Annotated in this window: 52 protein-coding genes (1 of these 52 cut by a window edge); 39 read left to right on the top strand and 13 right to left on the bottom strand. The window is 59.0% G+C overall.

Annotated features, from left to right (window positions below):
• Positions 1-90: 90 nt before the first annotated feature.
• A complete protein-coding gene (locus ACP0KA_RS16685) occupies positions 91-711 on the bottom strand; it encodes a response regulator (protein WP_424629849.1) in 621 nt (206 codons plus the stop codon).
• Positions 712-859: 148 nt separating this feature from the next.
• Between ACP0KA_RS16685 and ACP0KA_RS16690 the strand changes: the two genes are divergently transcribed.
• The 3 genes from ACP0KA_RS16690 to pqqA all read left to right on the top strand — a co-directional run bounded on the left by ACP0KA_RS16690 (position 860) and on the right by pqqA (position 4,919).
• On the top strand, positions 860-2,206 hold the full coding sequence (locus ACP0KA_RS16690) for an ATP-binding protein (protein WP_424629850.1): 1,347 nt from the start codon (positions 860-862) through the stop codon (positions 2,204-2,206).
• A gap of 146 nt (positions 2,207-2,352) precedes the next feature.
• Positions 2,353-4,695: a TonB-dependent receptor gene (locus ACP0KA_RS16695; protein WP_424629851.1), complete on the top strand. Its 2,343-nt coding sequence runs from the start codon at positions 2,353-2,355 to the stop codon at positions 4,693-4,695.
• A gap of 143 nt (positions 4,696-4,838) precedes the next feature.
• Positions 4,839-4,919 carry a pyrroloquinoline quinone precursor peptide PqqA gene (pqqA, locus tag ACP0KA_RS16700; RefSeq protein WP_424631636.1) on the top strand — a complete coding sequence of 27 codons (81 nt, stop codon included), beginning with the start codon at positions 4,839-4,841 and terminating at the stop codon, positions 4,917-4,919.
• A gap of 88 nt (positions 4,920-5,007) precedes the next feature.
• Here pqqA and ACP0KA_RS16705 read toward each other — a convergent pair whose 3' ends face one another.
• The 3 genes from ACP0KA_RS16705 to ACP0KA_RS16715 all read right to left on the bottom strand — a co-directional run bounded on the left by ACP0KA_RS16705 (position 5,008) and on the right by ACP0KA_RS16715 (position 7,801).
• On the bottom strand, positions 5,008-5,643 hold the full coding sequence (locus tag ACP0KA_RS16705; RefSeq protein ID WP_424629852.1) for a hypothetical protein: 636 nt from the start codon (positions 5,641-5,643) through the stop codon (positions 5,008-5,010).
• A 28-nt stretch (positions 5,644-5,671) separates the two neighbouring features.
• Positions 5,672-7,066, bottom strand: coding sequence for a selenium-binding family protein (locus ACP0KA_RS16710; protein ID WP_424629853.1), 1,395 nt, complete (start codon positions 7,064-7,066; stop codon positions 5,672-5,674).
• A 144-nt stretch (positions 7,067-7,210) separates the two neighbouring features.
• Positions 7,211-7,801, bottom strand: a complete 591-nt coding sequence (locus ACP0KA_RS16715; protein ID WP_424629854.1) for an NADPH-dependent FMN reductase — start codon at positions 7,799-7,801, stop codon at positions 7,211-7,213.
• 206 nt (positions 7,802-8,007) lie between these two features.
• Between ACP0KA_RS16715 and ACP0KA_RS16720 the strand changes: the two genes are divergently transcribed.
• The 6 genes from ACP0KA_RS16720 (at position 8,008) to ACP0KA_RS16745 (ending at position 17,186) form a co-directional block, all read left to right on the top strand.
• Complete coding sequence (locus ACP0KA_RS16720) at positions 8,008-9,348, top strand: adenylate/guanylate cyclase domain-containing protein (protein ID WP_424629855.1); 1,341 nt, start codon at positions 8,008-8,010, stop codon at positions 9,346-9,348.
• Positions 9,349-9,781: 433 nt separating this feature from the next.
• A complete protein-coding gene (locus ACP0KA_RS16725) occupies positions 9,782-10,612 on the top strand; it encodes an ABC transporter ATP-binding protein (protein ID WP_424629856.1) in 831 nt (276 codons plus the stop codon).
• Positions 10,612-11,400 carry an ABC transporter permease gene (locus ACP0KA_RS16730; protein ID WP_424629857.1) on the top strand — a complete coding sequence of 263 codons (789 nt, stop codon included), beginning with the start codon at positions 10,612-10,614 and terminating at the stop codon, positions 11,398-11,400. Before ACP0KA_RS16725 ends, ACP0KA_RS16730 begins: the two co-directional genes overlap by 1 nt.
• 91 nt (positions 11,401-11,491) lie before the next feature.
• On the top strand, positions 11,492-12,508 hold the full coding sequence (locus ACP0KA_RS16735; protein WP_424631637.1) for an ABC transporter substrate-binding protein: 1,017 nt from the start codon (positions 11,492-11,494) through the stop codon (positions 12,506-12,508).
• Positions 12,509-12,828: 320 nt separating this feature from the next.
• Positions 12,829-14,037 (top strand): efflux RND transporter periplasmic adaptor subunit, encoded by a 1,209-nt coding sequence (locus ACP0KA_RS16740; protein ID WP_424629858.1) that lies wholly within the window; start codon positions 12,829-12,831, stop codon positions 14,035-14,037.
• The gene (locus ACP0KA_RS16745; protein WP_424629859.1) at positions 14,034-17,186 is read left to right on the top strand and encodes an efflux RND transporter permease subunit; all 3,153 of its coding nucleotides are present in this window, start codon (positions 14,034-14,036) and stop codon (positions 17,184-17,186) included. Before ACP0KA_RS16740 ends, ACP0KA_RS16745 begins: the two co-directional genes overlap by 4 nt.
• A 48-nt stretch (positions 17,187-17,234) precedes the next feature.
• Here ACP0KA_RS16745 and ACP0KA_RS16750 read toward each other — a convergent pair whose 3' ends face one another.
• A complete protein-coding gene (locus ACP0KA_RS16750; protein ID WP_424629860.1) occupies positions 17,235-18,008 on the bottom strand; it encodes a FadR/GntR family transcriptional regulator in 774 nt (257 codons plus the stop codon).
• Positions 18,009-18,155: 147 nt separating this feature from the next.
• Here ACP0KA_RS16750 and ACP0KA_RS16755 point away from each other — a divergent pair, with 147 nt between their 5' ends.
• From ACP0KA_RS16755 to ACP0KA_RS16800, 10 genes are all read left to right on the top strand, one after another.
• Positions 18,156-18,656 carry a TIGR02444 family protein gene (locus tag ACP0KA_RS16755; RefSeq protein WP_424629861.1) on the top strand — a complete coding sequence of 167 codons (501 nt, stop codon included), beginning with the start codon at positions 18,156-18,158 and terminating at the stop codon, positions 18,654-18,656.
• 235 nt (positions 18,657-18,891) lie between these two features.
• Positions 18,892-20,280: a UbiD family decarboxylase gene (locus ACP0KA_RS16760; RefSeq protein ID WP_424629862.1), complete on the top strand. Its 1,389-nt coding sequence runs from the start codon at positions 18,892-18,894 to the stop codon at positions 20,278-20,280.
• Positions 20,281-20,408: 128 nt separating this feature from the next.
• A complete protein-coding gene (locus ACP0KA_RS16765) occupies positions 20,409-21,425 on the top strand; it encodes an ABC transporter substrate-binding protein (RefSeq protein ID WP_424629863.1) in 1,017 nt (338 codons plus the stop codon).
• 35 nt (positions 21,426-21,460) lie between these two features.
• Entirely contained in the window at positions 21,461-22,258 is a 798-nt protein-coding gene (locus ACP0KA_RS16770; protein ID WP_424629864.1) for an ABC transporter ATP-binding protein, read from the top strand.
• Positions 22,255-23,040 carry an ABC transporter permease gene (locus ACP0KA_RS16775; protein WP_424629865.1) on the top strand — a complete coding sequence of 262 codons (786 nt, stop codon included), beginning with the start codon at positions 22,255-22,257 and terminating at the stop codon, positions 23,038-23,040. Before ACP0KA_RS16770 ends, ACP0KA_RS16775 begins: the two co-directional genes overlap by 4 nt.
• Positions 23,041-23,066: 26 nt before the next feature.
• The gene (locus ACP0KA_RS16780) at positions 23,067-23,690 is read left to right on the top strand and encodes a UbiX family flavin prenyltransferase (protein WP_424629866.1); all 624 of its coding nucleotides are present in this window, start codon (positions 23,067-23,069) and stop codon (positions 23,688-23,690) included.
• Positions 23,691-23,766: 76 nt separating this feature from the next.
• Positions 23,767-24,459, top strand: coding sequence for a GntR family transcriptional regulator (locus ACP0KA_RS16785; RefSeq protein ID WP_424629867.1), 693 nt, complete (start codon positions 23,767-23,769; stop codon positions 24,457-24,459).
• A 169-nt stretch (positions 24,460-24,628) separates the two neighbouring features.
• A complete protein-coding gene (locus ACP0KA_RS16790; protein ID WP_424629868.1) occupies positions 24,629-25,738 on the top strand; it encodes a phosphotransferase in 1,110 nt (369 codons plus the stop codon).
• Positions 25,739-25,742: 4 nt separating this feature from the next.
• Positions 25,743-27,071, top strand: coding sequence for an aspartate aminotransferase family protein (locus ACP0KA_RS16795; RefSeq protein ID WP_424629869.1), 1,329 nt, complete (start codon positions 25,743-25,745; stop codon positions 27,069-27,071).
• A gap of 52 nt (positions 27,072-27,123) precedes the next feature.
• The gene (locus ACP0KA_RS16800) at positions 27,124-28,551 is read left to right on the top strand and encodes an amidase (RefSeq protein ID WP_424629870.1); all 1,428 of its coding nucleotides are present in this window, start codon (positions 27,124-27,126) and stop codon (positions 28,549-28,551) included.
• 52 nt (positions 28,552-28,603) lie between these two features.
• On the opposite strand, the gene ACP0KA_RS16805 is transcribed toward ACP0KA_RS16800, so the two are convergent.
• Complete coding sequence (locus ACP0KA_RS16805) at positions 28,604-29,086, bottom strand: N-acetyltransferase family protein (protein ID WP_424629871.1); 483 nt, start codon at positions 29,084-29,086, stop codon at positions 28,604-28,606.
• Between the two features lie 119 nt (positions 29,087-29,205).
• Here ACP0KA_RS16805 and ACP0KA_RS16810 point away from each other — a divergent pair, with 119 nt between their 5' ends.
• The 3 genes from ACP0KA_RS16810 (at position 29,206) to ACP0KA_RS16820 (ending at position 33,104) form a co-directional block, all read left to right on the top strand.
• Positions 29,206-30,588 (top strand): aspartate aminotransferase family protein, encoded by a 1,383-nt coding sequence (locus ACP0KA_RS16810; RefSeq protein WP_424629872.1) that lies wholly within the window; start codon positions 29,206-29,208, stop codon positions 30,586-30,588.
• 64 nt (positions 30,589-30,652) lie between these two features.
• The gene (ggt, locus tag ACP0KA_RS16815; RefSeq protein ID WP_424629873.1) at positions 30,653-32,245 is read left to right on the top strand and encodes a gamma-glutamyltransferase; all 1,593 of its coding nucleotides are present in this window, start codon (positions 30,653-30,655) and stop codon (positions 32,243-32,245) included.
• 76 nt (positions 32,246-32,321) lie between these two features.
• Positions 32,322-33,104, top strand: a complete 783-nt coding sequence (locus ACP0KA_RS16820) for a GntR family transcriptional regulator (RefSeq protein ID WP_424629874.1) — start codon at positions 32,322-32,324, stop codon at positions 33,102-33,104.
• Here ACP0KA_RS16820 and ACP0KA_RS16825 read toward each other — a convergent pair whose 3' ends face one another.
• Positions 33,105-33,566 (bottom strand): Lrp/AsnC family transcriptional regulator, encoded by a 462-nt coding sequence (locus tag ACP0KA_RS16825; RefSeq protein WP_424629875.1) that lies wholly within the window; start codon positions 33,564-33,566, stop codon positions 33,105-33,107.
• A 130-nt stretch (positions 33,567-33,696) separates the two neighbouring features.
• Here ACP0KA_RS16825 and ald point away from each other — a divergent pair, with 130 nt between their 5' ends.
• The 6 genes from ald to gabD all read left to right on the top strand — a co-directional run bounded on the left by ald (position 33,697) and on the right by gabD (position 40,200).
• Complete coding sequence (gene ald, locus ACP0KA_RS16830; protein ID WP_424629876.1) at positions 33,697-34,812, top strand: alanine dehydrogenase; 1,116 nt, start codon at positions 33,697-33,699, stop codon at positions 34,810-34,812.
• A gap of 323 nt (positions 34,813-35,135) precedes the next feature.
• Positions 35,136-35,960, top strand: coding sequence for an ABC transporter ATP-binding protein (locus ACP0KA_RS16835; RefSeq protein ID WP_424629877.1), 825 nt, complete (start codon positions 35,136-35,138; stop codon positions 35,958-35,960).
• Positions 35,960-36,811: an ABC transporter permease gene (locus ACP0KA_RS16840; RefSeq protein WP_424629878.1), complete on the top strand. Its 852-nt coding sequence runs from the start codon at positions 35,960-35,962 to the stop codon at positions 36,809-36,811. The genes ACP0KA_RS16835 and ACP0KA_RS16840 overlap by 1 nt, the downstream gene beginning before the upstream one ends.
• Before the next feature lie 35 nt (positions 36,812-36,846).
• Positions 36,847-37,893, top strand: coding sequence for an ABC transporter substrate-binding protein (locus ACP0KA_RS16845; RefSeq protein WP_424629879.1), 1,047 nt, complete (start codon positions 36,847-36,849; stop codon positions 37,891-37,893).
• Between the two features lie 187 nt (positions 37,894-38,080).
• The gene (locus ACP0KA_RS16850) at positions 38,081-38,518 is read left to right on the top strand and encodes an acyl-CoA thioesterase (protein WP_424629880.1); all 438 of its coding nucleotides are present in this window, start codon (positions 38,081-38,083) and stop codon (positions 38,516-38,518) included.
• Between the two features lie 218 nt (positions 38,519-38,736).
• Positions 38,737-40,200, top strand: a complete 1,464-nt coding sequence (gabD, locus tag ACP0KA_RS16855; protein ID WP_424629881.1) for an NADP-dependent succinate-semialdehyde dehydrogenase — start codon at positions 38,737-38,739, stop codon at positions 40,198-40,200.
• Positions 40,201-40,271: 71 nt separating this feature from the next.
• Here gabD and ACP0KA_RS16860 read toward each other — a convergent pair whose 3' ends face one another.
• Complete coding sequence (locus tag ACP0KA_RS16860; protein ID WP_424629882.1) at positions 40,272-41,402, bottom strand: M20 family metallopeptidase; 1,131 nt, start codon at positions 41,400-41,402, stop codon at positions 40,272-40,274.
• Between the two features lie 257 nt (positions 41,403-41,659).
• Between ACP0KA_RS16860 and ACP0KA_RS16865 the strand changes: the two genes are divergently transcribed.
• The 6 genes from ACP0KA_RS16865 to ACP0KA_RS16890 are packed head-to-tail and all read left to right on the top strand — an operon-like array spanning position 41,660 to position 46,827.
• A complete protein-coding gene (locus ACP0KA_RS16865; RefSeq protein ID WP_424629883.1) occupies positions 41,660-42,889 on the top strand; it encodes an ABC transporter substrate-binding protein in 1,230 nt (409 codons plus the stop codon).
• A gap of 18 nt (positions 42,890-42,907) precedes the next feature.
• On the top strand, positions 42,908-43,807 hold the full coding sequence (locus ACP0KA_RS16870) for a branched-chain amino acid ABC transporter permease (RefSeq protein WP_424629884.1): 900 nt from the start codon (positions 42,908-42,910) through the stop codon (positions 43,805-43,807).
• A complete protein-coding gene (locus tag ACP0KA_RS16875; RefSeq protein ID WP_424629885.1) occupies positions 43,807-44,784 on the top strand; it encodes a branched-chain amino acid ABC transporter permease in 978 nt (325 codons plus the stop codon). The genes ACP0KA_RS16870 and ACP0KA_RS16875 overlap by 1 nt, the downstream gene beginning before the upstream one ends.
• Positions 44,781-45,500, top strand: coding sequence for an ABC transporter ATP-binding protein (locus ACP0KA_RS16880; RefSeq protein WP_424629886.1), 720 nt, complete (start codon positions 44,781-44,783; stop codon positions 45,498-45,500). The genes ACP0KA_RS16875 and ACP0KA_RS16880 overlap by 4 nt, the downstream gene beginning before the upstream one ends.
• The gene (locus tag ACP0KA_RS16885; RefSeq protein ID WP_424629887.1) at positions 45,497-46,240 is read left to right on the top strand and encodes an ABC transporter ATP-binding protein; all 744 of its coding nucleotides are present in this window, start codon (positions 45,497-45,499) and stop codon (positions 46,238-46,240) included. Before ACP0KA_RS16880 ends, ACP0KA_RS16885 begins: the two co-directional genes overlap by 4 nt.
• Before the next feature lie 59 nt (positions 46,241-46,299).
• Positions 46,300-46,827, top strand: coding sequence for an ureidoglycolate lyase (locus ACP0KA_RS16890; RefSeq protein WP_424629888.1), 528 nt, complete (start codon positions 46,300-46,302; stop codon positions 46,825-46,827).
• Positions 46,828-46,851: 24 nt separating this feature from the next.
• On the opposite strand, the gene ACP0KA_RS16895 is transcribed toward ACP0KA_RS16890, so the two are convergent.
• Positions 46,852-47,754 (bottom strand): LysR substrate-binding domain-containing protein, encoded by a 903-nt coding sequence (locus tag ACP0KA_RS16895; protein WP_424629889.1) that lies wholly within the window; start codon positions 47,752-47,754, stop codon positions 46,852-46,854.
• A gap of 206 nt (positions 47,755-47,960) precedes the next feature.
• On the opposite strand from ACP0KA_RS16895, the gene ACP0KA_RS16900 reads away from it, so the two are divergent.
• From ACP0KA_RS16900 to ACP0KA_RS16910, 3 genes are all read left to right on the top strand, one after another.
• On the top strand, positions 47,961-49,187 hold the full coding sequence (locus tag ACP0KA_RS16900) for an HlyD family secretion protein (RefSeq protein ID WP_424629890.1): 1,227 nt from the start codon (positions 47,961-47,963) through the stop codon (positions 49,185-49,187).
• 116 nt (positions 49,188-49,303) lie between these two features.
• Positions 49,304-50,917 carry an MDR family MFS transporter gene (locus tag ACP0KA_RS16905; protein ID WP_424629891.1) on the top strand — a complete coding sequence of 538 codons (1,614 nt, stop codon included), beginning with the start codon at positions 49,304-49,306 and terminating at the stop codon, positions 50,915-50,917.
• A gap of 53 nt (positions 50,918-50,970) precedes the next feature.
• Entirely contained in the window at positions 50,971-52,089 is a 1,119-nt protein-coding gene (locus ACP0KA_RS16910; RefSeq protein ID WP_424629892.1) for an adenylate/guanylate cyclase domain-containing protein, read from the top strand.
• Here the strand turns inward: ACP0KA_RS16910 and ACP0KA_RS16915 are convergent.
• Genes ACP0KA_RS16915 through ACP0KA_RS16925 form a run of 3 tightly spaced genes read right to left on the bottom strand, consistent with a single transcriptional unit; the run spans position 52,086 to position 54,783 of the window.
• Positions 52,086-52,961: an ABC transporter permease gene (locus ACP0KA_RS16915; protein WP_424629893.1), complete on the bottom strand. Its 876-nt coding sequence runs from the start codon at positions 52,959-52,961 to the stop codon at positions 52,086-52,088. The two genes, ACP0KA_RS16910 and ACP0KA_RS16915, sit on opposite strands and share 4 nt — an antisense overlap.
• Positions 52,958-53,770, bottom strand: coding sequence for an ABC transporter ATP-binding protein (locus ACP0KA_RS16920; RefSeq protein ID WP_424629894.1), 813 nt, complete (start codon positions 53,768-53,770; stop codon positions 52,958-52,960). Before ACP0KA_RS16920 ends, ACP0KA_RS16915 begins: the two co-directional genes overlap by 4 nt.
• A 5-nt stretch (positions 53,771-53,775) precedes the next feature.
• Positions 53,776-54,783, bottom strand: coding sequence for an ABC transporter substrate-binding protein (locus ACP0KA_RS16925; protein WP_424629895.1), 1,008 nt, complete (start codon positions 54,781-54,783; stop codon positions 53,776-53,778).
• Positions 54,784-54,980: 197 nt separating this feature from the next.
• On the opposite strand from ACP0KA_RS16925, the gene ACP0KA_RS16930 reads away from it, so the two are divergent.
• Positions 54,981-56,321, top strand: coding sequence for an acyclic terpene utilization AtuA family protein (locus ACP0KA_RS16930; protein WP_424629896.1), 1,341 nt, complete (start codon positions 54,981-54,983; stop codon positions 56,319-56,321).
• On the top strand, positions 56,321-56,647 hold the full coding sequence (locus ACP0KA_RS16935; RefSeq protein WP_424629897.1) for an AtuA-related protein: 327 nt from the start codon (positions 56,321-56,323) through the stop codon (positions 56,645-56,647). The genes ACP0KA_RS16930 and ACP0KA_RS16935 overlap by 1 nt, the downstream gene beginning before the upstream one ends.
• A 9-nt stretch (positions 56,648-56,656) precedes the next feature.
• Here ACP0KA_RS16935 and ACP0KA_RS16940 read toward each other — a convergent pair whose 3' ends face one another.
• On the bottom strand, positions 56,657-56,927 hold the end of the coding sequence (locus tag ACP0KA_RS16940; protein WP_424629898.1) for a GntR family transcriptional regulator. It continues 554 nt past the right edge of the window; the window shows 271 of its 825 coding nt (coding positions 555-825); the start codon falls outside the window, past its right edge — the gene reads right to left on this strand; the stop codon is at positions 56,657-56,659.

Consider the following 56,927-nt stretch of genomic DNA (forward strand, 5'->3'; position numbering starts at 1 on the left):
CTGAATGGCGGTGTCGCTTTTTGATAGCCGTCATCTCATCGCGGTAGAAGCGATACTTCAATCTGTCGCAAATCCGACAGTGCCGGCTCGTTACGTCAGTTTGCTTTCCATCGCCAACCGGACCAGTTCAGCCGATGAGCGGACGCCGAGCTTCTGGCGCATCAGAGAGCACGTGTTTGCGATGGTCTTGTAAGAGGCGCGGATCAGCCAGGCAATTTCCGACAGGCTTTTGCCGGCGCTGAGAAGCCTGAGAATTTCGACTTCGCGAGGTGTAAGTTTTGCGAGGGGATTCTGGCTGAATTCCGGGCCGGAGAATGCGAGGCTTTTCGCCACGTCCGCCGGAAGAAACAGGCCGCCTTCGCTGACCTCTCGGATGGCCTCAACGAGATCACTAGGTTCGCCGGATTTGGAGACAAATCCTTTTGCGCCGGCATCAATCGCACGTGCGGCGAAAACCGGGTCGTCATTCATACTGAACATGATGAGGCGCGCGCTTGCGTCGCGCGCCAGAATTCGTCGCGCCACCTCGAAACCGGAAACGCCAGGAAGGTTGATGTCAATCACACAGATATCAGGGCGTTCGCTGGTAAACATACGTTCGCCAGCTTCTGCATCCATGGCCTGGAGGATGACAACGCTAGGGTCACCGGCGAACAGAGCGCGGCAGCCGGATCCAACAATCGGATGATCGTCGACAATCAAAATGCGCATGGCAAGTGCATATCCCTTTGCGCTGCAGCATGTGTGAGGTCGCTTAAGTTCGATATCTTTCCTCAGGCTCGATAGGGCCGATACTCTATACGTCAATTAAATAGTCGGTATTTTTTCCTGTCAACGTTGCCTTGCCGGGATGTGCCTTATGTGGACGAACGCCTCACTGCGCTTCCGCCTGAATCTTCTTATCGCGTTTGTTCTTATCACGGGGTTGATCATCAATATTGGGCGGGTTGCCCTCGAGGCCGGACCGCGCGTGGCCGCTGAAGACCAAAGCGTCACGCGGCTTGCAAAGGGGCTGATCGAGGCTTTCATCTCCGATCTCGGAGAAGCGTCGAATCCTGAACTCAAGCTTGAAGAGATTGCGCGAGACTTGAGACGGCTGCGACATGTCGCCATCTCGCACGTGAGCGATGGTGGCAATCGCGATTTAACCGATCTGCCCTCAGACACGCACGACGACATCAATGAACCACCGGCGTGGTTTGTCAGATTCGTTCATCCAACGCAGACGAAGGTCATCATGCCCATTAACGTTGGGGGGCGTTCGTTTGGATCGCTTATGATCAAGTCTGATCCAAGAGATGAAATTGCGGAAATCTGGCAAGGGATCGTCACCCAGCTGATCGTTGGAACTGTCGTGACAATCGCGCTGCTCCTCATCACGATGCTTGTGGTCGATCGATCGTTGGGGCCCGTGAATGAACTTGCGCAAGCCATGGGCAAGATCGGTGCCGGCGAGTACGGAATCCGCGTCAAACCGGGTGGTTCGCCGGAAATCGCCGCGATGTGCACCGAGCTGAATCACCTCGCCGCCGCATTAAAGCGAGCCGACGACGACAAGCGAAATCTGGCAGCGCGCGTTGTTTCATTGCAGGATACAGAGCGTAAAGACATTGCTGCGGAATTGCACGATGAGTTCGGGCCGCATCTTTTTGCGTTGCGTGCTCATGCGTCATCGCTGGCGAATCTTGCCCGGAACGACGAACCCGACCTCTCGGCAGTGAGGGCTGCCGGGCAGGCGATTCATCAACAAATCAACGCGTTGCAGCAATCCAACCGAAACGTTCTCGCCCGTCTGCGTCCGGTCGGCTTAGCCGAGCTTGGCCTGCGCACGGCCCTTGAGGCTTTGTTCCGGCGTTGGCGAGAGATCGAGCCACAGGTTGAGGTTGCGACAACCGTATCACCCGAGATCGGCGGTGGAGATGAGACCACGGATCTGACGATCTATAGAATTGTGCAGGAGGCGCTCACCAATGCTTTCAGGCATTCAAAGGCAACGCGGATCAACGTCGTCATAGATTCAGATCACGATCGGCGCGCCATTCAGATCCGGGTGGAGGACAACGGTGTTGGATTGAGTTCAGATGACGCCAACGGCTTTGGCTTAACCGGTATGCGGGAACGGGCGATGGCGCTTGGCGGGCGGCTGATGGTCGCATCAACAAACAAAGGTGTCAGCGTAGAGGCGACGGTCCCGCTCCCGGCATAGTTGGCGGCATGCTCGGTTAGAGTTGTTCGGGAATTTTTCCCGACCAAGCCGGGACCTTTTGAAGATGTAGCATGGACGGTCGAGCCTCTAATGTTCATCATATCCTCAAAGCTCGTGCTCTCGGGCCGAGGATAATAGGGGGACAGATGGACGCTCGGGTTGTGGGCCTATCGATTTGTTTGGCCTCTGTTTCTTGTACCGCGAACGCGCAAAGTCAGCCGGCAGGCAGCAGCACAACTGCTCTCCCAACGATTGATGTCTTCGCGCCCACACCGCTCGCGGGGGCCGGCACCAATCTTGACGTCAATAAGTTCCCTGCCGCAGTCTCGATAGTCACGCCGACTGACATCCAGCGCACGGAATCGCTCAGCGTAACTGATGCGCTGCAGCAACGGGTCCCTGGCATTATCGCCATCGATGTGGCGGGCAATCCGTTCCAGCCTGACATTCAATTTCGCGGCTTTACAGCGTCGCCGGTCGCGGGCACGCCCCAAGGTCTCGCGGTCTACCAGAACGGTATGCGCATCAACGAGGCCTTCGGCGACACGGTCAATTGGGATTTCATCCCGACGACGGCCATCAAATACATCGATGTGATCTCGAACAATCCGGCATTTGGTCTGAATGCCATCGGCGGTGCGCTGAACATCCAGATGAAAGACGGCTTCACCTATCAAGGAGCCGAGGTGAGCGTGATGGGGGGCTCGTTCGGCCGAGCCCAGGGATCGGCGCAATGGGGCGTTCAGGCGGACAAGTTCGCGATCTACGGCGCGCTTGAGGGCGCGCGCGAAGATGGCTACCGCGATTTCTCCGGATCGGTCATCCGCCGCTTCTACGGCGATGTCGGCTACAAGACCGACAGCAGCGAATTCCATGTGAATATGGGCGCAGCCCATAACTGGTTCGGTGCGGCGGCTGCCGTGCCGGTCGAATTGCTCCAGGCACGAGGGTGGGGCGCGACTTATACGACGCCACAAACCATGGAAAACCGCGTCGGTTATCTCAATTTCACCGGGAAGGCCGATGTCTCTCCGACATGGACGGTGGAAGGATCTGCCCGCGTCCGGGTGTTTGACCAGCGGACGCAGGACGGCAATCCGACCGAAGTGGAACGGTGTGGCGCGAATCTGCTGTGTTTTGGTGACAACGGCGCACCGGCCAACGGACTTAACGGAATGCAGCTCACCGATACGTTCCCGGGCAGCGCGGTCCTCGGTGAAAACGACCGGACGACGACACGTTCGACATCGACGGGTTTGACGCTGCAGGCAACCAACACGGACCAGCTCTTCGGATTCAACAACCGCTTCGTCGTCGGCGGCAGCCTCGACTACGGCGTCACGCACTTTGGCGCGAGCGCCGAGCTCGGCACTATCGGTTCGGATTACGTCGTCTCTGGTTCCGGCGTCTTCCTCGGTCGATCAGGCGATCCAATCGCGATCGGTCCGGTGTCGTTGCGTACCACGAACCTCTACACCGGCCTCTACGCCCTCGATACGCTGGACCTGACGGATCGTTTTTCCGTGACAGCCGGAGGACGTTTTAACACGGCAAACATCAAGCTGGAGGATCAGCTCGGCGGCGATCTGAACGGCAACAACAACTTTGCGCGGTTCAATCCGTTGGCGGGTGCGACTTACAAGATTAACTCCGACATCAGCATCTATGGCGGCTATTCGGAAGCCAACCGCGCGCCGACGCCACTGGAGCTCGGCTGCGCTGATCCGAACCGTCCCTGTATCATTGGCGCCTTCCTCATTGCTGATCCACCGCTCAAGCAAGTGGTGTCCCACACCGTTGAAGCCGGGTTCAAGGGCAATCATGATTTCGGCGCCGGATACGGAACGCTCAACTGGAAGCTCGGCGTGTTCCGCACCGACAACAAGGATGACATCCTCGCCATCCCTAGCCCCGACCTGCAGGGCTTTGGCTTTTTTCAGAACGTAGGCGCTACGCGGCGGGAAGGTGTTGAGGCGCAGATCAACATCAAATCCGGTCCTCTGCAGTTGTTTGCGAGCTACGCCTATGTCGATGCGCGCTTCCGCGACCCGCTGACGCTTGCCTCAAATAGTCCATCTGCGGACGATGATGGCAATATTTTCGTGATCCCTGGTAATCATATCCCGGGCATCCCGAAGCATCGGATCAAGGCCAGCATCGACTATGCCGTGACCGATGCATTTAAGCTCGGCGCCGATATGCTGTTTGTCAGCAATCAGTTTTTCATCGGCGACGATTCAAACCAGCAGCCCGAGCTTCCGGGCTACGCGACCTTCAACCTGCGTGGGACGTATCAGATCGACAAGACATTCCAGATATTCGCGCGTGTCGACAATCTCTTCGATCGCCGCTACGCGACCCTCGGAACGTTCTTCGAGAAGGATGATCTTCCCAATTTCGCGAACGGTGGAGCAGACTTCACCAGCGCCAGCACCGTCACTCCGGCTCGACCACGGGCGTTCTATGCCGGCCTGAGGGCGAAGTTTTAGCTGGAACCAAGTCGTAACTGGAACTCGGTTGCGCGGATTTGTCCGGAGGGAACCGGCAACTTTCCGCAGCGGGCTATGTTATACGGGTGGCTGTTGTCGCAGAGATTGGGCGAGATCGCACCGATCTCGTGGAGGAGCGAAAGATGACTTGGAAAACCCCTAAGATTGCTGAAGTTTCGGTCGGCATGGAAATCAACATGTACGCTTGCGCAGCGCGCAAGTAGTCGATCAGAACCCTTAGTTCGCTTTGTGACGGCTCGTTTGCGATTTATCGGCTGTGGCTAATAAATCGCAGGTGGGCCGTTGCATTTTTCAATATGCAGAAATGAGAAGGATCGCGCCGGTCACGGAGAGCGCGAGGACCCAGATCAGGTCCAAATTGATCCAGGCGCTGCGCAGAATCGCAACGCCTATCCATTCATAGACCAGAATTGCGATTGCGCCGGTCACGACAAGCATCGCGGTTGTGTGAACTCCGACGGCGGTCAGCATCGTCGCGAACGAATTTTCAGGCGTGATGTTCTTCATGGCGGAAGAGGCCAGGCACAGCGGAATCAGGACCGGCAGCAGCATGAGGCCCGCGCCATGAGCGGTTGCCATGAGGAAGGACCAGACAGTCAGCCCCGCCAGACCTGTCTTCATGCCGAAACGCACGCGGTGCCGGTGGCCGTAGATCTGGTGATAGATCGCCCATCCGATCAGCAACAAGCCTGACGCAATGAGTACGGCGCGCTCATTGATGAAGAAGCCGACGAGGACCACGGCACTGACAATGATGGCGACCGAGAGGGCATGCCCAAGTGCGATTGAGGGCAATGCCTCAAGGATGATGGTTCGATTTTTCCGGTGCAGCCCGAGCGCCACGGCAAACAGCCATCCCATTGCCGGATTAAGGCCGTGAAAGGCCCCAAGCCCGGCAATCGTCAGCCAGGCCCAGGCATTGTTCATTCAGACCGTCCGCGCATCGCGGTGACCCTTAAGGGTAACAGTAGGAATCCGAGGAGCAGTCACCACCCTCGAGGCGAACCTGATGCGGGCGATGCGACTTCGGCCATTCGACGAAGAAGTTTTTGTCGAATGCAATGCCGCCATTTGGGTTGACGTCGAGCTTCACCATCCAGCCTTCAATCCCTTCGGGATAGAACTGCTCGTCAATGACGCCATAGAGCGAGTTGGTGAAATAGACCCGTTGTCCGTCGCGGCTGATTTCGACCATTTGCGGGCCACCGTTGAGGGCGCCGTTCTTCGCTCCCGGATGGGAGGCGCGCGAGACGATGCCGCCGATCCGGACTTTACCAGTGAGTTTCGGTTTGAACGGATCGGACACATCGTATTGGTGCAGGTCACCCGTTCCCCAGCAGGCCACATATAAAAACTTGTCGTCCATGGAGAGATCGATATCCGTAACCAGCGGCGGCACTGCCTTGAATCCCTTGAGCATCGGCGGGAGCTGATCTTCGGTGGCGGGCTCGGCAGGGATCTCGATGACCTTGGTCACCGCCCATTTGTCACCGTCGCGGTGCCACACCCAGATCGATGATGACAGGTTTTCAAGACTGAGCACGCAGTTGACGAAGCCATAAGCCTTTGTCGGGTCGTGCGCCGGACGTAGCTCGAATACGAGCTGGTATTTATCACCGAAATCGATGGTCTGCTGATGCTTGCGCGTGTGCAGATCCCAGAAGTGAAGCTTGCGGCCGTATTTGGCGCCGAGCAGGGCTTCCGGAACGAGGCCGTTCTCGAACATGTCAGGTGTGCCCCATTCGCTGCTGACGAGCGTATCGTGACCGAGATGCCACCAGGCGTCGTAAGCCAGTTGCTGCGGACCTCGATCGATCTCCCATTGCCCGCGAACATCGAAAGTCTCGTGATCCATCAGGAAGATGCCGCCCGGTGCTTCACCCTTCGCATTGCCGAGTGCCGCGACATAGATTCCTTCGGGACCGCAGTGAATGGTGTGAGGACGGGTATAGCCGGCCTTTTCCGCGACTTCAGACGGCTCGACTACCTTGACGATCTGCGGTTTGGCTGGATCCGGTTTGGTGTCGATAATGTGGATGCGGGACGATCGCAGCCCCGGAACGACAAGATAGCGCCGCTCGATATGCGGATGCGGCGCGTTCGGACACAGCGATGACGAGCACGCATTCCAGCCGAAATGGTGGAGTTCGTCTCCCACATTCGGCATCGCGACTGTATTGATGATTTGAGAATAGGTCTTCGATTTGGGATCGACATCGACAACGGCGATGCCATCCGGCGTTTTTTGCTTCGGATCGAAAGCTGCAACGTAAGCGAACTTTTCCGGAGGAGCCTTCATCGCCATGCGCGGTGAAGGATAGAACGTTGGGTCGGGTTTCCACGTCGCCATGTTGAGCCCTCCAATTTATGTCCCGACTGCGTCGGACACCGATCAATGAAGTATCAAAGTGGTATTGCCTTACTCTGGAGTTGGGTTGGTATTGCGTCGTGGTTGTTGCAGAAAACTCAATACGTCGTGATGGTTCCGTGAAGCTCAGTATGGAGGCGTCTTATGGGCGCGTTGCATCTTCACGGCCTGCGTCCACCAATCAAGGTCGTCGGCGAAGCGGCCAAAAGCCCGATCAAGTTGCTGTCCCGTGTCGCCGATGGGCTTGCCGTCAGCGGCCAATGTTTGTTCGATCGGGCCGACCGTGATCGTGCTTGAGATTACAACCATGCCCATTTCCGACAAGGTGCCGTGCCAAACAAAGTTGGAGCGGGCGCCTGCAATACGGCCGGCCGAATAACTGAGAATTGCGGCTGGGCGCCAGAACCACTCCTCCAGAAAATGATCGGTCAGATTTTTCAGGCCGGGTTGCATTCCCCAGTTGTACTCGCCGGTGACAAAGACGAACGCGTCCGCCGCCTTGATTTTCGATGCAAGTGCTTCCATCGCTTGCGGCGCTGAACCGGGTGCAAATTCCTTGTACATCCGGTCGAGCATCGGCAGATCGACGGCCTTCGCGTCGATGAGCTCGACATCGTTGCCGCGCGCACGCAGAGCGTCGACACTATACTGGGCCAGGCGAATTCCCTTTCGATCGGAGCGATACGAGCCGTAGAGAACGAGAATGCGGTGGGCCATGCATGGACTCCTGGAAAGCTGATTTATCAGCTTGAATGCTTCGGCTTGGAATTAGAGCCGTTTCCTTTGTTCGCTTCCAGCCGTTTCATGCCTGGAATTTGTGACGCCGATGCGTTGCTTTGGGGATAGGTAAGTTTTAGCTTGATGTGACCAGCGGCCGCACCGAAGCGGCGAGTTATTGCCCGCCCGCCCAGAGGACAGGTGCAATGGCTGACATGCCCGCAACTCGCTACGTCAAATGTGATGATGTCTACATCGCCTATCAGGTGATAGGCGATGGGCCCTTCGATCTGATGTTTGTGCCGGGCTTCGTTTCGAACGTTGAAGCGGTGTGGCAATCCCCCGATCGAAGTGCGTACTTCAAACGGCTTGCATCGTTTTCCCGGGTCATCCTGTTCGACAAGCGCGGCACCGGAATGTCCGACCGCGGCTCGCAGATCTTTACGCTTGAGCAGCGCATGCACGATATGCAGACCGTTCTGGATACGGTCGGGTCGAAACGCGCGGCGTTGATGGGAGTGTCGGAGGGTGGCCCGATGTCGCTGCTTTATGCCGCGACCTATCCTGAGAGAACATCGGCGCTCGTCATCTATGGCTCCTACGCCAAGCGTGCCTGGTCCGCAGACTACACGTTCGGATGGAAGGACGAACGATGGCGTATTGTCCTGGAGAACATCGAGCAACACTGGGGCACGCCGCTTGGAGTCAGTGCCGCGATGTGGGCACCCAGCATTGCCAATGATCATCACGCGGCAGAGCGTCTGGCTGCGTATTTCAGGGCAGCGGCAAGTCCGGGGGCCGCGGCTGCCATCATGAAAATGAATCGTGAGATTGATGTTCGGCACATCCTGCCTGCGACGCGCGTGCCGACGCTTGTCGTCCACCGTGTGGGTGATCGCGTAATTGATCTGGAACACGCGCGCTACATGGCTGCGCATATTCCAGGTGCGAAACTTGTTGAGTTACCGGGTGAGGATCACATGCCGTGGTTTGGCGATCAGGCCGCGGTCCTTGACGAAGTCGAGCAGTTTCTGACGGGCCGACGGCATGTTTACGAACCGGACCGTGTGCTGGCGACCGTGCTGTTCGCCGATATCGTGGACTCGACCGCACAGGCGGCTGCGCTGGGCGACAGTTCGTGGCGGGAGTTGCGCAACGCATTCTACGTGAGGATTCGCCGGGTGCTGGAGCAATACCGTGGCCGCGAGATCAACACCTCGGGAGACGGGTTTTTGGCTGCGTTCGATGGTCCGGCGCGCGCGGTGCGCTGCGCCACCGCGATCCGCGATACGGTGCGTTCGCTTAATCTCGAAGTGCGTTGCGGTCTGCACACCGGGGAGTGCGAACTGGTGGGTAATGACATCGCCGGCATCGCGGTGCATACCGGTGCACGTGTTGCCGCGCTCGCGGCTCCGGGCGAAGTCCTGGTTTCGCAAACAGTTTGTGATCTCGTCGCTGGTTCAGGGCTAACCTTCGAAGAAGGTGGCACTTACAAGCTGAAGGGCGTGCCCAATGAGTGGCGCCTGTTCAGAGCGGTCGCGAATTGAGCCGCCTCATTTTCCCGATGGATCGAACCTGATCTCAGCACTGCATGGTCGCGACTTATTCGATGATTCTCGAACGGAACGCGTGGCGGGTCGATGACATCAGTGTTATCGGCGGTCCGATGGATCGAACGATACCTTGCGTAACGAGCTGAAGGGACGATGACGGCTAGCGCCGTATAGCTTGAATGATGTGCCGCCTTTCGGACGGCGGGCCGACCAAATATCTATCGTAATTTCAATGAATTACGATGGATCTGGCGTGCGTACTCGGGATCCGGCGGCGTGATGCCACACCATTATAGAGTCCCAGATTTGCCCGATCAGACGCCGGCCCTGAAAACTGGGTTTCCCTCCGGGGCATGCGCTTCCCTTGCGATTTTGATATGCACCATCGCGGGCTTCTCGAAGAAGAAGGCGAGGGAGGGGGCAGATCTTGACTGGACCAACAACGGAGCTGTCGGCTCCACACGCAGCGGTCGCGCTCACAAACGTCGATGTCACATTCCGGCTGACAGATGGCGGCAGCTATCGCGCCGTGGAAGGTGCGACTTTGAACGTCGCCGACGGCGAATTCGTGGCCATCGTTGGCCCGACCGGATGCGGCAAGTCGACACTGCTCAACATTGCTGCCGGACTCATCGCCCCTGCTGCTGGGCGTGTCGAGATTTTCGGATCTCCCATTGTGGGCCTGAATCCTCAGGCCGGCTATCTGTTTCAGGCTGATGCGCTGTTTCCCTGGAAGACCGCCATCGAGAATGTGGCCATCGGTCTCGAAACGGCGGGAATGCGTTCTTCGGAAGCGCGGTCAAAAGCGCAAAGCTGGCTGGGACGTGTCGGCCTTGGCAATTTCGCCAACCATTATCCGCACATGCTGTCAGGCGGACAGCGCAAGCGCGTCGGTCTGGCCCAGGTTTTGATCCGTGATCCCAAAATTCTTCTGATGGACGAGCCATTCGGTCCGCTCGATGCGCAAACGCGTCAGATCATGGGCAATCAGCTGCTGGACCTCTGGAGCGCGGACCGCAAGGCGGTGATTTTCGTCACGCACGATCTTGAAGAGGCGATTGCGCTCTCAGACCGTGTGGTCATCATGTCGGCAGGTCCATCGGCGCGCATTCTCGGCGATTGGAAAGTGACGCTGCCGCGTCCGCGCGACATCGCCGAAGTGCGGTTGGATGCTGCCTTTCACGACATCCACCGTGACATTTGGCGAACGCTCAAGGCCGAAGTCCTGAAAAGCTACGAACAAACGGCGGCGGTGTGATGCAGCGATTCAAACTCGGTCTCCTCCAAACTCTCGTCGCCGTCATCTGCGTCGTCGTGTGGCATCTGGCGACGACCGTCCTGATCAGCGGAAAGCCGTTATTTCCGCCGTTCTTCTTTTCCACGCCCGGCGATGTCGTCTCGCGCATCATCACGTGGTTCGCTGAGGGCACCATCTGGCGCCATCTCTGGATCACACTCTCGGAATCCATGCTGGCATTCGTCGTGGGCTCCATCGGCGGTGTGCTGGTCGGGTTTTGGTTTGCACGTCAGCCGCTGGTGGCCGCAATTTTCGATCCCTACGTGAAAATGGCGAACGCTCTGCCGCGCATCGTGCTGGCTCCGATCTTCACCCTGTGGTTCGGGCTCGGCATCTGGTCGAAAGTGGCGCTCGGTGTCACGCTGGTCTTCTTCATCGTGTTTTTCAACGTCTACCAGGGCGTCAAGGAGGTCAGCCCCACGGTGCTCGCCAATGCCCGCATGCTCGGAATGAATGAGCGGCAGCTCATGCGCCATGTCTATTGGCCGTCAGCGATGTCGTGGATGTTTTCGTCGCTGCACACATCGGTCGGGTTTGCGGTGGTGGGCGCTGTCGTGGGCGAGTATCTCGGCTCCGCTGCGGGGTTAGGCTATCTCATTCTGCAAGCGGAAGGCACCTTCGACATTGCCGGGGTCTTCGCGGGAATGTTTGTGCTGGCGGCCTTTGTCCTTGTCATCGACGCTGTCGTGACGATGGTGGAGCGTCGGCTTCTGGTCTGGCGGCCGACACAGGCTGATGGGCGAACCTGAACGCTTTCCAGAGCAAGGTTCGTCGCTTAGTGTTCAATCCAATGGTGGCCAGACAGAATGGATCACCAATCGTGTGGAGAAAACGATCATGATGGCGCTCTTTCTGCGGCGAGTGATGTCAGGCTTGGTATCTTGCCTGGCCGTCCTTGTTCTGATGTCCGGTGCTGCGTTTGCACAGGCGAAGGTGACGATCGCTGTCGGCGGCGCCGCCTGCCTTTGTTATCTGCCAACGGTGTTGGCAAAGCAGCTCGGCGAATACGACAAGGCCGGTCTCAATGTCGAGATCGTGGACTTTAAAGGCGGTTCGCAGGCCTTGACGGCTGTCCTTGGCGGAAGCGCGGATGTGGTCTCCGGCTATTTCGATCACTGTGTCAATCTCGCCGCCAAGAAGCAGAACCTTCAGGCCTTTGTGGTCTATGACCGGTATCCGGGGCTCGCGCTCGTCGTCGCACCGAAAAATAGCGGTAGCATCAAGTCGATCAAGGACCTTGCCGGAAAACGGATTGGTGTCAGCGCACCGGGATCATCCACCGACTTCTTCCTGAAGTATCTGCTGAACAAGCATGGCGTCGACCCGAACTCGATCGGTGTGATCGGCATCGGACTTGGCGCCACCGCAGTCGCTGCGATGGAGCAGGGGAGTGTCGATGCGGCCGTCATGCTCGATCCGTCGGTCACCCTGCTTCAGGGCAAGAACAAAGACCTCAAAATTCTCAGCGATACCCGCACGCAGCACGACACGCTTGAGGTGTTCGGTGGCGAATATCCTGGCGGCGCGCTCTACACGCGAGGGGACTGGATCGTCGCGCATCAAAAGGAAACGCAGGGGCTGACCAACGCGATCCTGGCGACATTGAAGTGGATCCATGCGCACACGCCAGAAGAAATCATGGCCATGATGCCTCCAGAACTCGTTGGTGCGGACAAGGCGCTCTATCTTGCGGCGCTGAAGAACACGATTCCGATGTATTCGCTGACCGGGAAAATGGACCCCAAGGGCGCCCAGGCGGTGCTCGACGTCTTCAGCCAGTCGTCGCAGGAAGTGAAGAACGCCAAGATCGACCTCACCAAGACTTATACCAACGCATTTATCGAAAAAGCCAACTAGCAGTTGGACCGGTCTCCGCAGGCGCTCACGCATGGTCGCCCGCGGACCCGGATGATTTCCATTCATCGCAAAACCGTCGCAATCGCCGCACGTAGCGTTCTGAGCAGATCCGCGGGAAACCGGGGTGCCACCATTCCGTGCTTTCGTTTCGCCAGACGCGGAAAGAAAACTATTTCCGTCCGGACAGAACCGGGGAATAATCCGTTCGAATACGAAGTTCGCTACGGGGTGCGCTGCACTATGAGGCGAACCTTGGATTCGGGACACTAGATCTGATCGCCTGCAAGATAATTGCCTTACGGTTCTTTATTCGTGCGGAGATGGTCGTGAATGGTTTGCTAAGTTCGTCCGGCGTTTCAACTCAGGCGGCAGCATCTTCACCTCGGCGCCTTCAGGTTTTTCCACTTCTTGCTTTGCTGGCGCTTGGGGCGTGCGGGGAAAAGAAGGAGCAGGCGGCAGCTCCACCCCCTCCGGTTACCGTTGCTCAACCCACAAGGCGGGTGGTGACGGATTGGGACGAATTCACCGGCCGCTTCGATGCGATCGAGCAGGTCCAGATTCGCGCGCGCGTGACGGGGTTCGTCATGACCGTGGACTTCAAGGACGGCGCCATCGTCAAGGAGGGAGACCTTCTCTACACCATCGATCCCCGCCAGTATGAAGCCACCGCCGAACAGGCGCAGGGCCAGCTCAATGACGCCAAAGCGAAGATCGATTTCGCGCAGCGCGAGCTGGAGCGTGCTGAAGCCTTGGTCAAGACCTCGGCGGTGTCCGAGTCTATTGTCGATCAGCGGCGGCAGGCCCTTCAGGTGGCGCAGGCCGCATCACTCCAAGCCGAAGGTGTATTGAAGCGCGCCCAGCTCGATCTCGAATACTGCAAGGTTCGCGCACCGATTGATGGGCGCATCAGCCGCCACCTCGTGACCATCGGAAATCTGGTGCAGGGCAGCGAAACCGGCGCGACGCTGCTGACCTCGATCGTCTCGATGGACCCGATCCATGTTTATTTCGACATGGACGAGTCGATTTATCTCAAGAACAGCCGGCTCTGGTTTGAGGGCAAACGGCCGAGTTCACGCGACACGCCAAATCCGGTGCAAGTCATGCTCGCCGGCGAGACCAAGCCTTCGCACGAAGGCCGAATGGACTTCCTCGACAACCGGCTGGACATCGGAACCGGCACGTTGCGCGGCCGCGCTTTGGTCGACAATCACGACCTGTCGATTCTGCCTGGGCAGTTTGCCCGCGTCCGCGTGCTTGGCAGCGCGCCGTATGAAGCGCTGCTGCTCCCGGATACGGCTATTGCCACCGATCAGTCACGCAAGATCGTTTTCGTGGTCAAGAGCGACGACACCGTCGACGCCAAACCGGTCACGCTTGGTCCGCTGGACGATGGGCTGCGGGTGATCAGGGAGGGACTGAAGCCTGACGACAGGGTCATTGTCGAGGGCCTGCAACGCGCGCGCATCGGCGCAAAAGTTGCGCCCCATGCACCGACAACCACCAGCACAAGCAGTGCAAAGCCATGAACCTCGGCCGCCTGTCCATCAACCAGCCGATTCTTGCGATGGTGTTGTCCATCGTCCTGCTGATCGTTGGCGCGATCGCCTATACGACATTGCCCGTTGCTGAATATCCGCCAATTGCGCCGCCGACAGTCGTCGTGACCACGCAATACCCCGGCGCATCCGCGCAAACGGTCTCGGATACCGTTGCGACACCGATTGAGCAGCAGATCAACGGTGTCGAGGACATGCTGTACCTCTACAGCCAGGCAACCTCCAACGGCCAATTGAACATCACGGTCACCTTCAAGCTCGGGACTGATCTCGACAAGGCGCAGGTCCTGGTCCAAAACCGCGTAGCTATTGCTCTGCCTCAATTGCCCGAAGAGGTACGGCGAAACGGCGTTGTGACGGAGAAGAACAGTCCCGACCTGCTGATGGTCGTCTTCATGCTGTCGCCGGATGATACCTATGATCAGCTTTACATCAGCAATTATGCCCTGCGGCAGGTGCGCGATCAGTTACTGCGTCTCGATGGCATCGGTGACATCCAGATTTTCGGTGCGCGTGACTATTCGATGCGGCTCTGGCTCGATCCGGAGAAGATCGCAAATTTGGGAATGACTGCGGGCGATGTACTGACCGCCATCCGCGCCCAGAATCTGCAGATCACCGGTGGTGTGATCGCGGAGCCGCCGATATCGGACCGAGCATTCCAGCCCAGCCTCACGTTCACCGGCCGGTTGAAAGATCCGCAGCAGTTCGAAAACATCGTTATTAAAGCGGGTGCTGATGGCCGGACCGTGCGGCTGCGCGATGTTGCGCGCACCGAACTCGGGGCTTTGGCTTATAGCACCAACAGCTTCCTGCTTCGCAAGCCCGCCGTCGCGATGCTGGTTTCGCAGCGTCCCGGCTCGAACGCGTTGGCCACTGCGAAGCAGATTTCCGACGCGATGGTCAAACTGAAGGCCGATTTCCCTCCCGGTCTCGAGTACAACATCGGCTACAACCCGACCGAATTCATCGCACAGTCGGTTCACGAATTGATCAAGACGATCTATGAGGCGATGATTCTTGTCGTCATCGTGGTGTTGGTGTTTCTGCAGGGCTGGCGGCCGGCGATCATTCCTATTATTGCAATTCCAGTATCCCTGGTCGGAACCTTTGCGGTCATGGCCGCGCTCGGATATTCGGTCAATAATCTGACGCTGTTTGGTCTTGTGCTGGCGGTGGGCATCGTGGTCGATGACGCGATCGTCGTCGTGGAGAACGTCGAGCGGCATCTCGGCGCTGGAATGAGCCGCCGCGACGCGGCGCTCTTGACGATGCAGGAAGTCGGCGGCGCGCTGGTATCTATTGCACTTGTTCTTTGCGCGGTGTTCGTCCCGACAGCCTTTCTGGGAGGCATCTCCGGCCAATTCTTCCAGCAATTCGCAGTGACGATTGCTGTTGCGACCGCAATCTCCTGCTTCTGTTCGCTGACGCTGTCGCCAGCGCTGGCTTCCTTGATTCTAAGACCGCACGAACACGCCCGTCCACCGGCGAGCTGGAATTTCATCGCGCGCGGATGGGAGACGTTCACGGGGGCTTTCAATCGGCTGTTCGATCGCTTGTCCCATGGCTATGCGGCGACGGCCGAATTCGTCATCCGGCACTCGGTGGTGATGTTGCTGCTTTATGCCGTCCTGATCGGCAGCGCGGGTTGGCTGCTGGTCACCACGCCGCAAGGCTTCATTCCGGCGCAAGATCGCGGCTACGTGATTGTCTCGGTGCAATTGCCGGGAGCCGCGTCCTTGGCGCGCACGACCGAAGTGGTGAGGCAGATCGAAAAGATTGCGCTTGAGACGCCCGGTGTTGTCCGTGTGCCGTCCTTCGCGGGTCTGTCGGGCGCTACGCGCACGCAGGCCAGCAACGCGGCAGCGCTTTTTCCGGTGTTCGACGAGCCGGAGGCGCGCGTCAAGAAAGGCCTGACCGCCGCCGTAATCACCGCGGAATTGCGCAAGCGTCTGTCGGCGATCGAAAACGCGTTTATCATTGTGGTGCCACCACCGGCCGTTCCTGGCATCGGCACCGGCGGCGGGTTCGCCATGCGGGTGCAGGATCGCCAGGGGCGGGGGCCTGAACTGCTCGCCGCCGCGACCGATGAGCTCGTGAACGCGGCGCGCAAGGCGCCCGGGCTGACGGCGGTGTTCTCGCCGTTCACAGCGAACACACCGCAGGTCTTCGTCGGTATCGATCGCCAGAAGGCGCAGATGTTGAGCGTGCCGATCCAGAATATCACGGATGCGATCGAGACCTACTTCGGATCCGCTTATGTCAACGACTTCAATATTCTCGGGCGAACGTATCACGTCACAGCCCAAGCCGACTTGCCGTTCCGTAAGGAAACCGCCGACCTTGCGCGCTTGCAGACGCGCAACTCGGCCGGACAAATGGTGCTGCTTGGAAGCATGGTCGACTTCCGCGACATATCGGGACCTGATCGCGTGGCCCGCTACAATCTCTATCCGGCCGCGGAGCTGCAGGGCGATACGCTGCCGGGCACGAGTTCCGCAACGGCCCTCAATATCATGCAGAAACTGGCGCACGAAACGCTGCCGACTGGTTTCTCATTCGAGTGGACTGACCTGTCCTACCAACAGGCGACCGGTGGTCAAACCGGCCTCTATGTCTTCCCGATTTGCGTGCTGTTCGTCTACCTGGTGCTGGCGGCCCAGTACGGCAGTTGGAGTCTGCCGTTCGCTGTGATCCTGATCGTGCCGATGTGCCTGCTTGCGGCCACGATCGGTGTGCGCGTCATGGGGCAGGATATCAACATCCTGACTCAAATCGGCTTTGTCGTGCTGGTGGGACTTGCGGCAAAGAACGCCATTCTGATCGTCGAGTTCGCGCGTGACATCGAACGCGAAGGCCGCAATCAACTCGAAGCCGTGATTGAGGCTTGCCGGCTCCGCTTGCGCCCCATTCTAATGACGTCCTTCGCCTTCATCCTTGGCGTGCTGCCGCTGGTTATCTCGACGGGATCGGGCTCGGAAATGCGTCAGGCGGTAGGCGTCGCGGTGTTCTTCGGAATGCTGGGCGTGACGTTGTTCGGCCTGATCTTCACGCCGATCTTCTACATCCTGGTGCGGCGCCTGGCAGGCGGCAAGTTCGAGCCGGTCGAGAAGACCTGATCTCGCGCCTGGCTGGCTCGGGAAGACGTAAATCAGGAAGACGTAAGATCACCGGAGCGAGGGTTTCTCGGCGGCGGGGTTCGCTTTGCCGGATTCCTTCCGTCCCTGTGCCTGCAGACTGTTCTGCATTCGTCGCAGCGTCCCTTCGAGCACGCTCCTCACGGCAATCCGGGCGCGGCGCTTATCGCCGGCCGCGATGGCGTTGTAGATTTCGAGATGCTCCTCGTAAGCTGCGGCCGCGGTATCGGCTTTCTTTGCGGACGTGGCCCTTGCCGAAGCGATGGCATCGTACAAATGCGGCTGCAGAAATTCCACAAAGCCGATGATGAGGGGATTTTGCGTGGCCGCCGCCACCGCGCGATGAAATTCGATATCAGCCGACAAAGCTTCATCGAATGACTTCCGCGACGGCTCCATGGCCTTTAGGCACCTCTCCATTTTCTTGAGGTCGCCGGGCCTTCGCCGTTCGGCTGCCAGACTGGCGGCCTGAACTTCAACGCCCATACGCAGCTCCAGCACCTCCAGAATGGCGCGTGCCTTTTCATTGGATTTGGTCAGCCGGAACGGGCGATCGATGGTGTCCTTGGCAACGAACACGCCTTTGCCCTGGCGCGAGTCCACGAGCCCATCGGCCTTGAGGCGTGACAACGCCTCGCGAATGACGGTGATGCTGACGCCGTAGTTTTGAGCCAGGTCTTTGCCCGCAGGCAGTTGCTCACCCAGTGCGTACTCACCGCTCACGATCGTCTCCCGCAGCGCGACAGTGATGCGATCCGCAAGACTCTGCGGCGCAAGGGTTTGCTCAATTCGTCTGGAAGGCATGATTGCTTTCGAGTGCGCGTGTCATTTACCGAGGGAACGTGCTTTGCCGGAATTGCCTTAACGAAAAGAAATACAGCATAATGCTTACTTCAATACCTAGGAAATTCGCAAACGACCTTCAATGCGTCTCTCAATAGGAAGTTCCTGATGGTTGGCCCCAGCTCATCGTTCTGGGAGTTTTCGCTCACCGTCTACTCAAAGTCTGGTGTTCCGGATGCCTGCCTGGAGCTTCAGGATAAGCACGGGGCTGACGTCAACATCGTGCTCTTCATGCTGTGGGTTGCAGTGCAGGGGCGCCGCCTGAATGCCGAAGATATCGGCGGAATCGTCAGCCTGACAGCAGATTGGCAAAAAGACGTCGTGAGGCCGCTTCGCCTCGCGCGCCGCTTTTTGAAAGCGCCGGCCGCGGAATGGCAGCTTCAGGAAACCGCCGCGCTTCGCGCGCGCATCAAGGCCGATGAGCTGGAGGCAGAGCGTGTGCAGCACAGCGTCATGGCGAATTTTTTTCATGGTCATTCCATAGGGCAGGCGGATGAGTTCGATACCGCTGCGTTTGCCAATCTCGAAGCTTATGCAATGTCGCTCCGTGTTGTCTTCCCCGCGCAGATTGTCTTGTTGCTGACGAAAGCGGCACGTCACGAAATGTGAGACGCGCCGTGTGCAGCGTGCTGTGCGACAACAATTTGTCTTTTCAACTCTGTTGTTTGCATCGCATTTTGCGCTGCTGTCACGTGCGAAGTGTGCTGCTTGAATCTCATTGTGTGCTGCAGAAGAGCTTGCGCGGTGCATCATATGTAATCAGTCGTTGCCTTTGATTTGGCGTTGCCCCGGTCAACTTATCATATAAGCTGATAACATGGACGTCAGCCGGGGAGACCTTCAGGTGTCGGACAATCAGAGTTTGCGGGGCTTCGTCGAAAACACCGAGAGGCAGTTTCCGGATGAAGTTCTCAGGATCAAGGAGCCGGTCAGCAAGCGGCTCGAGATGACGTCGGTGGTGTTTGAGCTCGACCGCCTGAACAAGAGCCCGGTGGTGATCTTCGAAAATGTCGAAGGCTCCGATATGCCGGTCGTCACCAACATCGCAGGCAACCGAAGTTTGCTGGCACACTGCCTGAACACAACCCCTGCTGATCTGCCAACGACATTCCGCGATCGGTGCCAGAACTACATTCCTTGTGAGGTCGTTTCCAAAGGCGCGTGGGATGAAGTCGTGCTCGAAGGCGATCAGGTCGATCTCACGAAACTGCCGATTCCATTTCAGTTCACCGTGGATGCCGCACCCTATATTACCGCTGGCCAGATCACGGCGCGCGACCCGGAAACCGGCGTGGACACAACCGGATTTCATCGCCTGATGTTGAAAGGCAAGAACAGGCTCGGCGTGTCGCTCCATTCGCGCCGGCGCATGTATGAATTTCATCGCCGCGCCGAGGCGCTCGGGCAATCGCTGCCGGCCGCGATCGTGATCGGCAATCATCCTCTGCATTACATGGGGTCGATGGTCTACGCCTATCCGCCGAATGTCCGGAAGTATGAAATCATCGGTGGCCTGTTTGGCGAGCCATACCGTGTCGCGCGCTGCGGGGTGGGCGATCTGGAGGTTCCCGCAGGCGCGGAAATCATCATCGAAGGGGAGATTCTGGCGAACGTCCACGAACCGGAAGGTCCGTTTGGCGAGTTCACCGGATACGCATCTTACCGCAGCACACAAAATGTTTTCGTTGCACATCGCGTGCGGATGAAGCGTGATGCGTTCTTCCACAGCGTGGTGTCCGGAATGTCGCGCGACCACATCCTGATTTCGTGCATCACGCGTGAGGGCGAGATCCTCAACGCGCTTCGCCGCAACCTGCCGAACGTGCGCGCTGTTCACGTACCGCACAAGACCTGCGGTGCCTTCCTTGCTATCGTCTCGATGAAGAAGATCGCGGACGGCGAGCCGAAGATGGCCATGCTGACGGCGCTCGGAACCGAGCTCTACACCAAGCACGTCATCGTGGTCGACGACGATGTCGATATCTTCGACATGGAAGACGTGATGTGGGCTGTGGCCACGCGCGTGCGTGCGGAGAAGGACGTTTTCATGGTCCCCGGCGTGAAGTCGGCGATTATCGATCCAACATCGGATCCCAAGAACTTCACGGTGACCAAGATGGGAATCGATGCGACGGCACCGCTGGAAGACGGCTTCGCTGAGCGGTTGGTCATCTCGGATGAGCAGCGTGCGCGTGCACGGGAAATTCTCGCGAAAGCTAACGTCACGGTGTGACGCGCTTAGCAGGGATCGCGACTAACTGACGATCGACTTTAAGAAGGAAGATTCAAGAAGCCCTGAGAATTGGCCCGATTTGTGCAGCAAGCACCAGCGACTGACACACATCTCCATGGAGCAGAATGATGAAACGACGTTATATTGCGTGGCTTTCCTTAGCTCTTGCACTCGTCGCTGCGCCGCACACCGCGAGTGCGCAGACGAAGGTGAAATTCACCCTCGACTGGATTCCCGGAGCGACACACGGTGCTTTCTTCGTTGCGCTTCAGAAGGGTTACTACAAGGCAGAGGGCCTCGACGTCACGATCGACCGCGGTAAGGGATCGGCAGAAGTCGTGCGTCAGCTTGCTGCTGGTAGCTACGATATGGGATTTCCCGACATCAACGTCGTGATGGATTTCAATTCAAAGAATCCCGATCAAGGCTTCCCTGTCTTGATGAGCGGATACGAGGAGGCGCCCGCCGCGATCTTCGTGTTGAAGTCGAGCGGCATCACCGACCCCAAACAGTTGAACGGCAAGAAGCTCGGTTCGGCGGCGAATGATTCGACCTTCAAGCTGTTCCCGATCTTTGCCAGCAAGACCGGCATCGATCCGGCCTCGATGCAGATTCAGTACATCGAGCCAAGTCTGCGTGAGGTGCTTCTGGCACAGGGCAAGGTGGATGCCATCCCGGGACAGGTCTTTAACTCCTTGCTTGAACTGCAGGCCAAGGGTGTCAAGAAAGACGACATCAAGTACTTCATGTACAAGGATTATGGCCTCGAGCTGTACGGCAATTCCATTGCGGCATCGCGTAAATTCCTCAAGGAGCATCCTGATGCGGTGAAGGGATTCCTTCGTGCCACGATGAAGGGGCTCAAAGACGTCGCGAAGGACCCTGAGGTCGCGGTGAAGGCTGCGCTGGCTTACGAGCCTTTGCTGAATGCCGACATCGAACGCGAACGTCTTCGCGTCGCGCTGGATTGCTGCATTCTGACCGAGCACGTCAAGAAGGATGGGTTCGGCGACGTCAATCGCGAGCGGCTGCAGAACATCATTACGCTGATTACCAAGGCCTACAATCTGCCGCGCCAGCCTTCCTTGGAGGAAGTGTTCGATCCATCCTATCTGCCGCCCAAAAGCGAGCGGATGATCAACTGACCAAAGAGCGTTCTGGCCGAAAGGGACTCCCGCCGATGTCGTTTATCCAACTGACTGACGTTGATTTGGTCTATGGATCTTCCGGCGGGAAGGCCTCCGGCGATCAGACGCTCGCCGTCTCCGGAGCCAATATCAGCATCGCGCATGGTGAGTTCATCGCCATCGTCGGTCCGAGCGGCTGCGGAAAGTCGACACTGCTGAAGCTGATTGCGGGACTGGTCAAGCCAAATCGCGGGACCGTTCGCGTCGATGGCGCGGACGTTTGCCGGCCCCAAAAGGTCGGAATGGCGTTTCAAAATGCGACGCTGCTTCCGTGGCGAAACGTCCGTGACAACGTGATGTTGCCGCTGGAAATCGTCGAGCCTTACCGCAGCCGGCAGAAGGCAGATCACGACAAGAACTGCGCGCGGGCGGAGGAACTGCTGGCAACAGTTGGCCTGTCGGGTTTCGCCGACCGGATGCCATGGCAACTGTCTGGAGGTATGCAACAGCGCGCGCAGCTCTGCCGCGCTCTTATTCACGAGCCTTCGATCCTGCTGTTGGATGAGCCCTTCGCGGCCCTGGATACCTTCACGCGTGAAGAGCTCTGGAGTGTGTTGCAGGATCTGTGGTCTTCGCGGAAGTGCACAATCATCCTGGTGACGCATGAGCTGCGCGAAGCAGTTTACCTCGCGCAAACGGTCCATGTGATGAGTGCACGTCCCGGGCGGATCGTCAAAACCAGCAGCGTCGATATCGCGCGTCCGCGTACGCTGGACTCCACTTTTCAGCCTGACTTCGTTGGACTGGTTCACGATCTGCGGGATCACATCGGTCGGGGGAAGAAGTCTTGACGAACGAATCGATAGGGCGCCTTGCGCCGTGGCTGACAGCGCTGGCCTGTATCATTCTGTGGTGGCTGATCATCGTCGCATTCGGGATCAAGAGCTTTATTCTCCCAACACCGTGGGAGACCATGAAGGCGCTTTACACCTACCGCGGTCCGCTTTTCACCAATGGAATGGCGACGCTTCTCACAACCTTGCTGGGGTTCGGCATCGCCGTCGGTGTCGGCTTGATCCTCGGTATTCTGGTGGGTTCCTCACGCCTTGCCTATCAGGCGCTCTATCCGCTGCTTGTTGCCTTCAACAGCGTGCCGAAGGCTGCGCTGGTGCCGATTTTTGTCATCTGGTTTGGGACGGGAACGGTGCCGGCGGTCGTCACGGCCTTCATGCTCTCGTTCTTCCCGGTCGTTGCGAACGTCGCCACCGCATTCGCGACCATCGAACCTGAATTGCTCGAGGTGATGCGGTCGCTCGGCGCCTCGCAGCGGGACATGACAATCAAGATCGGGATTCCGCGATCTTTGCCGTACTTTTTCGCATCCTTGAAAATCGCGATCACGCTGGCATTTGTCGGTTCGGTGATCGCTGAGATCGTGGCCGGCAATAACGGCATTGGCAACGTCATGCTGGTCGCGGGATCGAACTTCAATGTGCCGCTCGTTTTCGCTGCGCTGTTCGTGGTTGGAGCAATGGGGGCCGGAATGTATGCGATCTTCGACGTCCTGGAACGCAGGCTGACGAGCTGGTCTGTGCGCGGTGCCAGCATGGCACAGCACGCAACTGGCGGCTGAGTTGTAGAAAAATGCGCAGGGAGATCATGGGCAATCAGGCCAACACGCGGAAAGCAAAAGAGACGAACGCTCCGCGGATCATCGTGGGCATCACTGGAGCGTCGGGGGCTATCTACGGTCTGGCCGCGCTGAAGGCGCTACGTGCTGCCGGGGTCGAAACCCATCTTGTCGTGTCGCGGTCGGGGCAGATCACCATGGCCCATGAGACGGAGACCAAGTTTTCGGATCTGCCAGCGTTGGCTGACGTGGTGTATCGGGTCGACGACATCGCAGCGGCCATTTCGAGTGGGTCGTTTCAGACCATGGGCATGATCATCGCGCCGTGCTCGGTGCGCTCACTGGCGGAGATCGCCAGCGGCGTAACATCAAGTCTCCTGACGCGCGCTGCCGATGTGGTTCTGAAGGAGCGTCGCAAGCTGATTTTGATGGTGCGTGAGACGCCGTTCCACCTCGGCCATCTGCGGTCGATGACACAGGTTACCGAGATGGGCGCTATTGTCATGCCGCCGGTGCCGGCGTTCTACGCCCGTCCCGCGACGCTCGACGACATGGTCAATCATTCAGTGGGCCGCGCCCTCGATCTGTTCGGGATCAACAACGATCTGGTACGGCGCTGGGGCGAGAGCGTTGGAATCGGGGGCGGGCGTTAGTTCCCCAGCCAACTTCCAACGGCGTATGAACATCCTGTATGATGAGGGTGAGCGATTTCTCTCACTGGATGTTCAAATGGACGTTGAATTGAAAACCATCGACCATGAGAACCTGAGTCGAACGGTCTACCTCGCGCTCTGCGATGCGATTACCAAGGGCCAGTTTCGGTCGGGTGATCGGCTGAAGATTCGCGATATCGCGGCTCAACTCGGCACAAGTGTCACGCCGGTGCGAGACGCTATTCTGCGGCTAGCGCATGATGATGCGGTGGTCTTTCGCTCGGCGCGCGATATCCGCATCCCGCATCTGAGCAAAGCGCGTTATCTCGAGATCCGCTCGATCCGTCTGAAGCTCGAAGGACTGGCGGCCGAAAATGCGGCACGCCTGGTGACAGACGAGGATATCGCCGAGCTGGAAGCTATCGTGAAGAGTAATGAAGAGGCGCTTGCCCGCGCTGATTTCATCCACGGCGCAGAACTCAATCAGGCCTTTCACTTCCGCATCATGCAGATCGCCAGAATGCCGGTGCTGTCCGGTGTCATCCAGCGGATCTGGCTGCAGATGGGTCCGGTCATCGCGGATGCTTATATCGATGGGGGGCGCTCAATGATCCAGCATCATTATCCGGTGATTGAAGCGCTGAAGCGGAAAGATCCCGACGCTGCGGCTGCGGCCATCATGAACGATCTCATCAAAGGTGGGCAGGCGGTCTACGACCGCGTATCTACGCTGGACCAGGACAGCGAAGGCGACGGGACATTGAAATAGCTTTCCCAGCGCGAGGTGAGAAAGCTCGCCAGATATGATGAGGGAAGGAAGCTCGCCGTTAATATAAAGGCTTGCCGACATCGCTATTATGATGCATCATACATCAAATGGAATTGAGAGGCTTAGTAGCCCCGGTTAAGGGCCTTTATTTGTGGGAGTTTTTCGTTCGATGACGGCTGATGCGAACCGGCGCGGAGAGCTGGTGTCAAACAGCGATCCCCACGGCAGTGCGACGCTTGAGAAGCTTGGAGAGCTGCTCGAGATTGCCGCACCGCCTGTATCCAACGCTGAGGCCGAAGAGCTGGCGCGCGTGCATTTCGGTCTCGATGTCACCGTCGAGCTACTCGTCGGTGAGCGCGACCGAAATTTCCATCTGCGCGCCCGCAACGGCGACGAATATGTTTTGAAAGTGATCCATCCCGCTGAAGATGATGCGGTGACGGACTTTCATAGCAGGCTGCTGTTGCACATCCAGGCCACCGATCCAGGGCTGGCCGTGCCGCTGCTCATTCGTCCACGAAACAGCGATGCGAATGAAGCGGTGTGGCGAACGGACAAACATCCCCCGCGCCGCGTGCGATGCCTCACTTATCTTGCGGGGTGTCCGCTCCATCGGGCGGAACGAAGCGCAGCTCAAAAACGAAACATCGGCACGTTTCTCGCGCGCCTCAATCTCGCGTTGCGGGGTTTTCGCCACCCGGCGGATGGTCATGAGTTGCTGTGGGATACGAAGCACGCCAACCGGGCGCGCTCGCTGCTGAGCAATCTGGATGAGGCGCGCAAGACCCTGGCCACGCGTGCGCTCGACCGCTTCGCCGCGAATGTCCTGCCGCGGCTGCCGCAGTTGCGCACGCAAGTCATTCATAACGATTTCAATCCGCACAACGTCCTTGCGGGCATCCCGCGCAATGACGAGATCGCGGGCGTCATCGACTTCGGAGATTCGGTGCACTCGCCGATCGTGCAGGACCTTGCAGTTGCGGCAGCTTATCAATTCGAGCCAACCGGGCATCCGCTTGAAGGCCCCGCCGAAGTCGCTGCGGCCTTTCACGAACTGCATCCGCTGTTGCCGGAAGAAGTCGAGATTCTGCCCGACTTCATCGGGGCACGGTTTGCACTCGCCATTGCGATCAGCTTTTGGCGCGCTGCAAGGCATCCCGACAATGCGAGCTACATCATGCGGAATCAAAATGCCGCATGGTCCGGACTTCAGCGTTTGAACGAAATCTCCCGCACCGAGGCCATCGAATGGCTTCACAAGCGTATCGGAACGAGGTGACCAGATGACGATGATCAATGCCTTCGATGCGTCGGCCGCAACCAACATGACCGAACAGGAGCGCGCCTTGATTGCGCGCCGCGAACGTCTGCTTGGGCCGGCTTATCGTTTGTTTTACGCCAACCCCGTGCATCTGGTGCGCGGAGAGGGCGTCTGGCTGTACGATCCTGACGGCAATGCCTATCTCGATGTGTACAACAATGTCGCCTGTGTCGGTCATTGCCATCCGCATGTCACGGCGGCGCTCAGCAAGCAGGCAGCGACCCTCAATACGCATACGCGCTATCTGACCGATGGCATTCTCGATTACGCCGAGCGGCTGCTGTCATCTTTCCCGAAGGAGCTGTCCAATGTGATGTTCGCCTGCACGGGCAGTGAGGCGAATGACCTCGCTTATCGTGCAGCGCGGACTTTCACCGGTGGAACGGGCGTGATCGTCACGCAGCTCGCTTATCACGGCGTCACCATCGCGATTTCGGAGATGTCTCCCTCGCTTGGCAGCAGTGTCACGCTGGGCTCTCACGTCCGCACCGTGCCGGCTCCGGATCTCTACCGCAGCGGCGGCAAGGATGTCGGCGAAACCTTCGCCGACAATGTGCGCAAGGCCATCGCGGATATGCAGGCCCATGGCATCAAGCCCGCGGCATTGCTGGTGGATTCGATTTTCGCCAGCGACGGTGTCTACTCCGATCCGGCAGGCTTCCTCGCGCCGGCTGTGGATGTGATCCGCGAAGCTGGAGGGGTGCTGATCGCCGATGAGGTGCAGCCCGGCTTCGGGCGGACCGGCGAGGGGATGTGGGGCTTTGCCCGCCATGGTCTGATCCCCGAGATCGTGACCATGGGCAAGCCCATGGGGAATGGCCACCCCATGTCAGCCATGGTCGCTCAGCCGCACATTCTGGACGTCTTCGGCAAGAGCACGCGTTACTTCAACACATTCGGCGGCAATCCGGTGTCCTGTGCAGCGGGCCTGGCGGTGCTTGAAGTGATCGAGCAGGAAGGGCTGATCGCGAACGCAAAGGATGTCGGCTCATACATGCGCGACGGCCTGCGCGCGCTGGCGCAGCGTCATGAACTGATCGGCGATGTGCGCGGAGCGGGGCTCTTCGTCGGCGTTGAGCTCGTCAGCGATCGCGCCACGCGCAAACCAGCGACAGCGGAAACGTCCCGCCTTGTGAACGGCCTGCGCGAGAAGCGCGTGCTGATCAGCGCCTGCGGCCCGGGCGCGAACGTTCTCAAAATCAGGCCGCCGCTCGTCTTTTCGCGTGCAAATGCCGATATTTTCCTGAACGCTATGGATGAGGTGCTGACGGATATTGCCCAAGGCAAATGACCGACGCATAGTACCAGCCGTCCAAAAAGGATGATCCAAAAAGGAGACAGGGATGACGTCTGGTGGCAATGAGCTGATCCGTGCAACGGCCTGCGCGATCGTTGATAAGTTGAACGCAGGCGATGTCACGCCGCTCGAACTGCTGGACGCGCTGGAAGCGCGCATTGCCGAGGTGGACGGCAAGGTCAATGCGTTACCGACCCTGTGCTTTGATCGGGCGCGTGCGAATGCCAAGGCCCTGATGGCGAAGCCGCGCGGCCAGCGCGGCCGTCTCGCGGGCCTTCCGGTGCCGATCAAGGATCTGACGGACGTGGCCGGGGTGCTGACCACCCAGGGCTCGCCGATCTTCAAGGATCGCGTCCCTGAACAATCCGGCACCGCTGTGCTGCAGCTGGAGTCGAGCGGTGGCACCGTCTATGCGAAGTCCAACACGCCGGAGTTCGGCGCCGGTGCCAACACCTTCAACGAAGTTTTCGGCCCGACGCTGAACCCGTGGGATCTGTCGAAATCCGCAGCCGGATCGTCCGGCGGCGCTGCCGCGGCGCTTGCCAGCGGCACGGCGTGGATCGCACACGGTTCGGATATGGGCGGCTCGCTGCGCAATCCGGCAAGCTTCTGCGGCGTCGTTGGCATGCGGCCGAGCATTGGCCGCGTTGCCGTGACGCCGGCGGCAGCGATCGCCCGGACGCTGAACGTCAACGGACCGATGGCGCGCAACGTCGAAGATCTGGCGCTGATGCTGGATGCCATGTGCGGCGAGCACATCGGCGATCCGGTGTCGTTGCCCGCGTTGCCGATTTCCTATCTCGATGCGGCGCGATCGGGCCGCAAGCCGAAGAAGGTTGCCTATTCGCCTGATTTCGGAATTACCCCCGTCGATCCGGAAGTCAAAGCGCTTACGCGCAAGGCCGCCGAGCGTTTCGCGGAAGCAGGCGTGATCGTCGAGGAAGCACATCCCGATATGAAGGAGGCGCACGAGTGCTTCCAGACCCTGCGTGCCTATGACTTCGCGATCAGCAAGGCTCAGCTGCTTCGCACCAAGCGGGATCAGCTCAAGCCGGAAGTGATCTGGAACATCGAGAAGGGATTGAAGCTCACGGTCGAGGATCTGGAGCGTGCCGAAGCCCAGCGCCTTGCGATGATGAACCGCGCGATCGAGTTCTTCAAAACGTACGATCTGCTGCTGGCGCCCGCCACCATCGTGCAGCCGTTCCCGATTGAGAATCGCTATGCCGCCGAATGCGACGGTGTGAAGTTCGACAACTACGTCCAGTGGCTGGCGATCGTGTATGCCATCACCTTGATCTGCAGCCCGGCAATGTCGATTCCCTGCGGATTTACAAAGTCCGGCCTGCCGGTCGGACTTCAGGTCATTGCCGCGCCGCGCGGCGAGGCGCAGCTTCTGGCCGGTGCGAAAGTGCTGGAAGACATTCTTGGGCTGCGCGGAACGACGCCGATCGATCCCCGGCCGGCGCGCTGAGGTCGTTCGTCGACTACGTTACGGCGGGTGCCAATGGCGCCCGCCGTTTTCGTCAGATATCGCGAGACCAGAGATAGAAATCCTGGCCGTGCCAATGGTTCTTGAGCTCGCAGAGTTGTTCGAACCCAAGTTCTTTGAGCAACGCGATCGAGCCGACATTGGCCGTTCGTGTGTCGCACCAGATTCGTGTTCCTCCGCGTTCAGGCCCGGAGGTGATCATATGCTGCAGGATCACGCGCCCGACACCGTGTCCACGATGGTCAGGATTCACGCCATACCAATGAATCCAGATGGGCCCTCGCTGGTCCTCGGTGATCGCGAACCCGGCAAGTGTGTCGTTCACAAACGCGAGAGAGATGGCGCGAGCGTCGTCCGCAATCCGCCGCTGAACTTCAGCTTGTGAAAATTTGCGGATTTCATCCGACCGGGCCGCCTGTGAATAGATCTCGAGCGGCTCGACCACGCGAGCAAACAGCGTCACGATGTCGGGAGCGTCTTTCGCAGTTGCGTACCGCACATCGATTGCAGAGTTCATGGGCCGCTCCTGATGTTGAGAAGCCTAAACCTGGATTTACATGGATGCAATATCGTATACAATATTGATCTCAATCCCCCGAGCTATGGGCTCATTCCAGGAATTCGCGGAGCAATATCATGGGTATACGTCCAAATTCGATCGAAGCGCGCGACGTTGCTCATGTTCTGCATCCCTATACGAATGCCATAGCTCACGAGAAGGAAGGTCCGCTCGTCATTTCGCACGGTGATGGCATCTACGTCGTCGACAATGATGGCAATCGCTACATTGAGGGGCTTGGCGGATTGTTCTGTGCGTCACTCGGTTTCAGCGAGAAGCGGCTGGTGGATGCCGCCATCCGGCAGATGCAGAAGCTGCCATTCTATCATTCATTCGGCGGCAAGTCGCATGAGACCGCGGTGGAATTGGCCGAGCGGCTGATCGCGCTCGCGCCTGTTCCGATGTCGAAAGTGTTCTTTGCAAACTCGGGATCGGAAGCGAACGACACAGCGATCAAGATCGTTTGGTACTACCACAACGCGATCGGAAAGCCCGCCAAGAAGAAGATCATTTCGCGCATGCGCGCCTATCACGGCGTGACGATTGCTGCAGCAAGTCTTACGGGACTGCCGAACAATCATCGCTCGTTCGATCTGCCGATCGACCGCATCCTGCACACGGATTGCCCGCATCACTATCGCTATGCCAATCCGGGCGAGACGGAAGAGGAGTTTGCGACGCGATGCGCAGAGTCGCTCGAGCAACTGATTCTGCGTGAAGGTCCAGACACGGTCGGCGCGTTCTTCGCCGAGCCGCTGATGGCTTCCGGCGGCTGTGTCGTGCCGCCGCCGACCTATTACGAAAAGATCCAGGCTGTCCTGCGCAAATACGACGTTTTGTTCATTGCCGATGAGGTGATCTGCGGTTTTGGGCGCACAGGCAACATGTTCGGTTGTGAAACCTTCGGCATCAAGCCGGACATGATCTCGATGGCGAAGCAGCTTTCGGCGGCGTATCAGCCGATCTCGGCGCTGATGATCAACGAGAAGCTCTACCGCGCCATCGCGTCGGAGAGCGGGACGATCGGGACCTTTGGTCACGGCTTTACCTATGGTGGACATCCCGTCGCAACAGCTGTGGCAGTCGAAACCCTGAAAATCTACGAGGAGCGCGACATCGTCGGCCACGTTCGCTCGATCGCGCCGGCCTTCCAGGCTGGGATGCGCGAGCTCGGTAATCATCCGCTGATCGGCGAAGCGCGCGGAACGGGCCTGATCGCTACCCTGGAAGTCGTTCGCGACAAGGGGACCAAGGAGCCGTTCGATCCCTCATTAGGTGTAGCGCTCTACGCCGGCAAGCGGGCGCAGGCGAACGGCGTGATCACGCGGGCGCTGGGAGACACCGTGAACCTTTGTCCGCCCCTGATTATTACCGCAGCGCAAATCGAAGACCTGCTAGGACGTATTAAGCTGTCACTTGACGAAACGCTGGCGTGGTTGAAAAACAGCGGTCTTAAGTAGCGAAGCGGCTTCGCCGGACAATCGCGAGTCGCCGATAAAAGACTTTTAGAAGGGTTGGATACGAATGCGGAATTTTGAGGCCCCGGGCCGGTCCCTGGCTGTTGCGCGAAACGGCATGGCCGCGACATCTCACCCGGCATCAACCCTTGTCGCGGTGGATATTCTGCGGGCAGGTGGCAATGCGATGGACGCCGCGATCGCGGCCTGTGCGGTTCAGTGCGTTGTCGAAGCAGGATCGACCGGCATCGGTGGTGATTGCTTCATGCTTTCGTCGCGCAACGGCTCGAGCGACATCGTGGCCTACAACGGCTCGGGCAAGACGCCGGCGGCAGCGACGCTCGACTGGTATCGCAACAAGGGCATCACGACGATTGACAGGCAGACGCCCCACGCTGTCACCGTGCCGGGCTCGGTGGAGGCGTGGTGCCGTCTCAACAAAGATCACGGCCGCATGCCGATGGCGGATATTCTGGCCCCCGCGGTGGAATTGGCGCGGGGCGGTTATCCTATCACGCCGCGGGTGTCATCCGACATCGCAAACCAGCTCGATCTTTTGAAGGCTGATCCGTCGTCGCGGCGTACCTTCCTGGCCGGTGATCAGGCGCCGCCGATCGGTCACATCCAATATCAGCGTGAACTCGCAGCAACGATGGAATTGATCGGCCGCGAGGGCCCGGATGCGTTCTATCGCGGCGATGTCGCCGATGACATGGTGAGCTATCTGCAGAGTATTGGCGGACTGCACACGAAGGAAGATTTCGCGGAAGCCAAAGGCGAATACGTCACGCCCATCAAGACGAATTTCCGCGGACGGACGGTTTACGAATGCCCTCCGAACGGCCAGGGCATCATCGCGCTGATGATCCTCAACATTCTGTCACGCTTCAAGGTGAAGCCTGATCCCCTCAATGTGGATAATCTCCATATCGAGGTCGAAGCGACGCGGCTTGCCTATGCGGCGCGTGACGCGTTCGTGGCCGACATGGCGAAGGCGCACGTCCCGGTTGATTATCTTCTGTCCGAAAAGCTCGCCGATGAGCTCGCCGCCAAGATTGACCTCTCCAAAGCGATCCAGCCGATGCCGGCTTTCGACGCCGCCGAACACAAGGACACGGTTTACATCTCCGTGGTGGACAAGGATCGAAACGTCGTCAGCTTCATCAACTCGCTGTTCCATCCGTACGGCACCGGACTCATGGCGCCGAAGTCGGGCGTGCTGTTCCACAACCGCGGCATCAGCTTCGTCGTGGAGGAGGGGCATCCGAACGCGGTCGGGCCACGCAAGCGCCCCATGCACACGATCATTCCGGGAATGGTTGTGGAAGGTGGCAAGGTCTGCATGTCGTTTGGTGTCATGGGCGGACATTATCAGTCCATGGGTCATGCTCATTTCCTGTCGAAGGTGTTCGACCACGGCCTCGATATCCAGAGCGCAATTGATCAGCCGCGGCTTTTTCCCTTGCCCGGAACGGTCAATGTGGAAGCGGAAAAGATTATCCGTGATGCGGTGGGACCCGAACTCACGAAGCGCGGCTTTCATGTCCAGCCGCCGCGATGGCCGATCGGCGGTGCGCAGGCGATCTGGATCGACTGGGACAACGGCACGCTATTCGGCGGCTCGGATCACCGCAAGGACGGCTGTGCGCTGGGGTTCTGATCCCGGCGTACAATTGTGCTTGCTGGGTTAAGCCGATAAGGATGATGGGCTTGAATTGGCAAGCCTGAGAACGTTGATGAGCAAAGCGGCGATCGTCAAAAAGCAGTCGCGTCAGTCGGTGCGGCATTCGACTTATGACCGTCTCAAGGAGATGATCCTGACGGGCCGGTTGCGCCCGTCGGAACGCTTGTCGGAAAGCCGCCTTGCTGAGCGTATCGGCGTCAGCCGCACGCCGTTACGCGAAGCCTTGATGAAGCTCGAGGAAGAGGGGCTCGTCATCGGGCAGCGGAACGTCGGCTACACCGTCGTCGACCTCAATGTTGAAGCCGTTTGCGATCTTCTTGTGGTGCGCGAAGCCCTCGACGCGTGCGCCGCTGAACTGGCCTGCAAGACGGCGACGGACGACGATCTCGATGTTATCCGCGAAATTGTCGCGCAGATGGCGGAGCTTCACAAAAGCAAGAAGACGACGCCGGCAGATGTCGCGCGCGATCTCGAACTTGGAATCAAAATCCATAAGGTGATCGCGGAATCGACGCGTAACATTGCGCTCATCAAGATGACCGAGCAGGTCTACCAGCAACTGCAGCTTGCGTTGTGGCTGGAAGTGCTGTGGGTCGATCTCGAAGACACCGGCCTCGACGAACACCGTGCTATTGCGGATGCGATTTATGCGCGCGACGGCGCCGCGGCGGCCAAGGCGGCGCGGCGCCATGTGCGCAGCTCGCTGCAGAACATGACCAAGGTGCAGGAGGTCTATCGCTATCGCCGGATGGGTATTGATGAGGACACCGCAAGCGCGGTGGTCGCGGCGCGACCTCGACGGGTACGGAACGGCGCGAAAGCAAAAGCGGTCTAATTAAACCGGGAGCGCAGGCCGGTCGATCACCTGGCGTAGTGCAAAGCTTGATTGAATACGAAATACGTGCGGCAGACGAGACAACTGGCTCTTGTGGATGTGTTCGTAGTCTTCGATGTCGCGCGCCGCGACGGTGACCAGATAGTCGTCCGGGCCTGACATCAGAAAACAACGCACCACGGATGGGCATCGTTCGATGGCCTGTTCGAAGCTGCGAAGCACGTCTTCGCTTTGGCTGTCGAGGGTGATGCGGACGATGACATGGACGCCGAGGCCGAGAGCCTTGTCGCCGAGGATGGCCTGATAGCCGGTGATCACGCCCTCCTGTTCGAGCGATTTTTGACGGCGGGCGCAGGCGGTGGGAGACAGGCCTATCTTCTGTGAAAGCTCTACGTGACTCGCGCGTCCGTCCTTCACCAGCTCCTTCAGGAGCGCGACGGAAAAACGATCTAGGTCACTCATGTTGGTTTCGATCTTGAATTTGCAGATCTGCGTCTGAATCGAGCGCATTTAATCTAGTGTTCATCGTTATAGCCCGAAAGGAGCGCGAACGTCGCGATAAAATTGCGCCATCGAACAGGAGATGTCTGCAATGCTGATCGGCGTTCCTAAAGAAATCAAAGTCCATGAATACCGCGTCGGCCTGACACCGGAGGCGGTCCGTGAATACACCGCTGCCGGTCACTCGGTGCTGGTGCAAAGCGGAGCGGGGGCCGGCATCGGCGCCTCTGATGCTGCCTATGAAACGGCCGGCGCATCGATCGCATCATCGGCCGCGGACGTGTTTGCGAAAGCGCAAATGATCGTCAAGGTGAAGGAGCCCCAGCCATCCGAATGGAAGCAGCTCCGCAAGGGCCAGATCCTTTTCACCTATCTTCACCTTGCGCCTGATCCCGATCAGGCACGCGGACTGGTTGAATCCGGCTGCACGGCGGTCGCCTATGAGACGGTGACCGACAAGGCCGGTGGCCTTCCGTTGCTGGCACCGATGAGTGAAGTGGCCGGGCGTCTCGCCATTGAGGCTGCAGGGCTGGCGCTGCAACGTCACGCCGGTGGCCGCGGCCTTTTGCTGGGCGGCGTTCCCGGTGTCTTGCCGGCGCGCGTGGCCGTGATCGGCGGTGGTGTCGTCGGCACACATGCGGCGCGAATGGCCGTGGGCCTTGGCACGGATGTCGTGGTGCTCGACAGGTCCCTGCCGCGTCTGCGTGAACTTGATGAGCTGTTTGAGGGCCGGGTCCGCACGCGGTTTTCGACTCTGCAGGCGATCGAGGACGAGGTCGTGGCCGCGGATGTTGTCATCGGCGCGGTGCTTGTGCCCGGTGCGAGCGCACCGCGGCTGGTCTCCCGCGCCATGCTGAGCCGGATGAAACGCGGTGCAGTTCTGGTGGATGTGGCCATCGACCAGGGTGGTTGCTTCGAGACATCGCACGCAACGACCCACGCGGAGCCGACCTATGAGATTGACGGCGTCATTCACTATTGCGTTGCGAATATGCCGGGTGCGGTTCCGCTGACGTCAAGCTATGCGCTCAACAACGCGACGTTGCCGTTCGGACTGGCGCTCGCGGCAGGTGGCATCGATGCAGTGATGTCTAATCCCCATCTGGCAGCCGGCCTGAACGTGCATCGCGGCGCCATCACCAACCAGGCCGTCGCGGAAAGCCTTGGTGTGTCGTTCGTGGCGCCTCACACGGCGCTCGCCGCCTAACGCTGAAAATATTTTTCGACGTCGGTATCCGTTGCTGCTTCTTTGATCATCGCATGCTGACGCTTTGCTCGTTGCCCGCAGGGTCTTTGGTCCTGCGGGCTTTTTTCTTGTTCCGTTGCCTCCAAGATGGTCACACAGACCGAAGCGGTTCACGCGCGAGGTCTCTATCTCGCTGATGCACAATGGCTTTCAGGGTTGACAGGCAACTGGCTACGATTTTGTATACAATCTAGGATTCAAATTGCAGCGCCGGTTGCTTGATGCCAATATGTCGGCATCAACCGCCACAAAAAATAAGGCGGAGCGAGGGAGTTGAGTTGCCGATGCCCACACAGGCTGCCGTAGCGGTCGATCGACCGTTTGCTCATCACAGCGCCGATGGTCAGGCCATTGTCGTCAACCAATTGTCGAAGCGCTTTCGCGTCGACGATGGTGTCGTCACGGCGCTCGACAAGGTCTCGCTCGATGTTCGCCAGGGCGAATTCGTTGCGATCGTCGGGCCGTCAGGTTGCGGAAAGTCCACGCTGCTGAAAATTCTCACCGGGCTCTTAACCCCGAGCGCTGGTGAAACGCGTATTGGTGGCATCGTCACCAAGGGGCCGCGCCGCGATATTGGCACGGTGTTTCAGGCGCCGCTGCTGTTTGCATGGCGCACAGTGCTTGAGAACGTCATGCTTCCCGCTGACGTGCAAAAGCTCGATCGTGAGCGCTCGGTGCAACGTGCGCATTCGCTTCTCGATCTTGTCGGGTTGACTGATTTCAAGCGCCGTTATCCCAATGAGTTGTCGGGCGGTATGCAGCAGCGCGTCTCCATCGCGCGCGCATTGCTGCATGATCCGGCGATCCTGTTGATGGACGAGCCGTTCGGCGCGCTCGATGCGATGACGCGCGAGCGCATGAACCTCGAGCTTCAGCGGCTCTGGCTCGAAAGCAACAAGAGCATTCTGTTTATCACGCACTCGATTCCGGAAGCTGTGTTCATGGCGAACCGCGTTGTGGTGATGACGCCGCGCCCGGGACGCGTTGCCGAAATCATGGATATCGACCTGCCTGCCGGGCGGGGTCTCGAGATCATGAACTCCCCCGAATTCGGCGCCTATGTCAGCCGCATCCGGGCCCATTTTGGTTCGAGCGGAGTGATCGACTGATGAACAGTGACAGCCCGATTCGTCCAACGTTTCTCAATCGCTCTATCAGCGTCGCGCTGTTCTTTATCCTTCTCGGACTCTGGGAATTTACGGTCCGGTACTTCAACGTTCCGGCCTTCGTGATCCCGAAGCCCTCGTCGGTTGTGATCGCGCTTTATAACGGCCTCTCCAGCGGTCTCTATCTCTGGCACATGGGAATTACACTCGCTGAGGTCCTCGCGGGTTTCGCCATCGGATCGAGCATCGGTTTTCTGCTCGGTGTCGGCATCGCCACCAACCGCTACGTCGAATATTTCGTTTATCCCTATGCGATCGTGCTGCAGTCGCTGCCCAAGGTCGCGCTTGCACCGCTCATCGTGCTCTGGTTTGGTCTCGGCATCACATCGAAAGTGATCGCGGCCGCCCTGATCTGCTTCTTCGCGGTGATGGTGAACACCGTCGCGGGCCTGCGGTCGGTCGATCAGGATCGCGTGGATCTCGTGCGCTCGCTCGATGGATCGAACTTCCAGGTATTCTGGATGCTGCGTCTGCCTGCCGCGTTGCCGTTCATCATGGCGGGGCTTGAAATCGCGCTGACCTTCGCCTTGATCGGCGCGGTGGTTGCGGAATTCATCGGCGCCGAAAACGGCCTCGGCATGCTCGTTCAGAGCATGAATTTCTCGATGGACGTCGCGGGCTCGTTCTCTGTTCTCGTCGTGCTTGCCGCGGTGGGCCTCGTGCTGAACCAACTCATCGCGCAGATCCGCAAACGATTGATCTACTGGGAGCGGCGACCGGACACGGCCGCGCCTGAGCCTGAAGACGCGGACGCCCACAACGTCGTCCAGACGCCATCCCGCGTGACATCCTAAAAAACAAACGCCTTATCATTCCAAAGGAGACGTTGATGCATTTTCGAACGATGTTGGCGCTTGCTGCCGGTATGGCCATCGCCGTTTCAACAAGTCCCGCCAGCGCGCAAAACAAGATCCGGCTTGGCTGGTGCTCGAACACATACAGTGTTGCGATTGCCCAGTTCGCCGTTGCCCAGAAGAAGGGCTGGTTCAAGGACAACAACATCGACTTCGATCTGTTCACGTTCGGCGGATCGAACGATTGCATGCGCAATCTGGCGACCGGCGAGCTCGATGTCGCGCTGGCGTCTCCCGAGCCGCTGGGAATCCTCTCGCTGCAAGGCGTGAAGGCGAAGGTGTTCTATTCTCTCTATCGCCGCAACATCTTCGGTCTGGCGGTCGCCGCGGACAGCAATTTCAAGACCTATGCCGACCTGAAGGGACAGTCGATCGGTGTCACCTCGATGGCGTCCGTCGGCGTGACCGTCGCCCGCGCTTTGGCAGCCAATGCGGGGCTCAATCCGCAAACCGATATCAGGGTCGTGGTGACGGGAGAGCCGGCCCAGACCGCAACGCTTATGCGCCGCGGTGACGTGAAGATCCTGAGCCAGTTTGATACTTATTACACTCAGGTTGAGCGTGCGGGTATCAAGCTGCGTCGGATTCAGGATCCGGAGATCAAGACCTTCCCCAGCAATGCCATGGTCGCGATGGACACCACCATCGAGAAACGCCGGACCGATCTCGTGAATTTCGCCCGCGCGCTTTCCATGGGAACGGCTTACTGCATTGCTCACCCGCGCGAGGCGATCAAGATCAGCTATGAGATGTATCCGCGTCTCAAGCCTTCGAGCGGCGATATTGAGGAGGCGATCACCAAAGACGAGGCGATCCTCAATGATCGCATCGAGTCATGGCGGCTCGACAACCCGAAGACGGACCAATGGGGCGCAGTCGATGTCAAGGCCTTCCAATCCTATTTCGACTGGCTTCAGAAAAACGAACTGCTGAAGGGCAAGGTTGATGCCGCTCAGGTGACCACGAATGACCTGATCGCGGACATCAATAAGTTCGACAGAAAGATCGTTGAAGCGAAATAGGCGGAAGTACTTGCTTCCTGGCGGGGCGTCTCGACTTGCCGACCTGCTTGGCGAAGGGCGTCCCGTCGATCGGGTCTCAGGAGCCGCGGGGCGGTTGCCCCCGCGAGCGCATGCAGATCTGCCCCTTCATCGACAATCAGAATAAAATTACTTACACCGATGCTCTGACACTTCATGGAGCATCGCTGTGACGGAACGTCCAAAGCCGGAGACCCGTGCGTCCTTTGCGCATTTCCAGATGATTACGACGCGCTGGATGGACAACGATGTCTTTCATCACATCAATAATGTGACTTACTATTCCTTCTTCGATACGGCGGTTTGCCAATACCTGATCGAGGCGGGATTTCTCGACATCTCAAAAAGCGAGGTGATTGGACTGGTGGTGGAAACCACCTGCCGGTACTTCCAATCGATTGCATTTCCGTCACGGATTTACGCCGGTCTGCGTGTGGCGCACCAGGGCAACAGCAGCATTCGATACGAGATCGGATTGTTCAAGGACGATGAAGATGTCGCATCTGCTCAGGGGCACTTCGTGCACGTTTATGTCAATCGCGCGACCAACAAGCCCGTTCCGCTGCCCGACGCACTCAAGGCTGCAATTGCGCCGTTGAAGATGTGAAAATTTGAATGTGCGTGAGAGGCCGAGGTCTCGTTGCGGGAAGCAGAGCTGCCATCGGTTTGAATGATGGCGGGAGGATTGCCGCGGCCGAATATCGGCATATACATTGTTGTGGTTGGTCCATTTGCGACCGAAAAATTTCACACACCGGCTCCGGGAAGATCATCCGTTTCTAGCTGCGGAAGCGCTTGCCGCTCCGGTCAACAGGGCTTCATAAGATGGCTGCAAAACTGACACTCAAGGATTCGACGTTGCTTCGGGACGCCTGCTACGTGGGCGGCGAATGGGTCGCGGCCGACGGCGGCGGTACCCTCAAGGTCGATAATCCGGCAACGGGTGAGATCGTCGGCTCGGTGCCGAATATGGGGGCCGCCGAGACCAAGCGGGCTATTGAACTCGCCAATGCGGCACTGCCGGCCTGGCGCGCCAAGACCGCGAAGGAACGCTCGGCCATTCTGCGCAAGTGGTTCGAGCTGATGATGGCCAATCAGGACGACCTGGCGGCGATCATGACCGCGGAGCAGGGCAAGCCGCTCACCGAGAGCAAGGGTGAGATCGCGTATGCCGGGAGCTTCTTCGAGTGGTTCGCCGAAGAGGGCAAGCGCATCTATGGCGACACCATTCCGCCGTTTACCGCCGACCGTCGCATCGTGGTGCTGAAGCAACCGATCGGCGTTTGCGCCGCCATCACGCCATGGAACTTCCCCTCCGCGATGATCACCCGCAAAGCGGGACCGGCATTGTCGGCCGGCTGCACCATGGTGGTGAAACCCGCGAGCCAGACGCCGCTGTCGGCGCTGGCGCTGGCGGTGCTGGCGGAACGCGCTGGTCTGCCGAAGGGCGTGTTCTCGGTGATCACCGGATCCGCGACCGCCATCGGCGGCGAGATGACGTCGAACCCGATCGTGCGCAAGCTGACGTTCACCGGCTCCACCGAGATCGGCAAGAAGCTGATGGAGCAGTCGGCCGCCACCGTGAAGCGGACCTCGATGGAGCTCGGCGGCAACGCGCCGTTCATCGTGTTCGATGATGCCGATATCGACGCGGCGGTAAAGGGCGCGATGGCGTCGAAGTACCGCAATGCCGGCCAGACCTGCGTCTGCGCCAATCGCCTGCTGGCGCAGGAAGGCATCTATGACAAGTTCGTCAAGGCGCTGTCGCAGGCGGTGAGCGAACTCAAGGTCGGCGACGGCTTCGAGTCCGGCGTCACCATCGGCCCGCTGATCAACATGGCGGCGGTGGAAAAGGTCGAAGAGCATATCGCGGATGCCACCGCCAAGGGCGCCAAGATCGCCATCGGCGGTAAGCGTCACGCGCTCGGCCACTCGTTCTACCAGCCGACCATATTGACCGACACCACGCCGGACATGCTGATCTTCCGCGAGGAAACATTCGGGCCGGTAGCACCCGTATTCAAGTTCAAGACCGAGGAGGAGGCCATCCGGTTGGCCAACGACACCGAGTTTGGGCTTGCAGCCTACTTCTACGGCCGCGACATCGGCCGGGTGTGGCGCGTGGCCGAGGCACTCGAATACGGCATGGTCGGCATCAACGAGGGCATCATCTCCACCGAGGTGGCGCCATTCGGCGGCGTAAAGGAGAGCGGCAACGGCCGCGAGGGCTCCAAGTACGGGATCGAGGATTACCTCGAGGTCAAGTACCTTTGCATGGGCGGGATTTGATCACTCGTTGTCGATGAAATCAGGATGATGCGCTCATGCGCATCATCCTCCCTTTCAGGTCCGGAACCGGTTCAATTCCCGCTGCTCCATTTCGCTGCAAGCTTTGCATAGATGTCGGTGGCCTCGCGAATGCGCTGGACCGAACAGTACTCGTCCGTCTGATGCGCCTTGGCGGCTTCGCCAGGTCCGAGAATGATGGTCGGAGGATTACCGAAAGCCGGCGTCAGCGCCGATGCATCGGTGAAGTAAGGAGCGGTTTTGGGCTCGTTACCATGGTCCTCGCCAGTGACGTCGCGAACGACCGCATAAACATCCTTGAACCACGTTGCCGACGGATCGGTCCAGACCGCGCCGACGTCAACGGTCGGCTCCAGCGTGATATCGTCGCCCAGTTCCGCTCTTAGATGCTCCTGAATGCGCGCATGGTCGAGTTCGGGAATGCTGCGAATATCGATTCCGATCTCGGTGCGATCGGGAACCGAGTTGACGTTCAGCCCACCGTGTATCGTGCCGACGTTGAGCGTCGGCGCGCCGAGAGAGGGATGCGGCGCCACGTTGAACTGAAATTTCTCGAGCACCAGCAAGGCGCGCGCGGCCTTGTAGGCAGCGTTGACGCCGAGATGCGGCATCGAACCGTGGGCGGTTACGCCCTTCAACGTCAGCTTGAGCCACAACGCGCCCTTGTGGCCAACGAGCGGTACATTCGATGTCGGCTCAGCAACGACGATCGCACCGGCGCGGCCGAGCTGGCCGCCGCGCGCCAGATGGAACGCGCCTTCGCATCCGATTTCCTCGCCAGCGGTGATGACGAGTACGGCGCCGCTGGTGTCGCGCAATTGCTCCGTCATGTTCCCGATCGCCGCAACGAAGGCGGCAACCGCGCATTTCATGTCGCTGGCGCCGCGGCCGTGCATCTTGCCATCCACGATCTCGGCGCCGAACGGGTCGACGCTCCACGGTGCGTTGCCAAGCGGGACAGTATCGACATGACCCGTGAAGCACAGCGGGGCTTTGCCGTTCGCACCACCGATCCGCGCAATGAGATTTGCGCGATCGGGAGCGAAGCTATGGATGGAGGTCTCCAGTCCCGCGCTGGCCAGAATCTTTTCCAGATGCGTGATGCAGGCCAGTTCGTTTCCAGGAGGATTGATGGTGTTGAAAGCGATCAGTTCACGGGAGAGTTCGACGGGATCAATGGGCATGAGACCTACAACGTTTGAGAATTTCACTCTGCGGTATTTCTATCTGCTAAACGCCGCTCGGGCCACTTGCACGGCAGCGCTGCAGATTTTTTGCTGTGCAACGTAAATTCCCGCGGATCTCGTTCGCCATGCGAGCGAGATTAATTATCAGACGATTATCCAATGGTTGGCTTGCCAAGGTGCATGCACTTTGCGAAAACGAGGTTCCAAGGCGCGGTCATAAAATAAAAAATGCGCCACCAACCGGGAGAAGACGAATGCCAATCGGATCGATCCGTACGGCCCTGCGGGCCGGTTTTATTGCATCAGCATCGATGTTGCTGATTTCCGCTGCACAGGCGGCTGACCCCATCAAGATCGGCGTCACCGTTACGCAGTCTCCGCCGGGATCGGTCGTTCAAGGCACACAGGTGAAGGACGGCCTCGAGGTCGCCGCCAAGATCATCAACGACGCCGGTGGGGTGAACGGTCGCCCGATCCAGTTGGTGGTCGAAGACACGCAGGGTCTGCCTGAGAAGGCACGCGCCGCGGTCGAGAAGCTCATCACGCGCGACAAGGTTGTCGCGGTCACTGGTGAACACCAGAGTTCGGCGGCGCTTGCCGGTATGGAAGTCGCCAAGCGGTATCATATTCCGTATGTCAACACGAACGGCTGGTCGGATGCGATCCGCGAGAAGGGTTACGCGGAAGTCTTCAATCCCGGCAACTACAACAATCGTGTCGGTGATGCTGTCGCAGCATCGATGAAGTCGCTCGGCGCCAAGCGTGTCGTCGCTTTCGCCGAGAACACCGACTACGGCATTGGCCTTGCGAAGGTGATTGGTGCCAAGCTCAAGGAGCAGGCGCCGCAGATCGACTACAAATTCGAGACGCTCGATCGCGCATCGAAGGACTTCCTGCCTGCCATTCTTCCGCTGCGCGCCAATCCGCCGGATGTCGTCATCGATATCATGCTGCCGCCCGCAGCTTACATCATGATGAATCAGGTTTACGAGCAGGGTATCGCGCCGTCAGCAAAGACGTATTTCTACGATGCCTCCGGCCTCGCCGATTATCCGGACTTCTGGCAAAACGTGAAGGAAGCCGGCAAGGGCCTGCTGGTGTTCGGGCTCTACCATCCGAAGATGAGCCAGCCGCCGCTGGGTAAGCAGGTGGGTGATGCCTACACCGCGAAGACCAAGCACGAGCCGAACCGGCTGCTGTTCCAGGCTGCTGACTCGCTCTTTGTGATCGCCGATGCCATCAAGCGCGCGAACTCAACCGATGCTGATGCCATGATCAAGGCGCTGGAAGATACCAAGCTGGTCGGCACCCGTGGTGAAATCACCTTCTCGAAAGAAGGTGGTTACAAGAACCACCAGTGGCTGCAGGTTCCTTACGTCACGTTCCAGATGACGGAGATCAACCAGAAGGTCGGCGACTCGGTGCTGGTTGAAGAGCCGGGTAAACCGCTCGATCCGTCGAAGCTCTGGAAGCCAACCAAGTAACGATAGCTGGCATTTACGATGACTGGAGCGCTTGCCGTTGACCTCGCGGTCAACGGCCTCATCACAGGTCTGTTCTATGCGCTGATGGCGATCGGTCTGTCGCTCATCTTCGGCATTCTGCGCATTGTGAATTTCGCCCACGGCGAATTCTACATGGTGGGTGCGTACGCCTACACGATTGTGGCGCTGGCATTGGGTGTGCCGGTCTGGATGTCGCTGCCGATCGCCTTTGTGGTCGGTGCCGCGTTCGGCTGGCTGACCGAGCGGCTGCTGATGCGTCCGCTTTATGCGGGATATGCATCGTGGGGACTGATGCGTGACGAATACGCCGTCATCGTCACGTTCGGCCTGTCGTTGTTCCTGATTAACCTCGTCGACAAGGTGATTGGTCCTTATGCCATGCGCGGCCCGACGCTCGTGGACGTCAGCCGCGTCACAATCGGCCCAATCCTGATCAGCGGTCACCGGCTTGCGGCTGCGGGCATCGCGATCGTTGTGATTGGAATTACGGCGGCGCTGATCAAATGGTCGTTCTGGGGCAAGCAGATCCGCGCGGTGGCGCAAAACCGCCTCGGGGCATCGCTGGCCGGCATCGATACCGCGCGGGCCAGCAGCATCGTCTTCATGCTGTCGGGCGGATTGGCCGCGTTTGCAGGCGCATTGCTGTCACCGGTGATCAACGCGTCACCGGATGTCGGCGCGTTCCCGGCGATCAAGTCCTACATCATCGTGGTGCTCGGCGGCATGGGCTCCGTGCCCGGCAGCATCATCGCCAGCCTTCTGCTCGGCGTGATTGAAAGTTTTGGCGCCGTGTATTTGTCCTACGACTACCGCGACGCATTCGGTCTTGGACTGCTCATGCTGTTCCTCCTGTTTCGTCCGCAAGGCCTGTTCGGCGAGAAGGGGAGGGAGGTCTAATGTCAAACGAAGCCTCCGTCCCCAACAAGCCCTCATCGTCGAAGCTCTCCAACGCGAAAACGGAGACAGAATTTCGCGTCGCCCTGGTCGTGCTGGCTGTGGTGGCGCTCATCCCGGCCGTCGTCACCAACGCCTACTGGCTCGGCGTCCTCATCGTGTCGATGTACTTCGCGATCCTCGCTGGCGCATGGAATCTGCTGGCGGGCTACACCGGCCAGTTCTCGCTCGCACCGGCGACCTTCGGGATGATCGGCGCTTACGCGACCGGCCTTCTGGCCGCTAATTTTGGCGTGCCGCCGCTATTTGGCATCATCGCCGCCATTCTGATTGCGGGCGTGATTGGACTTGTCCTGGGCCGCATCGTGCTGCGTCTCAAGGGACCTTACCTCGCCCTCACAACGCTGAGCTTTGCAGAAATCCTGCGGCTGATCGCATCGAATTCCATCAACGTCACGCGCGGTGATCTGGGCTTAAGCGTTCCCGCGCTCTTCAATAGCCGCCTCGGCTGGTACTATCTCTTTCTTGCTGTACTCGCGGCGCTCTTGGTCGGGCTCTATGCACTGCTGCGCTCCAAAGCCGGTCTCTTCTTGCAGGCCATCCGCGACGATGAGGTTGCGGCTGCGCGCAGCGGCGTCGACGTGGTGTTCTGGAAAACGGCAGCGTTCGCGATCTCAGCGGCAGCCTCCGGTTTCGCCGGTGCACTCTATGCGCACTTCGCGGAGCTGGTGACGCCGGAACTGGGGCTGATCGGGCAGACCGGATTGATCGTCAGCATGACGGTGATCGGCGGCATTGGAACGCTGGTCGGTCCAGTTGTCGGTGCGTTCCTTGTCTATGTGCTGTCCGAGTGGCTGCGCGATATCGGCGGGTATCAGCTCGTGGTCTTTGCGGCTCTGGTCGTCATCTTCGCGCGCTTCTTCCGCGACGGTCTGTGGGGAATTGCAAAGCTCGCGGTGCAGCGCTGGAGGTCAGCATGAGCCTGCTGTCAATTCGCGGCGTTGAGAAGCGCTACGGCGGCCTGATCGCCGTCAACAATGTCAGCTTCGAAGTCGAGGCCGGCGAACTGGTGGGCCTGATCGGTCCCAACGGATCGGGCAAGACGACGCTCTTGAATATCTTGAGCGGTCACGCTGTGCCCAATTCAGGCGACATCCTGCTCGATGGGCAAAGCTGCATCGGGCTGAAGCCGGAGCAGCTGGCGCACCGCGGCGTGATGCGCATGTTCCAGCTCACGCGTGTGTTCCGCCGCATGAATGTGGTCGACAATTTGCTGGTGGCCGGTCGCGCCCAGGGTCTGGATTCTGCGACTGCGACGGCACGTGCCAACGAGTTGATCGAGGAACTGCGCCTCGGCGTGGTTCGCGATCTCGATGCGGGACAATTGTCCGGTGGCCAGATGAAGCTGCTCGAATTCGGTGTGTGCTTCATGGTGCCGCCGAAGGTGGCGCTGCTCGACGAGCCATTCGCGGCCGTGCATCCGATCATGAAGGAGATCATGAGCACGTTCATCCGCTCGCGGCATGCCAGCGGGCAGACCTTCATTCTGGTGAGCCACGACATGCCGGTGGTGGTCGAGCTGTGTCCGCGCTCGGTGTGCATGAATGCCGGAGCGGTGATTGCCGATGCATCGACCCGCCACGTGCTCAGCGATGCCCACGTCATCGAAGCCTATCTCGGAGGGCATGCGGCGTGAGCAGCGTTCTCGTTCTTGACAACGTCACGGCCGGTTATGTCGGCGATATCGATGTGTTGCGGTCGCTGAGCCTCAATGTCGAAGCAGGCTCCATCACGGGTCTGATCGGCCTGAACGGTGCCGGAAAATCCACCGTGATGAAGGCGATCTGCGGATTTCTGGCGCCAAAGTCCGGCCATGTGGTTTACGATGGCAACGACATCACCGGTCTCGCGCCTCATCATCTGTCCGCGCGCGGCATCTGGTACATCCCGCAGGAATCCAGCCTCTTTCCCTTCATGACGGTCACCGAGAATCTGCGGCTGCCGATGGAAGGTCTTGGACGAGCGACAGGGAGCCCGAACCGCGCGGAAATCGATCGGCGCTTCGAGGAAATGCTCACCAAGTTTCCGGGCCTTAGGCCGAAGCTCAAAGCGCAGGCGGGCGATCTGTCCGGCGGCCAGCAAAAGATGGTCGAGTTTGCCAAGGCCTGGTTGATGCGGCCGCGTCTTTGCCTGATCGATGAGCCGTCGATCGGTCTGTCACCGAAAATTGTCGAAGAAGTCTTCGAATGGATCCGCCTGTTCGCGTCCGAGCAGATGGCGATCCTGCTGGTGGATCATAACGTGCGCCGCGTGATTGCCATGTCCCAGCGGATCTACGTGCTGAGCCTCGGCGAGATCACGGCGTCCGGTGCACCGGAAGACTTCCAGGGCAACCTCCACGAGCAGGTGAAATCCTGGCTTGGAATTAATTTCTAGCAGCGCACTTGCTGTTCGCTATAGGCTCCGGTGGCCATCCGCCGGAGCCGCTTGCATCGATGTCTATGTCGCCTTCTGTCACTTCCCGCATCATCCGTGCTGAGCCACTTACCGCGGCCGGCTTTGCTGCATTTGGCACCGTGCTGGAAGCGGGAGATCAGGCCGGCAGATTGGTCAATCAGGGACGAGCGCGGCGTCTCGAAGGTGTTCGAGCGTTTTCGCACGAGCAGGGCACCGCGCCAGTCGTCGATCTGTACCAGGTCGATCGCTCCGAACTTCCGTTCAAGGTCAATTGCTTTGAACGCCATCCGTTGTCGGACCAGCTTTTCACACCAATGGATTGCGCGCGTTATCTCGTGATCGTGGCGCCTGATGATGCTAACGGCCAGCCCGATCTGTCCCATGTGTCAGCATTCGTGGCAGAGTCGACGCAAGGTATTTGCTATCGCATAGGGACGTGGCATGCCCCGATGATCGCGCTCGATGCTCCGGCCCTGATGACTATGCTGATGTGGGAAACAAAAGACAGCCGGGACTGCGAGGAGTTCTGGCTTGACCCAGGTGCGGATCTGTTTGTCGAGGCGTAAGCGGCGAGAGCGCAGCTTGCTTTTTCAAGCCATCCACTTGTGATGTTCAGCAAATCGGTCAGCCAGCAAGTCGATGAAGATGCGCACCTTGCTCGACAGGTGGCTGCGGTGTGGATAGATCGCATTGATGGCGAATTCGGTCGGCCGATGATCCGGCAGCAGCCGAACGAGGCTGCCGTCGGCGAGTTCATCGGCGACAAGGAAGCTCGGCGCGAGAAACAATCCGTGTCCCTTCAGCGTCAGAAAGCGTAACAGCTCGCCATTGGTTGAGGTCACATTGCCGGTGATGCGCACCGTGACCATCTGCTTGTCCGGTCCTTCGAAGCGCCATTCGTCCCCATAAGGATGAAACGTGTATTGTAGGCAATTGTGGTGAGCGAGGTCAGACGGATGCTTGGGCTCTGGATGGCTCTCAAGATATGCAGGCGTGCAGCACAGGAGGAGACGCCACGGCGAGAGCTTGCGGATGATCAGACTGGAATCTGGTGGCGCGATCGTACGGATCGCGAGGTCATATCCCTCCTCGATCATGTCGATCATCCGTTCACCGGTGGCGAGATCAATCGAGACGCCGGGATAGAGCGAGAGATATTCATCGAAGACTGGCGACAGGAAACGCACGATGTGAGTATTGGTATGCACGCGCAGCGTGCCGCGCGGGGTCGAGTGCAGGGCATTGGCAATCCGATCCGCCTCGTCGAGGTCCATGAGGATCTGACGCGACCGCTCGTAATACGCCTTGCCGATTTCCGTCAGGCTCACCTTGCGTGTTGTCCGGTTCAGGAGCCGCGCGCCGAGTCGGTCTTCCAGTGACTGAATGTGGTTGCTGACCATGGTGACCGACATGTTCAGTCTCCGGGCAGCGGCGGAAAATCCACCATTTTCAACGACTTGTCCGAATACCGTCAAACTTGTCAGTCGGTCCATCGTCGCGCCGGATTATCCGCTCCTGGTTGATGATCCTTTCGGATTTTCCAAGATTATCAGATTGAGCAACCCGCTGCATCTTCCTGTCAGCAGATCAGGCGACGGCGAGCGCGTTAGCAGCAATTGCTCTTCAATCGAAATCAATCGCTCTGGCGCAGTCGTCCATCCGTTTCGCTAATGAGTCGCTGTGGCGACAGGAGGATGACATGGTTGAGATGCCCCGCACTGAAAGCTTCCAGCAGGTTGCGGCAGTAAATCCCGATGGGATCCCCGCGTCAGAGCAACCAGAGGGGCCAGCACAGGTACCGTTGCGCGTACGGATCAAGCGTGGCGCGCTGGTTTTCGCGCTCCTCGCTGGTACGGCACTTGCTGGCTACTACGGCCATGATTACTGGACAACGGGCCGTTATCTCGAATCCACCGACGACGCCTATGTGAAGGCGGATTACACAACGGTCGCACCCAAGGTTGCGGGGTACATCGCTGACGTGCTGGTGCAGGACAACCAGCCGGTGACGGCAGGGCAGGTGCTGGCCCGGATCGATGATCGTGATTTCCGCGCAGCGCTCGCGCAAGCCAACGCTGACGTCAGTGCCGCGGCTGCCGCGGTCCGCAATCTCGACGCGCAAATCAGTTTGCAGCACGCATTGATCGAGCAGGCACAGGCGGCGATTGATGCCTCCAAAGCGACGCTCGATTTCGCCGATGCGGATGCCGTGCGCTATCGGGACCTGATGAAGACCGGATCGGGCACCACCCAGCGCGCGCAGCAGACGGAGTCCATTCGCGGTCAGGCAGCCGCTCAACTGCAGCGCGATCAGGCTGGATTGATCGCTGCGCAGAAGAAAATCGCTGTGCTCACCACGGAACGTGAGCAGGCGCAGGCGCAGCTTGAGCGCAGCCGCGCGCTGGCACAGCAGGCAACGTTGAATCTGTCTTACACGACGATCACCGCACCGGTGAACGGAACGGTGGGTGCGCGTTCTCTGCGCGTCGGTCAGTTCGTGGCAGCAGGAACGCAACTGATGGCGGTGGTGCCGCTGCATGCCACTTACGTGGTCGCGAACTTCAAGGAAACCCAGCTCACTTATGTGCGCGGCGGCCAGCCGGTCGAACTGCGGGTCGATGGGTATCCCGACGTCAAGCTCACGGGACATGTGGATAGCCTCTCACCGGCCAGCGGCCTGGAATTCGCGTTGCTGCCGCCGGATAATGCCACGGGAAACTTCACCAAGATCGTGCAGCGGATTCCCGTGAGGATCTCACTGGATGATTCCAGTCTGAATGGAATGCTGCGGGCTGGAATGTCGGTCGAGCCGACTGTCAACACCAAGCAGACAGTGATTGCCGAACGAACCCGACGCCAAGGCGCGAAGCCGACGGCCGTGGGGGCGATGATCCACGGTGCGCCGCCCATGGTCGCCAGTAACTAAGGAGGTTGTCCGGCCGATCTTCAATTCCGGCCGGATAGTCCTTTCCCATTTTGCTCGATTATCGCTCGCCGGCGCATCCGGCATTGTGTCTGGCATCAGCCGGATGGAGTTCAGCCATGTCTGCTCAAGCTATTTCTTCTCATATCTCAGCCGCAGGAACTGCGAGCACCGCGGCGCAGACTCCTAACCACAGCGCCCTCAAGATGTGGGTCGCGGTGGTGGGATCGACCCTCGGCGCGTTCATGGCGGTGCTCAACATCCAGATCGTCAACGCCTCGCTCGCGGACATTCAAGGAGCGATCGGCGCCGGCATCGATGATGGCGGCTGGATCTCCACGTCCTATCTCATCGCCGAGATCGTTGTTATTCCGCTTTCGGCGTGGTTGGCACGCATTTTTTCTGTGCGGATTTATCTGCTAACCAACGCTGTGTTGTTTCTTGTCTTCTCCCTGGCTTGCGCACATGCGGCCAATCTCGGGCAAATGATCGTCCTGCGTGCCATTCAGGGCTTCACCGGCGGTGTGCTGATCCCGATGGCTTTCACCATCATCATCACGCAGTTGCCCAAGGCGAAGCAGCCGGTCGGTATGGCACTGTTCGCTCTCTCAGCGACCTTCGCGCCTGCCATCGGGCCGACCATTGGCGGTTACCTCACCGAGAATTGGGGTTGGCAGTACATCTTCTACGTCAACCTTGTGCCCGGTGCGATCATGATCGCGATGCTGTGGGCATCACTGGAACGCGCACCCATGCAGCTCGATCTGCTGCGTGAAGGTGACTGGCCTGGCATCATCACCATGGCGATCGGCCTCGGTGCACTGCAGACCGTGCTTGAGGAAGGCAACAAAGACGACTGGTTCGGTTCTCCGTTTATCGTGCGCTTATCAGTCATTGCTGCGATCGCATTGTCGCTGTTCCTTGTGATTGAACTCACTACCAAGAAGCCACTGTTGAATCTACGTCTGTTGGTTCGCCGCAATTTTGGCTTCGGCATTCTCGCCAACTTCCTGCTCGGCATCGCGCTGTACGGATCGGTGTTTATCCTGCCGCTCTATCTCGCTCGCATCCAGGGTTACAATTCCGAACAGATCGGCATGGTGCTGGCATGGACCGGATTACCTCAATTGATACTGATCCCGCTGGTACCCCGGCTGATGCAGCGCTTCGACGCACGGTATGTCATCGCCATCGGCTTCGCCCTGTTCGCAGCCAGCAACTTCATGAACGTGCAGATGACGATCAACACCGCGGCAGACCAGCTCCTTTGGCCGAATATCGTCCGCGCCGTCGGTCAGGCTCTGGTATTTGCACCGCTCTCGGCCGTCGCAACTGCGGGAATCGAGCACGAGAATGCGGGCTCGGCCTCCGCTCTGTTCAACATGATGCGCAATCTTGGCGGTGCCATCGGCATTGCCGCGCTGCAGACGTTTGTTTCCAAGCGCGAGCAGTATCACTCGAATATCCTGACCAACTCGATCTCGTTGTTTGAGGAAGCCACCCGCAGCCGCATTCAGAAACTGACATCCTATTTCCTCACCCACGGGATTTCGGATTTGGCCACGGCTCAACACAAGGCGATCATTGCGGTCGGCGCCCGCGTCAAGCAACAGGCGAACATCATGGCATTCAGCGACACGTTCTATCTGCTCGGTATAGCCCTTATCGTCGCACTCGCCGCTACACTTCTGCTGAAGAAGCCAGGACACCTAAGTGGCGGCGGGGCGCACTAGGTGGAAGCGTTATCGAACTTCAATAGCTACTGCTGCATGCAAGGAGAGTGATCATGAAAGCTCACCATCGGCCCGGCATCGCCATTTCCTCTCCATCGGAACGGGCATCGCCATCAGCGTCCGCGCTCGCGATCATCGAATGGCTTGGCGGAAACGAATGTCACGACCTTGATGACGCCGCGTTGGTTGGAGAGTTAGGGCGTCGCCTCAGTCTTGCCGGATTGCCGCTGGATCGCCTGTCGCTTCATTTTCGAACCCTGCATCCCGCGCTTGCCGGCCGCACCATCGCATGGGCACCGGATGAACCGGTCGAGGTCTATGAGGCGGGACACGCTGCGGCTGCATCCATGACCTTCCGGGAAAATCCGGTCGCTCAAGTGATGGATGCGGGAGAGTGTCTCGTTGTTCGCGCCGGTGATCCATCCTTCCCAAGCTGGAATGGAATCGGGCTCTTCAAGGGCCGGGCGTTGCGTGAGTTTTTCGTTGCGCCGCTGAGCACTGGCGAGGGGCCGATTGGCATCGCGGTATTCGGCACGCTGCGGGTGAAGGGATTCAGTGCAATGGAGCACGCCCTTTTGGAGCGCATTTTGCCATGCCTGCGAACGGCGTATGAATTTCGGGCGCTGCGGCGGCTCGAATTGCCACTTCTCGATCGATTTTCCGGCGCACGGACGGCTGAGCGAATGCTCGCCTCCGGGCTTTTGAGCTACAAAACTGAATCGACCGACGCCGCGCTCATGCTGGTGAAATTCGAACCCCATGTCGCGGACTTGGAACCCTCGCTCATGGAAGAGACGATCAGGACCACAGCGTCGATCGTTTCGAGACTTGGAGGTTTTGTCCTCAGCATCGACGACGAATCGATGCTCGCGATGTTTCCGCAGGAGGCAAAAGCGGCTTGCTTGGCAGCGGTGGCGGCTGCCGAACACATCACGGAAAAATCCAAGGATGAAGATTCTTCATCTAGAATGTCGCCTGGCGTTGTCCTGCATTATGGAGAACTGACGTACGGTCAGATCGCGACGCCATTCGGAGCGCGTCTGGCCACAAGTGGCCGTGATGTCCATCATCTCAAGAAGCTGGGACATGTTGCCTCGCACGGCATCAGGTTGTCCCAACATTTTTCCGCACTGGTAGGGATGACGAAGGATGCTGGCTTGGTGAGCGCTTAGTTCTGCATGCCCCAGCGCTGGACCGTTCGCTTTGCGATCACGCGGAAGATCAGATTTTCCACCGCAAGGCCGATGAGAATGACCATCAAAAGACCCGCAAATACCTCGGGGACCTGAATCAGGTTCTTGTTCTCGAAGATGTACCAGCCCAAGCCGCCGGATCCGGACGAGACGCCGAACACCAGTTCGGCCGCGATTAGCGTGCGCCAAGCGAAGGCCCAACCGATCTTGAGACCGGCGAGGATGCTGGGGAAGGCGGCGGGCAGCAAGATCTTGCTAACGAGCGAGATGCCGCTGAGCCCATAGTTGCGGCCGACCATGCGCATGGTGTTGGAGACTGAGCGGAAGCCGGAATGGGCATTGAGCGCGACCGGCCACAGCACCGAATGAATCAGTACGAAGACCAGGCTTTCCGTGCCAAGTCCAAACCACAACAGCGCCAGCGGCAGCAGCGCGATAGCCGGCAGGGGGTTGAGCATGGAGGTCAGGGTCTCGAGCAGGTCATTACCAATACGCGATGTGATGGCAAGCACCGCAAAAGCGAACGCCAAGACTAGCCCGAGGCTATATCCGATCAGCAGGACCTTGATCGAAGCCCAACTGCGCAGGATCAGGTCACCGCTGCTGATGCCTTTCCACAGCGCTTTGATGGTTTCTTCGAAGGTCGGGAATAGCAGCGAATTATCCAGCCAGCTGGCATAGACCTGCCAGATCACGCAGAGCAGAACGACGATCACCGTCTTGCGGATGAAACCGTTGTTATAGAGGTGCTCCCAGAATGGCAGCGGTTTGTGTAGGATGGTATCGTCGCTGGCGCGCACCACCTCGACGATGAAATCCTCGCGTCGATCCGCAGCTTGCATCGCGTTCATGAGTGCATGTCCTCTTGCTCGGAGGCGGTTTGCCCGAACAGCAGGTGATCGATCGTGTCGGAGAGCTTGCGGCCGGACAGCGGATGAACCGAGTCCTCGCCGTTACTGCTCAGCTCGGCTTTCACCTGACCTGGATGCGGTGACAGCAGAAGGATGCGGCTGCCGATCTTGATTGCCTCCGGAATCGAGTGAGTGACGAACAGAACCGTGAAGCGGGTGTCGTCCCATAGCCGCAGCAGATCGTCCTGCATCTTGCGCCGGGTCAGCGCGTCGAGCGCCGCGAACGGCTCGTCCATCAGCAGGATGTCCGGCTCCATCGCCATGCCGCGTGCGATGGCGACGCGGGCCTTCATGCCGCCGGACAGCATGTGCGGATAGGAATCGGCGAATTTCGCGAGCCCAACCTTCTCGATGTAGTGCATCGCTTTGTCTTCGGCCGGCTTGCCCGATAGACGTCCGCTGGCAGTCAACGCAAAGACCACGTTCTGCTTCACGGTTTTCCAGGGCAGCAACTGATCGAATTCCTGAAACACCATCATGCGATCGGGCCCCGGTCGCGACACCGGGTTTCCCTTGAGGCGAATTTCACCTTCAACTGGCGAAAGATAGCCGCCAACTGCCTTGAGCAGCGTAGACTTGCCACATCCCGATGGCCCAAGCAGCACGTATCGATCCGACCGATGCACCGTGAAATCGACGCGGTATGTCGCGGTGATCAGGATCTCGGTTGTCTTGTACTGAAGCGTGACGCCCTTGACCTCAAGCAGCGGGGTCGAGGATGAACTCGCTTCGCCTCGGGGAGAGGACATGTGCATCAATCGCCTTTGAGGCCGGCTGCTTCCGGAAAGAACAAGTCCTCGACGGATTTCGGCGCTTGCTTGATGGTGCCGACTTTGGCCATGAATTCGGCTGTCTTCACGACTTTCGCAGGCTTGAGTGTATATTCGTAGTCCTTGTCGGAAATCATTTTGTAGATGTCGTCGACGGAATTCTTGGTGTCCTTCGCGACATCGAGATAGAGCTGTGCGGCCTTCCGCTTGTCCTTGTTGATGATGTTGATTGCCTCGCTCAGGGCGTCATAGAAGGCGCGGTAGACTTTAGGATTGGCATCACGGAACTTGGTACTAGTGGAGAGCACGACAGCGGTTGCAGGGCCACCCAGCGCTTCATAATTCGTTGTGACGAGATGGGCGCCCGGCAGTTTCATTTCCTGTTCGTAGAACGGTGACGACGTATAGTGCGCATTCACACCTGCGGTGTTGTTGGTCAATGCGAGCAGTCCATCGGGATGCGCCAGCGAGATCGTGAGGGGGTCGAGCTTGGTGTATTCTTTTTCGCCGAATGCCGCCGCTGCAGCGATCTGCAGCATGATTGCCTGCGTCGAGATCTTCACGGATGGAACGGCGATCTTGTCCTTCGATGTGAAGTCCTTGATTGTTTTCACATCCGGATTGCGGCTGACGAGGTACAGTGGATAGGTCGTCATTGCCGCGACGCCCTTGATGCCGACATTGTTGCGGGTCTTGTCCCACAGCGTGATCAAGGACGGCGCACCCTGCGCCGCGAAATGAATGGTGTTCGAGATCAACCCGTCATTCATGACGCTCGGGCCTGCGACCTTGGCCCAGTTCACTTTCAGGTCTGAAAGCCCGGCGGCCTTTGCATTCTTCTCCACAAGCTTCTCGCGCTCCATCACCATGAGCGGCAGGAAGCTCACGCCATATTGCTGAGCGACGACGAGTTCGCTGACTTCCGCGCGTGCCCCCGTTGTAACGGAAAGCGCGGCGACAGCCGCGATGACAAGGCTTGTGAATCTGCGCATAAATTCCTCCGGATGTGCATTGTGTCGCGCGCCCTTGTTGAAGCCGGACGCTGTTTGTGATGTCGGACGAAGCAAAAAAGCATAGCTCGCAGCAGGCATCTTGACCGATGATTATCGATAATCTAATCGATATTCAAGGTCGAAGTTGGCAGGTATTCTTTGCCTGTAAGGCCGCAAAAATAACGGGCCGTCACAACATGAAAAAAGTCAGAATAGGGTCGGGAGCGGGCTTCGCCGGGGATCGTATCGAGCCTGCGCTTGAACTCGCTGAACGCGGCGACATCCAATATCTTTCATTCGAATGCCTCGCGGAACGCACCATTGCGCTGGCGCAGCAAGCGCGCCGCAAAGACGCGGACTCCGGCTTCGATCCGTTGTTGATCGATCGCTTCAATGCGGTGCTGCCGGCGTGTCACAAGCGCGGCATCAAGATCATCACCAACATGGGTGCGGCGAACCCGCACAGTGCTGCAAAAGCCGTCGCGGCCATCGCCAAAAAGCATGGCATTTCCGGATTGAAGATTGCCGCCGTTCACGGCGACGATGTGATGGATCAGATTGTTGGCAGCGATCTTCCGCTGATCGAACGCAAGGGACGCGTCTCGGACCTCGAGGGCAAGATCGTTTCAGCCAATGCGTATCTCGGTGTCGAGTCGATTGTCGAAGCCTTGCGGAACGGCGCGGACGTGGTGATCACCGGGCGGGTGAGCGATCCGGCGTTGTTCGCGGCCCCCTTGGTCCACGAGTTCAACTGGAGTCTCCACGACTGGCATCACGTTGGTCAGGGCATTTTGGTCGGACACCTGCTCGAATGCGCGGCCCAGGTCACGGGCGGTTACTTCGCGGACCCCGGCTATAAGAACGTCGCAAACCTGGTGCGGATTGGTTTTCCGTTCGCCGACGTCTGCGAGGACGGCTCTGCCGTGATCAGCAAGGTGGATGGCTCGGGCGGTCAGGTCAGCGTCAGAACCTGCAAAGAGCAATTGCTCTACGAGGTGCATGATCCTTCCTCCTACATTCAGCCGGATGTGGTGGCGGATTTCTCCGGCGTCTCGTTCACGCAGGAGGGGCCTGATCGCGTGGCGGTGCGCGGCGGTAGCGGACGGCAGCGCACCGATACGCTGAAGGTGACGATCGGTTATCTCGACAGCTATGTCGGCGAGGGACAGATTTCCTACGCCGGTCCGGGTGCGCTGGCGCGCGGTCAACTGGCCCTGGATATCGTCAGAGAGCGCCTGAAGATGACGGGCGTTGCCACCACGGAAACCCGCTTCGATCTGATCGGAGTCAACTCCGTCCACCGCGGCGCTGCTGTCGGCACCGGTCCCGAACCTGAAGAAGTGCGCCTTCGCGTTGTCGGACGAACGGAGACGATGTCGGAAGCGATCAAGATCGGCAATGAGGTCGAATCGCTTTGGCTGAATGGTCCGTCCGGTGGGGCCGGCGCCTGGAAGTCGGCACGCGAGGTGATTGCGGCGGCCTCTACTCTGTTGCCTCGCTCAGGCATCAAGACCCATGTCACCTATGAGGTTGTCTGATGAAGTTGCGGGAGCTTGCCCACGCACGAGCGGGCGATAAGGGAAACGTCTCCAATCTGGCGATTTTCGCCTATGAAGCCGGGGATTATGCCTACCTCGCGGAACATGTGACCGCAGAGCGTGTGAAGGCCCACTTTTCCGATATCGTCGGCGGAGATGTGGTGCGTTACGAGCTGCCGAACCTCGCGTGCTTGAATTTCGTCATGCAGGAAGCGTTGGGTGGCGGTGTGACGCGCTCGCTGTCGCTCGACGCGCACGGCAAGGCGCTGAGTTCCGCACTGCTCGAAATGGAGATCCCGGATAAGCAGTCTGAACCGTCACACTAGAAGTCGCGCTTACGTCGCGACGTCCTCGTACAGCGACAGATAAAAGTCTTTAGGATGCCGAATATGGTCGAGGCACAGGGCGGCGAGCGCCTTGCTGTCCTTGCCCGAAAGAAGTTTGATCATCGCCCAGTGCTGGCGCACCGCCTCCTTGCGCCATGCCTTGTCCGACATATTGCGCATCCGGATAGGGTGGGTGAGCAACGAGTACATGCGGATGGCATCGGCGAGCACTGTGTTTCCGCAGGCCTGATAGAACGTCTCGTGGAAAAGATTATTGGTC

The organism is Bradyrhizobium sp. SYSU BS000235 (assembly GCF_049747295.1).
GTDB lineage: Bacteria > Pseudomonadota > Alphaproteobacteria > Rhizobiales > Xanthobacteraceae > Afipia.

Excerpts from the sequence above, each read along its gene's own strand:
- ACP0KA_RS16685 (WP_424629849.1), bottom strand. The coding sequence starts at position 711 with ATGCGCATTTTGATTGTCGACGATCATCCGATTGTTGGATCCGGCTGC.
- ACP0KA_RS16690 (WP_424629850.1), top strand. The coding sequence starts at position 860 with ATGTGGACGAACGCCTCACTGCGCTTCCGCCTGAATCTTCTTATCGCG.
- ACP0KA_RS16695 (WP_424629851.1), top strand. The coding sequence starts at position 2,353 with ATGGACGCTCGGGTTGTGGGCCTATCGATTTGTTTGGCCTCTGTTTCT.
- pqqA (WP_424631636.1), top strand. The coding sequence starts at position 4,839 with ATGACTTGGAAAACCCCTAAGATTGCTGAAGTTTCGGTCGGCATGGAA.
- ACP0KA_RS16705 (WP_424629852.1), bottom strand. The coding sequence starts at position 5,643 with ATGAACAATGCCTGGGCCTGGCTGACGATTGCCGGGCTTGGGGCCTTT.
- ACP0KA_RS16710 (WP_424629853.1), bottom strand. The coding sequence starts at position 7,066 with ATGGCGACGTGGAAACCCGACCCAACGTTCTATCCTTCACCGCGCATG.
- ACP0KA_RS16715 (WP_424629854.1), bottom strand. The coding sequence starts at position 7,801 with ATGGCCCACCGCATTCTCGTTCTCTACGGCTCGTATCGCTCCGATCGA.
- ACP0KA_RS16720 (WP_424629855.1), top strand. The coding sequence starts at position 8,008 with ATGGCTGACATGCCCGCAACTCGCTACGTCAAATGTGATGATGTCTAC.
- ACP0KA_RS16730 (WP_424629857.1), top strand. The coding sequence starts at position 10,612 with ATGCAGCGATTCAAACTCGGTCTCCTCCAAACTCTCGTCGCCGTCATC.
- ACP0KA_RS16735 (WP_424631637.1), top strand. The coding sequence starts at position 11,492 with ATGGCGCTCTTTCTGCGGCGAGTGATGTCAGGCTTGGTATCTTGCCTG.
- ACP0KA_RS16740 (WP_424629858.1), top strand. The coding sequence starts at position 12,829 with ATGGTCGTGAATGGTTTGCTAAGTTCGTCCGGCGTTTCAACTCAGGCG.
- ACP0KA_RS16745 (WP_424629859.1), top strand. The coding sequence starts at position 14,034 with ATGAACCTCGGCCGCCTGTCCATCAACCAGCCGATTCTTGCGATGGTG.
- ACP0KA_RS16750 (WP_424629860.1), bottom strand. The coding sequence starts at position 18,008 with ATGCCTTCCAGACGAATTGAGCAAACCCTTGCGCCGCAGAGTCTTGCG.
- ACP0KA_RS16755 (WP_424629861.1), top strand. The coding sequence starts at position 18,156 with ATGGTTGGCCCCAGCTCATCGTTCTGGGAGTTTTCGCTCACCGTCTAC.
- ACP0KA_RS16765 (WP_424629863.1), top strand. The coding sequence starts at position 20,409 with ATGAAACGACGTTATATTGCGTGGCTTTCCTTAGCTCTTGCACTCGTC.
- ACP0KA_RS16770 (WP_424629864.1), top strand. The coding sequence starts at position 21,461 with ATGTCGTTTATCCAACTGACTGACGTTGATTTGGTCTATGGATCTTCC.
- ACP0KA_RS16780 (WP_424629866.1), top strand. The coding sequence starts at position 23,067 with ATGGGCAATCAGGCCAACACGCGGAAAGCAAAAGAGACGAACGCTCCG.
- ACP0KA_RS16785 (WP_424629867.1), top strand. The coding sequence starts at position 23,767 with ATGGACGTTGAATTGAAAACCATCGACCATGAGAACCTGAGTCGAACG.
- ACP0KA_RS16790 (WP_424629868.1), top strand. The coding sequence starts at position 24,629 with ATGACGGCTGATGCGAACCGGCGCGGAGAGCTGGTGTCAAACAGCGAT.
- ACP0KA_RS16795 (WP_424629869.1), top strand. The coding sequence starts at position 25,743 with ATGACGATGATCAATGCCTTCGATGCGTCGGCCGCAACCAACATGACC.
- ACP0KA_RS16800 (WP_424629870.1), top strand. The coding sequence starts at position 27,124 with ATGACGTCTGGTGGCAATGAGCTGATCCGTGCAACGGCCTGCGCGATC.
- ACP0KA_RS16805 (WP_424629871.1), bottom strand. The coding sequence starts at position 29,086 with ATGAACTCTGCAATCGATGTGCGGTACGCAACTGCGAAAGACGCTCCC.
- ACP0KA_RS16810 (WP_424629872.1), top strand. The coding sequence starts at position 29,206 with ATGGGTATACGTCCAAATTCGATCGAAGCGCGCGACGTTGCTCATGTT.
- ggt (WP_424629873.1), top strand. The coding sequence starts at position 30,653 with ATGCGGAATTTTGAGGCCCCGGGCCGGTCCCTGGCTGTTGCGCGAAAC.
- ACP0KA_RS16820 (WP_424629874.1), top strand. The coding sequence starts at position 32,322 with ATGAGCAAAGCGGCGATCGTCAAAAAGCAGTCGCGTCAGTCGGTGCGG.
- ACP0KA_RS16825 (WP_424629875.1), bottom strand. The coding sequence starts at position 33,566 with ATGAGTGACCTAGATCGTTTTTCCGTCGCGCTCCTGAAGGAGCTGGTG.
- ald (WP_424629876.1), top strand. The coding sequence starts at position 33,697 with ATGCTGATCGGCGTTCCTAAAGAAATCAAAGTCCATGAATACCGCGTC.
- ACP0KA_RS16835 (WP_424629877.1), top strand. The coding sequence starts at position 35,136 with ATGCCCACACAGGCTGCCGTAGCGGTCGATCGACCGTTTGCTCATCAC.
- ACP0KA_RS16840 (WP_424629878.1), top strand. The coding sequence starts at position 35,960 with ATGAACAGTGACAGCCCGATTCGTCCAACGTTTCTCAATCGCTCTATC.
- ACP0KA_RS16845 (WP_424629879.1), top strand. The coding sequence starts at position 36,847 with ATGCATTTTCGAACGATGTTGGCGCTTGCTGCCGGTATGGCCATCGCC.
- gabD (WP_424629881.1), top strand. The coding sequence starts at position 38,737 with ATGGCTGCAAAACTGACACTCAAGGATTCGACGTTGCTTCGGGACGCC.
- ACP0KA_RS16860 (WP_424629882.1), bottom strand. The coding sequence starts at position 41,402 with ATGCCCATTGATCCCGTCGAACTCTCCCGTGAACTGATCGCTTTCAAC.
- ACP0KA_RS16865 (WP_424629883.1), top strand. The coding sequence starts at position 41,660 with ATGCCAATCGGATCGATCCGTACGGCCCTGCGGGCCGGTTTTATTGCA.
- ACP0KA_RS16870 (WP_424629884.1), top strand. The coding sequence starts at position 42,908 with ATGACTGGAGCGCTTGCCGTTGACCTCGCGGTCAACGGCCTCATCACA.
- ACP0KA_RS16875 (WP_424629885.1), top strand. The coding sequence starts at position 43,807 with ATGTCAAACGAAGCCTCCGTCCCCAACAAGCCCTCATCGTCGAAGCTC.
- ACP0KA_RS16880 (WP_424629886.1), top strand. The coding sequence starts at position 44,781 with ATGAGCCTGCTGTCAATTCGCGGCGTTGAGAAGCGCTACGGCGGCCTG.
- ACP0KA_RS16890 (WP_424629888.1), top strand. The coding sequence starts at position 46,300 with ATGTCTATGTCGCCTTCTGTCACTTCCCGCATCATCCGTGCTGAGCCA.
- ACP0KA_RS16895 (WP_424629889.1), bottom strand. The coding sequence starts at position 47,754 with ATGGACCGACTGACAAGTTTGACGGTATTCGGACAAGTCGTTGAAAAT.
- ACP0KA_RS16900 (WP_424629890.1), top strand. The coding sequence starts at position 47,961 with ATGGTTGAGATGCCCCGCACTGAAAGCTTCCAGCAGGTTGCGGCAGTA.
- ACP0KA_RS16905 (WP_424629891.1), top strand. The coding sequence starts at position 49,304 with ATGTCTGCTCAAGCTATTTCTTCTCATATCTCAGCCGCAGGAACTGCG.
- ACP0KA_RS16910 (WP_424629892.1), top strand. The coding sequence starts at position 50,971 with ATGAAAGCTCACCATCGGCCCGGCATCGCCATTTCCTCTCCATCGGAA.
- ACP0KA_RS16915 (WP_424629893.1), bottom strand. The coding sequence starts at position 52,961 with ATGAACGCGATGCAAGCTGCGGATCGACGCGAGGATTTCATCGTCGAG.
- ACP0KA_RS16920 (WP_424629894.1), bottom strand. The coding sequence starts at position 53,770 with ATGTCCTCTCCCCGAGGCGAAGCGAGTTCATCCTCGACCCCGCTGCTT.
- ACP0KA_RS16925 (WP_424629895.1), bottom strand. The coding sequence starts at position 54,783 with ATGCGCAGATTCACAAGCCTTGTCATCGCGGCTGTCGCCGCGCTTTCC.
- ACP0KA_RS16930 (WP_424629896.1), top strand. The coding sequence starts at position 54,981 with ATGAAAAAAGTCAGAATAGGGTCGGGAGCGGGCTTCGCCGGGGATCGT.
- ACP0KA_RS16935 (WP_424629897.1), top strand. The coding sequence starts at position 56,321 with ATGAAGTTGCGGGAGCTTGCCCACGCACGAGCGGGCGATAAGGGAAAC.